The organism is Aminobacter sp. MET-1, from assembly GCF_026521175.1.
Classification (GTDB): Bacteria; Pseudomonadota; Alphaproteobacteria; order Rhizobiales; family Rhizobiaceae; genus Aminobacter.
Map to the genome: position 1 here is coordinate 57672 of NZ_JAMSHL010000017.1, position 57117 is coordinate 114788.

At 64.8% G+C, this 57117-nt stretch carries 52 protein-coding genes (2 of these 52 running past the window's edge); 33 read left to right on the forward strand and 19 right to left on the reverse strand.

Going from position 1 to position 57117, the window contains the following annotated elements:
• The 5 genes from NDO48_RS21425 to NDO48_RS21445 form a co-directional block, all read left to right on the forward strand.
• On the forward strand, nucleotides 1-537 hold the 3' portion of the coding sequence (locus NDO48_RS21425) for a helix-turn-helix domain-containing protein (RefSeq protein ID WP_267322309.1). It extends 126 nt beyond the left edge of the window; the window shows 537 of its 663 coding nt (coding positions 127-663); its start codon lies beyond the left edge, outside the window; it ends in the stop codon at nucleotides 535-537.
• 129 nt (nucleotides 538-666) lie between these two features.
• A complete protein-coding gene (locus NDO48_RS21430) occupies nucleotides 667-1788 on the forward strand; it encodes an epoxide hydrolase family protein (RefSeq protein WP_018425652.1) in 1122 nt (373 codons plus the stop codon).
• 363 nt (nucleotides 1789-2151) lie between these two features.
• Complete coding sequence (locus tag NDO48_RS21435; RefSeq protein WP_267322310.1) at nucleotides 2152-2778, forward strand: MBL fold metallo-hydrolase; 627 nt, start codon at nucleotides 2152-2154, stop codon at nucleotides 2776-2778.
• A 163-nt stretch (nucleotides 2779-2941) separates the two neighbouring features.
• Nucleotides 2942-3541: a dihydrofolate reductase family protein gene (locus NDO48_RS21440; RefSeq protein ID WP_018425650.1), complete on the forward strand. Its 600-nt coding sequence runs from the start codon at nucleotides 2942-2944 to the stop codon at nucleotides 3539-3541.
• Between the two features lie 137 nt (nucleotides 3542-3678).
• Complete coding sequence (locus NDO48_RS21445; RefSeq protein ID WP_018425649.1) at nucleotides 3679-4209, forward strand: dihydrofolate reductase family protein; 531 nt, start codon at nucleotides 3679-3681, stop codon at nucleotides 4207-4209.
• Between the two features lie 50 nt (nucleotides 4210-4259).
• Here NDO48_RS21445 and NDO48_RS21450 read toward each other — a convergent pair whose 3' ends face one another.
• Nucleotides 4260-5282, reverse strand: coding sequence for a helix-turn-helix domain-containing protein (locus NDO48_RS21450; protein WP_245262280.1), 1023 nt, complete (start codon nucleotides 5280-5282; stop codon nucleotides 4260-4262).
• 147 nt (nucleotides 5283-5429) lie between these two features.
• On the opposite strand from NDO48_RS21450, the gene NDO48_RS21455 reads away from it, so the two are divergent.
• The 3 genes from NDO48_RS21455 to NDO48_RS21465 all read left to right on the forward strand — a co-directional run bounded on the left by NDO48_RS21455 (nucleotide 5430) and on the right by NDO48_RS21465 (nucleotide 7469).
• Complete coding sequence (locus NDO48_RS21455; RefSeq protein WP_018425647.1) at nucleotides 5430-6485, forward strand: alpha/beta hydrolase family protein; 1056 nt, start codon at nucleotides 5430-5432, stop codon at nucleotides 6483-6485.
• 131 nt (nucleotides 6486-6616) lie between these two features.
• Nucleotides 6617-7186 carry a GFA family protein gene (locus NDO48_RS21460; RefSeq protein WP_018425646.1) on the forward strand — a complete coding sequence of 190 codons (570 nt, stop codon included), beginning with the start codon at nucleotides 6617-6619 and terminating at the stop codon, nucleotides 7184-7186.
• Nucleotides 7173-7469 (forward strand): DUF6958 family protein, encoded by a 297-nt coding sequence (locus NDO48_RS21465; RefSeq protein WP_026226733.1) that lies wholly within the window; start codon nucleotides 7173-7175, stop codon nucleotides 7467-7469. Before NDO48_RS21460 ends, NDO48_RS21465 begins: the two co-directional genes overlap by 14 nt.
• A 114-nt stretch (nucleotides 7470-7583) precedes the next feature.
• Here the strand turns inward: NDO48_RS21465 and NDO48_RS21470 are convergent, their stop codons facing one another.
• Complete coding sequence (locus NDO48_RS21470) at nucleotides 7584-7937, reverse strand: antibiotic biosynthesis monooxygenase (protein ID WP_018425644.1); 354 nt, start codon at nucleotides 7935-7937, stop codon at nucleotides 7584-7586.
• 127 nt (nucleotides 7938-8064) lie between these two features.
• Between NDO48_RS21470 and NDO48_RS21475 the strand changes: the two genes are divergently transcribed.
• The gene (locus NDO48_RS21475) at nucleotides 8065-8958 is read left to right on the forward strand and encodes a LysR family transcriptional regulator (RefSeq protein WP_018425643.1); all 894 of its coding nucleotides are present in this window, start codon (nucleotides 8065-8067) and stop codon (nucleotides 8956-8958) included.
• A 27-nt stretch (nucleotides 8959-8985) separates the two neighbouring features.
• Here NDO48_RS21475 and NDO48_RS21480 read toward each other — a convergent pair whose 3' ends face one another.
• Nucleotides 8986-9585: a YdeI/OmpD-associated family protein gene (locus NDO48_RS21480; RefSeq protein ID WP_018425642.1), complete on the reverse strand. Its 600-nt coding sequence runs from the start codon at nucleotides 9583-9585 to the stop codon at nucleotides 8986-8988.
• A gap of 252 nt (nucleotides 9586-9837) precedes the next feature.
• Between NDO48_RS21480 and NDO48_RS21485 the strand changes: the two genes are divergently transcribed.
• Complete coding sequence (locus tag NDO48_RS21485; RefSeq protein ID WP_018425640.1) at nucleotides 9838-12306, forward strand: EAL domain-containing protein; 2469 nt, start codon at nucleotides 9838-9840, stop codon at nucleotides 12304-12306.
• Between the two features lie 66 nt (nucleotides 12307-12372).
• On the forward strand, nucleotides 12373-12678 hold the full coding sequence (locus tag NDO48_RS21490; protein ID WP_018425639.1) for a hypothetical protein: 306 nt from the start codon (nucleotides 12373-12375) through the stop codon (nucleotides 12676-12678).
• Between the two features lie 31 nt (nucleotides 12679-12709).
• On the opposite strand, the gene NDO48_RS21495 is transcribed toward NDO48_RS21490, so the two are convergent.
• The gene (locus tag NDO48_RS21495; RefSeq protein WP_026226732.1) at nucleotides 12710-13546 is read right to left on the reverse strand and encodes an aldo/keto reductase; all 837 of its coding nucleotides are present in this window, start codon (nucleotides 13544-13546) and stop codon (nucleotides 12710-12712) included.
• Between the two features lie 438 nt (nucleotides 13547-13984).
• Between NDO48_RS21495 and NDO48_RS21500 the strand changes: the two genes are divergently transcribed.
• Nucleotides 13985-16138, forward strand: a complete 2154-nt coding sequence (locus NDO48_RS21500) for a TonB-dependent receptor domain-containing protein (RefSeq protein WP_018425637.1) — start codon at nucleotides 13985-13987, stop codon at nucleotides 16136-16138.
• A 68-nt stretch (nucleotides 16139-16206) separates the two neighbouring features.
• On the opposite strand, the gene NDO48_RS21505 is transcribed toward NDO48_RS21500, so the two are convergent.
• Nucleotides 16207-16344: a hypothetical protein gene (locus NDO48_RS21505; RefSeq protein WP_267322311.1), complete on the reverse strand. Its 138-nt coding sequence runs from the start codon at nucleotides 16342-16344 to the stop codon at nucleotides 16207-16209.
• Between the two features lie 76 nt (nucleotides 16345-16420).
• Entirely contained in the window at nucleotides 16421-18928 is a 2508-nt protein-coding gene (locus NDO48_RS21510; protein WP_018425635.1) for a heavy metal translocating P-type ATPase, read from the reverse strand.
• Between the two features lie 193 nt (nucleotides 18929-19121).
• Between NDO48_RS21510 and NDO48_RS21515 the strand changes: the two genes are divergently transcribed.
• From NDO48_RS21515 to NDO48_RS21540, 6 genes are all read left to right on the forward strand, one after another.
• Nucleotides 19122-21917 (forward strand): [protein-PII] uridylyltransferase, encoded by a 2796-nt coding sequence (locus NDO48_RS21515; protein WP_018425634.1) that lies wholly within the window; start codon nucleotides 19122-19124, stop codon nucleotides 21915-21917.
• A gap of 46 nt (nucleotides 21918-21963) precedes the next feature.
• Nucleotides 21964-23562 carry a murein biosynthesis integral membrane protein MurJ gene (gene murJ, locus NDO48_RS21520; RefSeq protein WP_267322312.1) on the forward strand — a complete coding sequence of 533 codons (1599 nt, stop codon included), beginning with the start codon at nucleotides 21964-21966 and terminating at the stop codon, nucleotides 23560-23562.
• Between the two features lie 111 nt (nucleotides 23563-23673).
• Complete coding sequence (locus NDO48_RS21525) at nucleotides 23674-24906, forward strand: acyltransferase family protein (protein WP_018425632.1); 1233 nt, start codon at nucleotides 23674-23676, stop codon at nucleotides 24904-24906.
• A gap of 81 nt (nucleotides 24907-24987) precedes the next feature.
• On the forward strand, nucleotides 24988-26055 hold the full coding sequence (trpS, locus tag NDO48_RS21530; RefSeq protein ID WP_018425631.1) for a tryptophan--tRNA ligase: 1068 nt from the start codon (nucleotides 24988-24990) through the stop codon (nucleotides 26053-26055).
• A gap of 83 nt (nucleotides 26056-26138) precedes the next feature.
• A complete protein-coding gene (locus NDO48_RS21535) occupies nucleotides 26139-26630 on the forward strand; it encodes a universal stress protein (protein ID WP_018425630.1) in 492 nt (163 codons plus the stop codon).
• 119 nt (nucleotides 26631-26749) lie between these two features.
• Entirely contained in the window at nucleotides 26750-27325 is a 576-nt protein-coding gene (locus NDO48_RS21540) for a NifU family protein (protein ID WP_018425629.1), read from the forward strand.
• A gap of 120 nt (nucleotides 27326-27445) precedes the next feature.
• Here NDO48_RS21540 and NDO48_RS21545 read toward each other — a convergent pair whose 3' ends face one another.
• Nucleotides 27446-28066 carry a L,D-transpeptidase gene (locus NDO48_RS21545; RefSeq protein ID WP_018425628.1) on the reverse strand — a complete coding sequence of 207 codons (621 nt, stop codon included), beginning with the start codon at nucleotides 28064-28066 and terminating at the stop codon, nucleotides 27446-27448.
• 266 nt (nucleotides 28067-28332) lie between these two features.
• Here NDO48_RS21545 and NDO48_RS21550 point away from each other — a divergent pair, with 266 nt between their 5' ends.
• A complete protein-coding gene (locus NDO48_RS21550; RefSeq protein WP_018425627.1) occupies nucleotides 28333-28833 on the forward strand; it encodes an MmcB family DNA repair protein in 501 nt (166 codons plus the stop codon).
• 137 nt (nucleotides 28834-28970) lie between these two features.
• Here NDO48_RS21550 and NDO48_RS21555 read toward each other — a convergent pair whose 3' ends face one another.
• From NDO48_RS21555 to hrpB, 3 genes are all read right to left on the reverse strand, one after another.
• Nucleotides 28971-29531 carry an ActR/PrrA/RegA family redox response regulator transcription factor gene (locus NDO48_RS21555; RefSeq protein WP_018425626.1) on the reverse strand — a complete coding sequence of 187 codons (561 nt, stop codon included), beginning with the start codon at nucleotides 29529-29531 and terminating at the stop codon, nucleotides 28971-28973.
• A gap of 127 nt (nucleotides 29532-29658) precedes the next feature.
• Entirely contained in the window at nucleotides 29659-30984 is a 1326-nt protein-coding gene (locus NDO48_RS21560; protein WP_018425625.1) for an ActS/PrrB/RegB family redox-sensitive histidine kinase, read from the reverse strand.
• Nucleotides 30985-31023: 39 nt separating this feature from the next.
• Nucleotides 31024-33495: an ATP-dependent helicase HrpB gene (hrpB, locus tag NDO48_RS21565; RefSeq protein WP_267322313.1), complete on the reverse strand. Its 2472-nt coding sequence runs from the start codon at nucleotides 33493-33495 to the stop codon at nucleotides 31024-31026.
• Nucleotides 33496-33740: 245 nt separating this feature from the next.
• Between hrpB and NDO48_RS21570 the strand changes: the two genes are divergently transcribed.
• Nucleotides 33741-34001, forward strand: coding sequence for a hypothetical protein (locus NDO48_RS21570; protein ID WP_198292834.1), 261 nt, complete (start codon nucleotides 33741-33743; stop codon nucleotides 33999-34001).
• Nucleotides 34002-34107: 106 nt separating this feature from the next.
• On the opposite strand, the gene NDO48_RS21575 is transcribed toward NDO48_RS21570, so the two are convergent.
• Nucleotides 34108-34320: a hypothetical protein gene (locus tag NDO48_RS21575; RefSeq protein WP_018425622.1), complete on the reverse strand. Its 213-nt coding sequence runs from the start codon at nucleotides 34318-34320 to the stop codon at nucleotides 34108-34110.
• Between the two features lie 316 nt (nucleotides 34321-34636).
• On the opposite strand from NDO48_RS21575, the gene NDO48_RS21580 reads away from it, so the two are divergent.
• Entirely contained in the window at nucleotides 34637-35215 is a 579-nt protein-coding gene (locus NDO48_RS21580) for a DUF4337 domain-containing protein (protein ID WP_267322314.1), read from the forward strand.
• Between the two features lie 27 nt (nucleotides 35216-35242).
• Here NDO48_RS21580 and NDO48_RS21585 read toward each other — a convergent pair whose 3' ends face one another.
• Nucleotides 35243-36352, reverse strand: coding sequence for a Gfo/Idh/MocA family protein (locus NDO48_RS21585; RefSeq protein WP_267322315.1), 1110 nt, complete (start codon nucleotides 36350-36352; stop codon nucleotides 35243-35245).
• A 195-nt stretch (nucleotides 36353-36547) separates the two neighbouring features.
• Between NDO48_RS21585 and NDO48_RS21590 the strand changes: the two genes are divergently transcribed.
• Nucleotides 36548-37426, forward strand: coding sequence for a MurR/RpiR family transcriptional regulator (locus NDO48_RS21590; protein ID WP_018425619.1), 879 nt, complete (start codon nucleotides 36548-36550; stop codon nucleotides 37424-37426).
• A gap of 140 nt (nucleotides 37427-37566) precedes the next feature.
• Nucleotides 37567-39408: a dihydroxy-acid dehydratase gene (ilvD, locus tag NDO48_RS21595; protein ID WP_018425618.1), complete on the forward strand. Its 1842-nt coding sequence runs from the start codon at nucleotides 37567-37569 to the stop codon at nucleotides 39406-39408.
• Between the two features lie 87 nt (nucleotides 39409-39495).
• Here ilvD and NDO48_RS21600 read toward each other — a convergent pair whose 3' ends face one another.
• On the reverse strand, nucleotides 39496-40419 hold the full coding sequence (locus tag NDO48_RS21600; protein WP_267322316.1) for a MerR family transcriptional regulator: 924 nt from the start codon (nucleotides 40417-40419) through the stop codon (nucleotides 39496-39498).
• Nucleotides 40420-40666: 247 nt separating this feature from the next.
• Between NDO48_RS21600 and NDO48_RS21605 the strand changes: the two genes are divergently transcribed.
• Together NDO48_RS21605 and NDO48_RS21610 are read left to right on the forward strand one after the other, a co-directional pair.
• Entirely contained in the window at nucleotides 40667-42055 is a 1389-nt protein-coding gene (locus tag NDO48_RS21605) for a pyridoxal-phosphate dependent enzyme (protein WP_018425616.1), read from the forward strand.
• On the forward strand, nucleotides 42052-43218 hold the full coding sequence (locus NDO48_RS21610) for a cystathionine gamma-synthase (protein ID WP_267322317.1): 1167 nt from the start codon (nucleotides 42052-42054) through the stop codon (nucleotides 43216-43218). Before NDO48_RS21605 ends, NDO48_RS21610 begins: the two co-directional genes overlap by 4 nt.
• Before the next feature lie 235 nt (nucleotides 43219-43453).
• On the opposite strand, the gene NDO48_RS21615 is transcribed toward NDO48_RS21610, so the two are convergent.
• Entirely contained in the window at nucleotides 43454-43942 is a 489-nt protein-coding gene (locus NDO48_RS21615; protein WP_267322318.1) for a MarR family winged helix-turn-helix transcriptional regulator, read from the reverse strand.
• Between the two features lie 85 nt (nucleotides 43943-44027).
• Here NDO48_RS21615 and NDO48_RS21620 point away from each other — a divergent pair, with 85 nt between their 5' ends.
• Nucleotides 44028-44906 carry an EamA family transporter gene (locus tag NDO48_RS21620; protein WP_018425613.1) on the forward strand — a complete coding sequence of 293 codons (879 nt, stop codon included), beginning with the start codon at nucleotides 44028-44030 and terminating at the stop codon, nucleotides 44904-44906.
• A gap of 23 nt (nucleotides 44907-44929) precedes the next feature.
• On the opposite strand, the gene NDO48_RS21625 is transcribed toward NDO48_RS21620, so the two are convergent.
• Nucleotides 44930-45889 carry a LysR family transcriptional regulator gene (locus NDO48_RS21625; protein ID WP_018425612.1) on the reverse strand — a complete coding sequence of 320 codons (960 nt, stop codon included), beginning with the start codon at nucleotides 45887-45889 and terminating at the stop codon, nucleotides 44930-44932.
• A 119-nt stretch (nucleotides 45890-46008) separates the two neighbouring features.
• Here NDO48_RS21625 and NDO48_RS21630 point away from each other — a divergent pair, with 119 nt between their 5' ends.
• From NDO48_RS21630 to NDO48_RS21645, 4 genes are read left to right on the forward strand one after another with little or no spacing between them, the layout of a single operon-like run.
• On the forward strand, nucleotides 46009-47007 hold the full coding sequence (locus NDO48_RS21630) for a dipeptidase (RefSeq protein ID WP_267322319.1): 999 nt from the start codon (nucleotides 46009-46011) through the stop codon (nucleotides 47005-47007).
• Between the two features lie 31 nt (nucleotides 47008-47038).
• Nucleotides 47039-48001, forward strand: coding sequence for an ABC transporter substrate-binding protein (locus tag NDO48_RS21635; protein ID WP_018425610.1), 963 nt, complete (start codon nucleotides 47039-47041; stop codon nucleotides 47999-48001).
• A gap of 17 nt (nucleotides 48002-48018) precedes the next feature.
• Nucleotides 48019-48798 carry an ATP-binding cassette domain-containing protein gene (locus NDO48_RS21640; protein WP_026226725.1) on the forward strand — a complete coding sequence of 260 codons (780 nt, stop codon included), beginning with the start codon at nucleotides 48019-48021 and terminating at the stop codon, nucleotides 48796-48798.
• Nucleotides 48799-48801: 3 nt separating this feature from the next.
• Nucleotides 48802-49704 (forward strand): ABC transporter permease, encoded by a 903-nt coding sequence (locus tag NDO48_RS21645; RefSeq protein ID WP_018425608.1) that lies wholly within the window; start codon nucleotides 48802-48804, stop codon nucleotides 49702-49704.
• Between the two features lie 17 nt (nucleotides 49705-49721).
• Here NDO48_RS21645 and tauC read toward each other — a convergent pair whose 3' ends face one another.
• The 4 genes from tauC to NDO48_RS21665 all read right to left on the reverse strand — a co-directional run bounded on the left by tauC (nucleotide 49722) and on the right by NDO48_RS21665 (nucleotide 52881).
• Nucleotides 49722-50528, reverse strand: a complete 807-nt coding sequence (tauC, locus tag NDO48_RS21650; protein ID WP_051091928.1) for a taurine ABC transporter permease TauC — start codon at nucleotides 50526-50528, stop codon at nucleotides 49722-49724.
• Between the two features lie 47 nt (nucleotides 50529-50575).
• Nucleotides 50576-51349: an ATP-binding cassette domain-containing protein gene (locus NDO48_RS21655; protein ID WP_018425606.1), complete on the reverse strand. Its 774-nt coding sequence runs from the start codon at nucleotides 51347-51349 to the stop codon at nucleotides 50576-50578.
• A gap of 89 nt (nucleotides 51350-51438) precedes the next feature.
• Entirely contained in the window at nucleotides 51439-52452 is a 1014-nt protein-coding gene (tauA, locus tag NDO48_RS21660; protein ID WP_018425605.1) for a taurine ABC transporter substrate-binding protein, read from the reverse strand.
• A 180-nt stretch (nucleotides 52453-52632) separates the two neighbouring features.
• Complete coding sequence (locus tag NDO48_RS21665) at nucleotides 52633-52881, reverse strand: DUF982 domain-containing protein (RefSeq protein WP_018425604.1); 249 nt, start codon at nucleotides 52879-52881, stop codon at nucleotides 52633-52635.
• Between the two features lie 233 nt (nucleotides 52882-53114).
• On the opposite strand from NDO48_RS21665, the gene NDO48_RS21670 reads away from it, so the two are divergent.
• The 3 genes in view from NDO48_RS21670 to NDO48_RS21680 are tightly spaced (at most 1 nt apart) and all read left to right on the forward strand, a layout consistent with a single transcriptional unit that may run on beyond the window.
• Nucleotides 53115-54302: an efflux RND transporter periplasmic adaptor subunit gene (locus NDO48_RS21670; RefSeq protein WP_416377214.1), complete on the forward strand. Its 1188-nt coding sequence runs from the start codon at nucleotides 53115-53117 to the stop codon at nucleotides 54300-54302.
• Complete coding sequence (locus NDO48_RS21675; protein ID WP_267322321.1) at nucleotides 54299-55366, forward strand: efflux RND transporter periplasmic adaptor subunit; 1068 nt, start codon at nucleotides 54299-54301, stop codon at nucleotides 55364-55366. Before NDO48_RS21670 ends, NDO48_RS21675 begins: the two co-directional genes overlap by 4 nt.
• 1 nt (nucleotide 55367) lies before the next feature.
• Nucleotides 55368-57117: the 5' portion of an efflux RND transporter permease subunit gene (locus NDO48_RS21680; protein ID WP_323848122.1), read on the forward strand. It continues 1337 nt past the right edge of the window; the window shows 1750 of its 3087 coding nt (coding positions 1-1750); its start codon is at nucleotides 55368-55370; the stop codon falls past the right edge of the window.

Here is a 57117-nt window from a genome sequence, read left to right on the forward strand (position 1 = left end):
AGGAACGGCGACAAGACGACTGTGCTGCGCACCGGGCTGACCACGGCCGCGGTGACCCATGACTATGCCGCCGGCGACGAGATTCTGGCGATAAGCTTCAAGCCGAGCAGCTTCATGCCGCTGATGCCGGGCGAGGTGATGCGCGATCAGGGCGTGGTGCTGGACCTGGTCGGCAAGGATCGCTTCCGGCTCGGCTCCGACGTGCTGGAGATCCCGACCTTCGATACAGTCGACGGCTTCGTGCGCAAGCTGGTGCGCAACGGTAATGTCGAGGACAACCGGGTTGTCGCGTCGATCGTCTCGGGGCATCCCATGGCGATGTCGGAGCGGACGCTGCAGCGGCATTTCTTGAAGACGACCGGCGTCACCTACAAGACCTTCACGCAGATCGAACGCGCCCAGAAGGCGCTTGTTCTGCTGCAACAGGGGCGGCCGGCGGCCGACGTCGCCTTTGCGCTTGGGTTTGCCGACCAGCCGCACATGATCCGCTCGCTCAAGGCGATCATGGGCATCACCCCAGGGCAGGCCCGCCGCTGAAACTGTCGGAAATCTTCAATCCCTGGGACACTGCCGCCGGCTAGAAAAGATCCACTTTCAACCCCGTGCACACCTCCGCAACGATGTTCGAACGGGACGGTGCACAAGAGCAAAAGTGGACACGCGGCAATGTCTGAGATCACTCCCTTCACGATCGCCATTCCCGAAGCCGAGCTGACCGATCTCCAGGCGCGGCTCGCCAACACGCGGCTGGCCAACGAGGTTGCGGGCGCGGGCTGGAGCTACGGCATGGCAAGCGCTTTCGTCGCCCGCGCGATCGAGCGGCTGAAGAGCGACTTCGACTGGCGCGCTGAGGAGGCCGCGATCAACAGCCACCCGCAGTTCGTCACCGAGATTGACGGCCAAAAAATCCATTTCCTGCATGTGAAGTCGGGCGTCGCCGATGCGGTGCCGTTGCTTCTGCTGCATGGCTGGCCGAGCTCGTTCGTCGAGTTTTTGGGCGCGATCGGGCCACTGACCAAGGCCGGGTACGATCTTGTCATCCCGTCACTGCCAGGCTTCGGCTTCTCGGGGCCGACGCGCGAGACCGGCTGGAACGATGGCCGCATCGCCGGCGCCATGCTCGAGCTGATGTCGCGCCTCGGCTACCAGCGCTTCGGCGTCCAGGGCGGCGATGCGGGCGCGATCATAGCACCGGCCATCGGCCGCGCGGCGCCGGAGCGCGCCATCGGCGTGCATGTCAATGCGGCGACGATGGGCTTTATTCCGCTGGGGCCCATCGAGCCGAGCGAGATCGCGACGTTCAGCGATGCCGAGAAGAGCCGCCTGCAGCGACTGCAGCAGTTCATGGCCGAGCGCTTCGGCTTCAACGCGCTGCAGTCGAGCCGGCCGCAGACGCTGGCCTATGGCATTTCGGACTCGCCGGCGGGGCTGATCGCCTGGCTGGGCGACATGTTTGCCGGCTTCGGCGACAGCCCCGACGCGGTCGAGCTCGACCGGTTCCTGACCAACGTGCTGATCTACTGGTTCACTGGCACGGCAGCCTCGTCGATCCGGCTCTACTACGAAAACGCCCACGATCCCGAGGCGTGGTCGCCGAAGCCGAATTCGGGCGTGCCAACAGGCGTTGCCGTCTTCGCCCGCGACGAGGTCGCCATCCGCCGCTATGGCGAGGACGGCAACACGATCGTGCGCTGGACGGAACTTGCGAGCGGCGGCCACTTCGCCGCGATGGAAGTGCCTGATATCTGGGCGGAAGACGTGGCGGCGTTCTTTGCCAGCCTGCGCTGAGGCGTGACGACGACGGGCAGCGCGCCGCCGGGAAACTGGCAGCGCGCTGCCAGTTTCCGCCGTTCGGGTGCGTCCTTGGGATGACCGACCTCCGCCAGTCGGGCCCAAAAGGGAAGAGCCATAGCGATCGTGAACACGCGGGCACTTCAAAGGCCGGTTGCAAAATCAGATCAGTCAATCTAGCATCTAACCGATTGCAAAATGCAATCAGCGTGAATGTGGCGCGTGCGAACTGAAAGCGGCAGAGCCAGTTCGTGTTCGGCCGGAACCAATCCCCAGACGGCTAGGACGACAGCGCCCTTGGGCCACGTCCCTGGCCCAGCCTGGCCGACAGTCTGAAAAATTGCCGAGGGAGACGAAAAGATGAATGCCCCCGCCTCAATCACCATCACGCCGATCCTCGTTGCCGATCTGTTCGTCGAGGGCGAGCGGATGCCAGTCTATGTGCACGTCATCGACCATCCCGACGCGCGCATACTGGTCGATACGGGCATGACGGAGCTGCACCCGGCGGTGGTGGCCGCGTTCGACCCCCGCCTCTATCCGCTGAGCAGGCAGGACATCGACCTCGCCGGCATTGACATCGTCATCAACACACACCTGCACGCCGACCACTGCGGCGGCAACCATCTCTTCGCCGGCAAGCCGATCTACGTCCAGCGTCGCGAGCTCGACGACGCTCGCAGCGAGGACGGCTACACCATTCGCGAATGGGTCGATGCGCCCGGCATTCGGTATGTTCCGGTCGACGGCGAACTCGAACTGCTTCCCGGGCTTCGGCTCGTCCCGGCGCCGGGCCACACGGCCGGCATGCAGGTGATCGTCATCGAGACGGGCGGGCGCCCGGTCGTCGTCGGCGGCGACGTGGCGGTCTGGTTTGGCGAACTCGACGAGCCGCAAAGCGAAGGCCAGCTGCGGGTGCATGCGCTCGACCCCGAGCTGGTCTGGCTTGCACACGAACAAGAGCCGTGGCGACCTCGCACCGCATGAGGCATCGCCGTCGAAAGTCAGTCCAGTCGAGCTGGCCATCTGATCCCAAGGGCAAAGAAGGCGCTCGGTCTCTCGAAAGGCGCGCGGCGATAAAATCTTTGCGCGCTGTCGGCATCTGTCGTTCCGGTGCGTCCTTGGGGCAGGAGCCAACGAGGAGGCGACGATGCGAGAGCTGGTGCTGAAGATGACGATGTCGGTCGACGGCTTCGTCAGCGACCTGGAGGGCCGCAACGGCTGGATGTTCGGCACCGACCAGGAGGCCAAGGCGTGGAGCGTGGAGTTTCTGTGGGGCGCGGGTCTGCACATCATGGGCAGCAGCACCTTCAAGGGCATGGCCGCGTGGTGGCCGACCTCGACCGACCAGTTCGCGGCGCCGATGAACCAAATCCCCAAGGCAGTGTTTTCGCGTCAGGGGCCAGCGATTCTGGCAGCGGCTGATGGTGAGGCTGGGACGGCGAAGCAGCTGCAGCCGGGCGCAGAGAGCTGGACGGAGGCGCAAGTGGCGAGCGGCGACCTGGCCGAGGAGATTGCCAGGCTGAAGGCCCAGGAGGGCGAGCCGATCGTCGCCCATGGCGGGGCGAGCTTTGCCCGCAGCCTCGTGGCGCAGGGGCTGGTCGACCGGTTCGCGCTGCTGGTGGTGCCTATGGCGCTGGGCAAGGGCTTGCCGCTGTTCTCCGAGCTGGCGGCGCCGGCGGCTCTCGAGCTGGTGAGTTCGAGGGCTTTTCCGGGAGGCGCCGTGGCGCAGGTTTACCGGGCCCGGTGATCTTGTCGCGGAGCACGGACGCGCGGCGTGTTCAGGCTCTGGGCGGACCGGTTGCTATATGCAATCGGTCTGTCTAAGTTGAGATCGACAGCAGGCGCAATCAGGACGGTATGGGGCGTCATGGAAAGGAAGCTGCAATGGCCAGGCTCGTGTTCGGAATGAACCAGTCCCTTGACGGTTATGTCGACTACATGTCGTTTGCGCCGGATACGACGCTGTTCCGCCATTTCATCAAGGAGGCCGAAGGGCAGGCGGGCAGCCTATACGGCCGCCGCATCTACGAGATCATGCGCTACTGGGACGACGAACATCCGGAATGGGATGCCGATAGACGCGCCTTCGCGGCGGCGTGGCGCAGGCAGCCGAAATGGGTGGTGTCGCGGTCGCTGCCACCGGTCGGCCCCAACGCCACGCTCCTCGGTAAAGACCTTGAGGGTGAAGTCCGCAGGCTGAAGGCCGAGCGCGATGGCGAGATCGAAGTCGCCGGACCTGATCTCGCGCACAGCCTGACGGAGCTCGGCCTGATCGACGAATACCGGATCTACCTGCACCCAGTCGTGCTCGGCCAGGGCACGCCCTATTTCGCCGGCCCGCGGCCGCGGCTTCGCCTCGTGGCCCATGACCGGATCGGCGAGGACGTGATCAGGCTGACTTACGTTCCTGCCTGAACCCGCAACGCGCTGGACGAACGTCATAGCAGGCGACCGGGTCGCCTGCCTCAGGCTGCGGTGGCGGCCTGGGGCCGGTTCCGCTCACGCCAGGAGGCGGGGCTGAGAGCGGTGACGCGCCGGAACTCGCGGTTGAAATTGGACTTGGTCTGGAAGCCCGAGTCCAGCATGGCCGATGTGACCGACATGTCGGTGTCGCGGAGCAGGCGGCAGGCTTCCGATATCCTGATGTCGTTGATGTATTGCGAGACGTTCTTGCCAGCGAGGCGGTTGACCGCGCCCGAAATCTGCCTGGATGGCACGCCGGCGCGACGGGCCAGTCGCGACAAGGTGAGGTTTTCGTCGCGGAACAGCTTCTGCTCGACCAGCAAGTGCTTGACCTGGTCGAGGATCTCGCGGTCCTGCTCGGAGGCCGACGGTTCCGGCTGGCTGGGCTGGGTCGCAGCCGATGGATGGGCGCGCGAGGCGACGAAGGCGGTCAGGCCGATGAAGAACAGGCCGAGCAGATTGGCATTGCTGGCGATGACGGCGGCGTTTGCACCCTGCAATCTTTCGAAGGCGAGCAGCACGCCGAGGTCGAACAAGGCCGACAGGCAGAGTGCGACGGCGGCGATGACCAGCGCGCGATGCGCGGCGACCGCACTGTCGAGGCGCGCTTCGACCAGCGCGTCCGGACCGCTCCGCCCAAGGCTGAGCACGGCAATGGCATAGCCGACGAAGAGCACGATCAGTGCTGCGTCGATGAGGGCGGGCGCGAACAGCACGATGACAGTCATGGCCAGCGGCGGCAGGGCGTGTAGCCAGCGCATGGCGCCGCCCCCGGCATCGTCGCGCTGGAGCAAGGTGCGGAAACTGAACAGCACCAGCGGCGGCAAGCCGGCTGCGAGGATCGGCTGGACGCTGCGCGTGGCCTCGACATGGTAGCCCCAACGCAGGCCGACGACGACCGACTGCAGGGCGCAGAGGGCGACGAGGACGAGGAATGCCGTGTTGCCGCCTGTGGTCTCGCGGGCGCGCAGGGCCGCGACGAGCAGGATGACCAGCAACAAGGCTGCGACGAAGGAAAGGGGCACGAAGATCAAGGCGAATCCCACCGGAGATGACGGCCGATCATGGCCTCTATCGCGATCGAGCACGACCTGAATCGCGATCCAGGACGCTGATGATGGCTGATTTCGCCTGATGTCGCTCGTCTTCATTCGCAACAGAGCGAGGTTCCCATGCTCCAGCTACTCACCACCATCCCTGCCCTCATCGGTTTTGTGTCGGCCTGTTTCGCTTCCGAAGCGGGCGTGCGCGAAATGACCGTAACGCAACCCGGCCGCGATCTGGCCGTCACCGTCTGGTATCCGGCCGGCGCCGGCGGCAAGCCGACAACAGTCGGCGGCAACAAGGTGTTCAAGGGCGCGGCTGCCAGCGTCGATGCGCCTGTGGTGCCGGGGCGCCATCCGCTGGTGCTTCTGTCTCATGGTTCGGGCAGCCGCGTGGAGGCCATGGGCTGGCTCGCCACCGAGCTTGCCAAGGCCGGCTTCGTCGTCGCCGGGCCGAACCATCCGGGCACGACCGGCGGCTACTCCACCCCTGCCGACACGCCGAAGCTGTGGCAGCGCACGGCCGACATTTCGGCGGTCATCGACGCCGTCACCAAGAACCCGGCATGGAGCGGTTTCATCGACGCCGACAGGATCGGCGTGGTCGGCTTTTCGCTCGGCGGGGCGACCGCGATGGAGCTTTCGGGCGCCCGCGCCAATCTCGAGGCTTTTGCCAGCTATTGCGACGGCTACAAGGAATGGGACTGCGCCTGGTTTGCCGGCGGTGTCGGCTTCGTTAATGACGAGAAGGTGAAGGTGGAAAAGGTCGACCTGCGCACGCTCGACCGGGCGCGCTTCGAGCAGTCGAACCTCGACCGGCGTATCAAGACCGCGGTACTGGCCGATCCGGGCCTCGTCCAGGCCTATGATACCGAAAGCCTGAAGCAGATCGATATCCCGATGCACTTCATCAATCTCGGCGAGGGCGAGAGCATTCCGCTGGCAGTTATCTCCGACAAACTGGCCAAGCTCACGCCCAAGGGCAGATATGCCACGGTGGCGGGGGCCACGCATTTCAGCTTCCTGCCGGAATGCAAGGACGGTGCGGCGGAGATGCTGAAGTCGGTCGGCGAGATCGACCCGATCTGCTCGGACGAGGCGACGCGGCCGCGCGGCGAGTTGCATGCGGAGTTGATCGGGTTGGTGAAGGACGCGCTGGTGCGCGACCTGATGGCTTCGAAGTAGCGATACCCCCTGCCCGGCGCCGGCCTTTAACCGGCGCTGGGATTTGTTGCGACATTCTCGCTTGCCCCTCAGAGCTCTTGACACGAAAAACTAGACGGTACAGTCTAGTTCATACAAATCTAGAGGCGAAGATGTCAGGACATAAGGACCAGACGACAAGCGAGACACGCAGAGCGCGCTGCCGCTGCGGTCGCGTCGAGCTCAGGATAAATGGCGCGCCGATCGTGAGCACCAGCTGCCATTGCGCGAACTGCCAGAAGGCCGGGGCGATCTTTGCCGCCCTGCCCGGCGGCGCGCAGGTGCTGGAGGTGGATGGCGGAACGCCGTTTGCGCTGTTCCGCAAGGATCGCATCGGCTGCGTCGCGGGCAGCGAGCTTTTGGGCGAGCACCGGCTGACGCCGAAGTCGCCGACACGGCGGGTGCTGGCAGGCTGCTGCAATTCGCCGATGTTCCTGGAGTTTTCGGGCGGGCACTGGCTGTCGGTCTATGCCGAGCGGCTGCCGGCTTCTGAGCGCCCGCCGATGGAGATGCGGGTGATGACCAGGGATCGCCGGCCGGGCGTCGAGTTTTCGGACGGCCTGCCGAGCTATGCCAAGCATTCAGGCAGCTTCATGTGGAGGCTGTTGTGGGCATGGGCGGCGATGGGCTTCCGCGCGCCCAAGCTGGATTATGTGAAAGGTGAGCTGGGTGTCCAAGGCTGAGAAGATCGAAATCCGTAACATCATCTCGCCCGGGCACGTGGTCCGGGTCGACAGGGCCAAATACACGGCGATGCGCGACGCGCTGCTTCAGGTGCTGCCGGCATCGACTCCGGGGCTGACGGTGGCCGAGGCCAAGGCCGGCGTGCTGCCGCTGCTGCCGGAGGAGCTGTTTCCCGGCGGTGAGAAGGCGGGCTGGTGGCTGAAGGCAGCCCAGCTCGACCTCGAGGCGCAAGGCATGGTCAGCCGCGAGGCAACGAAGCCGCTGAGGCTATACCGGGCGTGAAACGCGTCCAACCTGGCCACAACGGCACCTAGCCATCTCAGGCAGCCACCACGGCATGACGGTGTCCGGCACGGCAGAACCGCGCCGGACACGCCATCGTCATGGACCAGGCTGCTACCTGCCCCCGACCTTCGGCATCACCAGATCCCCCACGGTATAGACGTGGAATTCGCTCGAAGAGACGGTGTCGAGCTTGCGGAATTTCTCGACAAAGGCCGGATCCGAGAAGAACTCGTCGACATTACCCGCCCCCTGAATGGCCTCGATGTTGACCACCGTCTTGCCGTCGGTGCTTTTGGCGAGATTGCTCCAGAGAAACCCTTCCTTCCGCTCGGCCACATAGTGGACGACGTCCTGGATCAGCCGGAACGCTTCCTCCTGCTGGCCCGGATGGGCGTGGATGACATTGACGACAAATGTCGTCGGCTGCGGCGCTTCGGCGAAAGTGGCTGCAATTTTCTTGTCCAACTGGATCTCCTGTGTCGCTGGCTAGCGGCTTGCCTGCCGCCCGACGACTGGATATCGAGGTGAGGATATCGGATAAACAGTCCGGGATTCAAAATAGATCGGCAATTTTTTCCGTAATAGGGGCAGAATGGACAGGCTGGGATCTCTCGATGTCTTCGTGCAGACCGCCGAGGGCGGCAGCTTCGTTGCCGCAGGCCAGAGGCTGGGCTTGTCGAGCTCGGCCGTCGGCAAGGCCGTGGCCCGGCTGGAACAGGACATGGGGGTGCGGCTCTTCCATCGCTCGACGCGCAGCATGGCGTTGACGCAGGAAGGCAGCGTGTTTCTCGACGCCTGCCGGCGCATCCTGGCCGAGCTCGATGCGGTGCAGGCCGAACTGTCCAACGCGCAAAATGCCCCACGCGGATTGCTGCGGGTTAGCTTGCCGTTGACGGGAATGCTGCTGATGCCAGCCATATCAGCCTTCATGCGGGCCCATCCCGACATCTCTGTCGACCTCGACTTCACCGACAGGCTGGTCGATGTGATCGAGGAAGGCTTCGATGCGGTGATCCGGACCGGCGAGGTACGCGACACCAGGCTGATGAGCCGCAAGCTCGGCACGTTTCGCCATCGCATCGTCGCATCGCCACACTATCTGGACGCTGCAGGAACACCCGAGGTGCCGGAGGACCTGCTGCGACACAGATGCCTGCACCATCGTTATCCGAGCACCGGCAAGCTGGAGCCGTGGCCGCTGGTGCGCAACGGCGAGGACTTGCGCCTCGCCCTGCCGACAACGCACATGGCGAGCACGCTGGAGCCGCTCATCCATCTCGCCGAAAGCGGCTTGGGCATTGCCTGCCTTCCGCCTTTTGCGGTTGCGGCCGCGATCGCCAACGGCCATCTGCGAACGCTGCTCGACGATCATCTCGCGCCGACCGGCACGTTCAGGGCGCTTTGGCCGACGAGCCGCTACCTGTCGCCGAAGGTGCGCGTCTTCGTGGACTTCATGGCCGCCAACCTGTTTGCTGACCAAGCCTGAATCGGGAAGCGCCGGCTGGCGGTCTCGCTACTTCATCTTCTGCGGATAGATGGTCTCGCCGCGCTTGAGCATGTCGACGAAGATTTCGATCTTCTTCTTGCGGCCGGCCTCGGTCTTCATGTTGTGGGTGCGGAAGGCGAGCGCGAAGCGGTTCTGCTCGCTGAGCTTGCCGAGCATCGCCTTGGCCTCGGGCACGGCATCGATGGCAGCCTGGAGGTCGTCGGGGATCTTCATGCCCTTGCCCGAACCATAGGCGCGGTCCCAGCGGCCGTCGGCCTTGGCCGCTTCTACCTGCACCAGGCCGTGCTCGGTCATGCGGCCCTCCGCGATCAGGCGGGCGACATTGTCGACGTTGATCTGGCTCCAGACGGCCTTCCTGCCGCGCGGCGAGTAGCGCTGCAGGAAACTCCTGTCGTCGAGGCCCTTGCGGATGCCGTCGATCCAGCCCCAGCAAAGGACGGCGTCGATGGCCTCCTTGGGCGTGATCGAGGGCAGGCCGGAAGCAACCTTGTGGATTTTGATCCAGACCTCGTCTGCCTTGTCGTGATTGGCGCCGAGCCAGTCGTAGAAAGCCTGGCGGTCGCGGAACTCGCGGACCTTGGCCGGGTCGACATAAACCGGCGCCATCAGCCTGAAATTCCCATGGGCATGAAACCGACGATGCGCATGTTGTCCTCCGCTGGCGAATCCGGACGAAGATATATTCGCGGTCGCTGCGCCGCATAGGGCAGCGGGTGCCAACAGCGCGCCTTACGCTGCGTCATCATGACATCCTGAATTCCAAGCTTCCCGTGAAGGGAATTTTAAAGCCCGCTGATGTAGCAATTGCCGAACCGCAGAAGTGCGGAAACGATAGCCGGGGGGCGAGTTCGTTTCGCCGTGCATGTGACGAAGCAGACCGACACACGATCCAGGTTCAGGCTTTTCGGGCTGCTTTGGCCCTTTCTGATCGTGGTAAGCATCCAGACGATCATTGCCGGCGCAAGCCTCTACACGCTTTCGGCCGTCCGGGCCTATGTGGCGGGTGAGAACGCCTGGTCCAAGGGCCAGCGCGACGCGATCCACTATCTGACGCTCTATGCCGAGACGGGCGAGAACGCCAATCTCCAGCACTTCCGCCGCGCCATCGCCGTGCCGCTGGCTGACCGCGACGCGCGCCTGGCCATGGAACAGCCGGTGCCGGATTATCGCGCCGCCTATGACGGCTTCCTGCGCGGCGGCAACCATCCCGACGACATTCCCGGCCTGATCTGGCTGTTCCGCTACTTCAGGGACATAAGCTATCTCGCCAATTCGGTGCATCGCTGGGTCGATGCCGACCCTAAGATCCTGGAGATCGCCGCACTCGGCGAGCGCATTGACAGCCGGATGGCGGAGGGCCCGCCGCAGCCGGGCGAGCTGGCCAGGTGGAAGGCCGAAATCAACCACCTCTACGAGACGACCGCGCCGCTGGCGGACGCGTTCTCGGAATCGCTCGGGCGCGGCTCGCGCGCCATCTCCAACCTTCTGCTCGGCGTCAATGTCATCACTGCTGGCCTTCTGATCCTTCTCGCCATGCGGCGCACGGGCAAGCTGCTCGAACAGCGCGAAGCTTTCGAGACGGCGCTGAACGCCGAGCGCGAGCGGGCGCAGATCACGCTGGGCTCGATCGGCCAAGCGGTGGTGGCGACCGATGCCGATGGGCGGCTCGACTACATGAACACGGCGGCTGAGGTGCTGCTCGACTGGCAAAGCACCGAGGTCAAGGGCAAGCATCTCAACCGGCTGTTCCGGCTGCTCAGCGAAGAGACAGGCGAAGAGGAAAAGGGCCTGATCGAGAAGGTGCTGGCGGGCGAGCCCTTCGACGGCAGCGGCGTGCAGCAGCAGCTGGTGCGGCCGGACCTGTCGACGGTGGCGGTGTCGCTGGTGGCAGCACCGCTGATCATCGAACAGAAGATCGCGGGCTCGGTGCTGGTGTTCCACGACCGCACCAAAGAACAGGAATTCCTGGCGCAGCTCTCATGGCAGGCGACGCATGACGCACTGACCGGGCTCGCCAACCGGCGCGAATTCGAGGCACGGCTGCGGGCGACGCTGGCCGGGCTTTCACGGCGACCGGCAGTGCATGCGTTGATGTATATCGACCTCGACCAGTTCAAGGTCGTCAACGACACCTGCGGCCATGCGGCGGGCGACGAGCTGCTGCGCAAGATCGGGGCGGTGGCCGGGCAATTGCTGCGCCATGGCGACCTTCTGGCCCGGCTTGGCGGCGACGAGTTCGGCATCATCATGGAGAACTGCCCGACGGAGCTTGCGGCGCAGACGGCCGAGAAGCTGCGCCAGGCGGTCGAGGACCTGCATTTCTCGTGGGACGGCCGCAGCTTCAAGACCAGCGCCAGCATCGGCGTGGTCGGGCTGTCGGACGCGACCATGTCGCTGGAGGAAATCCTGCGCAGCGTCGACGTGGCCTGCTACATGGCCAAGGACGCCGGGCGCAACCGGGTGCAGTTCCAGCAGGTCGGCGATCGCGCGCTGGCGCAGCGGCTGGGCGAGATGGCCTGGGTGCAGCGGCTGCGCGAGGCGCTCGAGCAGAACCGCTTCCGCCTGTTTGCCCAGGAGATCGTGCCGCTGGCGCCGGACACCGAGACAGGCGCGCATGTCGAGCTTCTGGTGCGGCTGGTCGATCACGAAGGCAACATGGTGCCGCCGGGCGCCTTCATCCCGGCCGCCGAGCGCTACGGGCTGATGCCGCTGATCGACCGCTGGGTGGTGCGCTCGGCGCTGGACACGCTGGCAGCGCAGGCCAGGGGCGGCGCATCTGATACTATCGCCACCTGCGCTATCAATCTGTCAGGCGCGAGCTTCGGCGACGAAACTTTTGTCGGCTATGTTCTGGAGCACTTCGCCCGCACCGGCGTGCCGCCGACGATGATCTGCTTCGAGATCACCGAGACGAGCGCCATCGCCGACCTCGACAGCGCCGCGCGCTTCATCAAGGCGCTGCAGGCGCATGGATGCCGCTTCTCGCTCGACGATTTCGGCTCGGGCATGTCGTCGTTCAGCTACCTCAAGGCGCTGCCGGTGGACTACCTCAAGATCGACGGCGGCTTCGTCAAGGACATGCTCGTCGACCGCATCGACCGCGCCATGGTGGAGATGATCCACCATATCGGCGAGGTCACCGCCAAGCGCACCATCGCCGAATTCGTCGAGAATGACGACATCGCAGCGACCCTGCGCGAGATCGGCGTCGACTACGCCCAGGGTTTTGGCATCGCCATACCCAGGCCCTTCGGCGAACATTATGTCGGGATCGCCAGGCGTGACTTCGGGCCCGCCAAGGAGGAAAGCCTGGCGCTGGCAAGCTGACGGCACTTGCGGAGCGCAGCGGGCAGCGCGACAGTGGCCGGCACCAACAGAGATGGGGACGCCGACATGAACAAGCTGATCGCCGGTTCCTTGCTTGTCGCAGCAGCCATGACGATCGCCAGCCAGGCGAGCGCGTCGATCCCGCTGGTCAATGCCACCTGCCCCGGCAAGATCGAGGTCCATGCCGACGAAGGTGGGCCCGTCTACATCAACGGCAAGGAAGCCAAGCTGAAGAAGTTCAACGACAACTACTTCGAGGCCAAAGGGCACGAGGTGACTATCTCGCTCAGCATCAATCCCGACGGATCGGCCAGCGTTTCCTACACGGGCAAGGGCGGCGCCAACGGCATCTGTACCGTCAAGGCGAACTGAGCGGGCTGGATCGTCCGGTCAGGTCATTTGGTCAGATCATCTCCAGCGGGCGCTTGCGTGCCGGCGGCGGGAACAGCCGGTCGAGTTCGGCTAGGTCTTCCGACGTGAGGCGGATGTCGCGAGCGGCGGCGTTCTGGCGGACGTGCTCCAGGCGCGTGGCCTTGGGGATGGCGATGACACCGGGTTGCGCCATGACCCAGGCGAGCGCCACCTGCGCTGCGGTGACGCCGTAGCGGCCGGCGATGGCCTGCAGGCGCGGATTGTGCGTCAAGGCGCCCTGCTCGACAGGCGAATAGGCCATGACCGGCATGCCGAGATCGCGACACTGCGGCAGGAGGTCGAACTCGATGCCGCGGCGCGTCAGGTTGTAGAGCACCTGGTTGGCCTGGCAGGCGCCACCTGAGGGCAAGCCGGCGAGCTCGTCCATGTCGTCGGCATCGAAGTTGCTGACGCCCCAGTGGCGGATCTTGCCGTCGCGCGCCAGCTGCTCGAAGGCATCGACGGTTTCGGCCAGCGGCACGCCGCCGCGCCAGTGCAGCAGGTAGAGGTCGAGGCGATCGGTGCGCAGGCGCTTCAGGCTCGCCTCGCAGGCACGCAGCACCCCATTGCGGGAGGCATTGGAGGGCAGAACCTTCGAGACCAGGAAGACTTCGTCGCGGCGGCCCGAGATCGCCTCGGCGACAACCTCTTCGGAGCCGCCATCGGCGTACATCTCGGCGGTGTCAATCAGGCTGACGCCGAGGTCGAGGCCAAGCCGCAATGCCGCCACCTCGTCGGACATGCTGTTGCGGCTCTCGCCCATCATCCAGGTGCCCTGGCCGAGCACCGGAACGGCTTCGCCCGAAGGCAGTGTTGTGGTCGCGGACATGGCGGTCTCCTCAGCGGTTTGCACCAGCTTACCGCACCATCTGTTGTTGGCTACCGCCTTGGCGATGGAAGTGTTTTCCATCCTCTGCCACGCGATCCGAACAGATGCGTGAAGCGCATGTGGAGCGACAGTCGAAACGTTCACCTTAAAACTTGACTCAAAATATCAAGTTAATGTAATTCGTGCGCATGGCCGTCGACCGGCCAGTGGGGTGGCCAAACAACATACCGATGTATCGATGTCTTCTCTCGGGGACCTGGACGAGAGGCCGGCCACCTGCGCCGAAGCCGTTGTTCCCATTGTCTTGAATGGCGAACCGAAGGCTTTGGCACATCACCATAGACCAGGAACCAAGTCTTCCCGCACGAAGACGCGCATCAGAAGCTAGCAGTCCACTCTTCACAGCAAGCCACTGATTCCTACATTTTGAGGAACACAGTGAACACCTATCGTATCATCCGCTGCAGCACCTTCGCGCTGGCCGCCGTCTGCAGCACCATGGCCCTTAACGTGGCCCACGCTCAATCCTCCAACAGCCCGAAGCCGCCGCCCGAGCCGGTCAAGGCCGACAAGAAGGCAGCGGCGGCCGGCACACCGACGTTGCTTCCACCGATCACGATCAGTGCCGGCAGCGATCCGAATGCTCCCTATCAGACACCCGGCGGCGTCAGCGTTATCGACGGCAAGATCGTCCAGGAGAAATTTGGCGGCGACGCCAATGCCATCGTGCGCAGCATGCCGGGCACGTTCACGCGCATGTCGTCGAGCCAGCCGGGCGTGTCGGTGAATATCAGAGGCTTCGAGGCCGACGGCCGCGTCAACACCATGATCGACGGCGTACCGCAGACATTCAGGAATGCGGCGGGCCACGCCTCCACGGGTGGCGAGCTGCTCTACATCGACACCAATCTCCTGGCGGGCATCGGCGCCGAACGCGGCGCGGTCAACGGCGCCTATGGCATGGGTTCGCTGGCAGGTGCCGTCAATTTCCGCACCATCGACTTCGACGACGTCGTGCTCGAAGGACAGGATCGGGGCGTCAAGACGATCGTCAAGGCCGGCGGCAATGGCTACGGCTTTTCCGGAATGGCCGCAGCCGGGGTGCGGACCGATCTGTCCGGCGGCGGACAGGCGTCGATCATGGGCGCCTTCAGCTACAGCGACCACGCCAACTACAAGCGCGGCGACGGCACCTACAACACGCCCGACGCCGGCAACAAACCGGGATCCGGGCTGGTGAAGCTGCATTTCCAGCCCGACGACGTGCACGACCTGAAGCTCGGCGCACGCTGGTACAAGAACGACTTCCTGGTGTCAGGCTACGACTGGGGCGTCGACAACGCGACCTACACGGCCAACTACAAATATCAGCCCGGCAGCGACTGGATCGACCTCAGGATCAACGGCTACTACAACCGCACCGACATGTCCTACGATCCGACGACGGGCGGATCGTACCGCAGGCGCAACACGCGCGACTTCGGCTACGGCTTCGACATCGTCAACACCAGCCGGTTCGACGTGACCGAGGAGCTGAGCGCCAGCTGGGACTATGGCGCGGCCTATTCGTCGAACGACTACAAGGTCAACCAGTTCCGCGGCGCCAATCCGCCCGGACACATGCAGAAGGCGCGCGTTTTCTCCGACCTGACGCTGTCGCAGGGCATCTTCGAACTGAATGCCGGCCTCAACTACGATTACTGGGGCCTGAGCGGACGGCAGAGCCCGTGCCTGCCGAATGTCGGCTTCTGCCCGCCGACAGGCGGCAATGTCGACGTCTCCCGGCATGAGGCCGCGCTCAACCCCAAGATCACACTGTCGGCAAAGCCGCTCGACTGGCTGCAGCCCTATGTGACCTACTCGCACAGCTTCAGGCCGCCATCGGCGCGCGAAGCGTTGTGGGCTCTGGTTCCCATCGGCTCGGGCGTCGGCGGCGGCCAATATTCCAACTTCTACCTCAATCCAGAGACCTCGAAAGGCTGGGAGGTCGGCGCCAACATCATCAAGGACAACGTGCTGTTCGGCGGCGACGAACTGCGCCTGAAGGCCAACTACTTCCGAAGCGACATCGACAACTACATCGTCAACAACCTGATCAGCATTCCTGGAGATCCCTACGAGCGGGCGATCTGGGTCAATGTTCCGGGAACCACGACGTCACAGGGCTTCGAGGTCGAGGGCGGCTATGACACCGGCTATGCCTACGTCAACCTTTCCTACACGCGGGCACGCAACACCCAGCCTGTCGGCTGGGGCGCGGGCATAGGCAACGGCGACTCGACCTTCCTGCCGGAAAGCAACATCTCGGTCGATGTCGGCATCCGGGCATTCGAGGAAGCATTGACCGTCGGCGCGACCATGAACCACGTCGGCGGCAGTCGCTATGCAGTCGGCTTCGGAGATACGGAAAGGAAGGAAGCCTACACGCTGTTCAACGCCTATGCCTCGTACAAGTTCAACAAGAACGCCACGGCGTTCATGAACATCGAGAACCTGACCAACGTGGCCTACAGCCCGGCGGTTTCGGGCGAGATGGGCGAGAAGACCGGACGTGGACGCACCGTAACAGTGGGGCTGACGAGCCAGTTCTGACCGTCGCCGCCTCTAAGCAGCTGGGCAGCCGCGTTGCTCCCTGCCCGGCCGAACTGACAGTCCGCGGATCAGGCCGCGGACTGTGCCTGATCCTGGACGGCCGGCTGGCCGATATTGCCGGTCTGGGCCGGTGCTGTCTCGAGCATGACGGCAACGAGCATGCCCGCGGCCATCAGGGCCAGAACGATCTTCTTCATCAGGTTCATCGGTAGTCCTTCTACAATCTGGTCGCCGGACAAGGCCCTTGGAGCCGCCGATTGCGGCTCCGGAACCCCGCCTGGCTCAGAGCTTGATCGCCCTGAGCCGCAGCGCGTTGGCAATGACCGACACCGACGAAAGGCTCATCGCGGCGGCGGCAATCATCGGCGACAGAAGCGTGCCGAGGACCGGATATAGGACGCCAGCGGCGACGGGAACACCCAAAACATTGTAGACGAAGGCGAAGAACAAGTTCTCCTTGATGTTGCGGATGGTGCCCTGGGCAAGTTTGCGGGCGCGGACGATGCCGCCGAGGTCGCCCTTGACCAGCGTTATGCCGGCACTTTCCATGGCGACGTCGGCGCCGGTGCCCATGGCGATGCCGACGTCGGCTGCGGCAAGGGCGGGCGCGTCGTTGACGCCGTCGCCGGCCATGGCGACGCCCTGCCCTTTGGCGCAGAGCTCGTCGACCAGCGCCTTCTTGCTTTCGGGCAGCATGTCGGCGCGGACCTCGTCGATGCCGAGCTTTTCGGCGACGGCCTTGGCGGTGCGGGCGTTGTCGCCGGTCGCCATGATGATCCTCAGACCAAGGCTGTGGAGCTCGCGGATGGCGGCGGTGGCCGAGGCCTTGATCGGATCGGCGACGGCGACAAGGCCGGCCGGCTTGCCGTCGAGAGCGACGAACATCGCCGTCTTGCCCTCGCCGCGCAGCGCATCCGCACGGGCGGCGAGATCGCCGAAGTTAATGCCGAGGTCGGCCATCAGCGCCGCGTTGCCAAGCGCCACCTTGCGATCGGCGACGGCGCCGACGACACCCTTGCCGGTGACGGATTCGAAGTGGTGGACGTCAGGCGCGGTCACGCCGCGCTCGGCCGCGCCTTCGACGATGGCCTCGGCCAGCGGATGCTCGGAGCCCTTTTCGAGGCCGGCGGCAAGCGACAGCAGCTCCGTCTCCGCGATGCCTTCAGCGGTGACGATGTCGGTGAGCTTCGGGCGGCCCTCGGTCAGCGTGCCGGTCTTGTCGACGATCAGCGTGCCGACGCGGGCGAAACGCTCCAGCGCCTCGGCGTCCTTGATGAGCACGCCGGCCTGGGCGCCGCGGCCTGTGGCGGTCATCACCGACATCGGCGTGGCGAGGCCAAGCGCACAAGGACAGGCGATGATCAGCACCGACACCGCCGAGACGGTGGCAAAGACCATGCTCGGCTCGGGGCCGAAGATCGCCCAGACGATGAAGGCGGCGATGGCGATCACCACGACGGCGGGGACGAAGTAGAACGACACGCGGTCGGCCAGCCCCTGGATGGGGGCGCGGCTGCGCTGGGCCTTGGCGACCATGTCGACGATCTGCGACAGCATCGTCTCGCTGCCGACCTTCTCGGCGCGCATGATGAGCGAACCGTTCTTGTTCAGCGTGCCGCCGGTGAGCTTGTCGCCTTCTGTCTTTTCGACCGGAACCGGCTCGCCGGTTATCATTGATTCATCGACCGAGGAACGGCCCTCCAGGACGATGCCGTCGACCGGAACGCTGTCGCCCGGGCGGATGCGCAGGCGGTCGCCGCCGACCACCTCGTCGAGCGGCACTTCGCCTTCCGAGCCGTCGTCAGCGATGCGGCGGGCGGTCTTTGGCGCGAGGTCGAGCAGGGCGCGGATGGCCGAGCCGGTGCGCTCACGCGCCCGAAGTTCCAGCACCTGGCCGAGGAAGACAAGGGCGACGATGACGCTGGCCGCCTCGAAATAGACTGGCACGGAGCCGCCATGGCCGCGGAACTGGTGCGGGAACAGGTCGGGAAACAATGTGGCGACGACCGAATAGAGATAGGCGGCACCAACACCGAGCGAGATCAGCGTCCACATGTTGGGGCTGCAGTTGCGGAACGAATCCAGGCCACGATGGAAGAAGGGCAGTGCCGCCCAGAGCACCACGGGCGTTGCCAGCGCGAGCTCAAGCCAGGAAGCCAGCGGCTCGCCGATCCAGTCGCGCACCGGCAGGCCGACCATCGGGCCCATGGCGATGATGAGCAGCGGAATGGACAGCACCGCGCTGACCAGGAAGCGGCGGGTGAAGTCGACCAATTCAGGGTTGGGGCCGTCATCAGTGCCGGGCATCATCGGTTCGAGCGCCATGCCGCATTTCGGGCAGGAGCCGGGCTTGTCCCTGATGATTTCGGGATGCATCGGGCAGGTGTATTGCGTGCCCTTGGGCGCAGGCGCTGCGGCCGGCTTGCCGGAGAGATACTTGGCCGGTTCGGCGGTGAACTTGCCTTCGCAGGTTGACGAGCAGAAATAGTAGCCCGCACCTTCATGCTTGAGGAAATGCCTGGCCGTGTCGCGGGCGACATCCATGCCGCAGACCGGATCCTTGGCGCTCACATACGTGTCCGGTGCCGCCTGGAACTTGTCACGGCACGAGGCGCTGCAAAAATGATAGCGATGGCCGCCATGTTCGAGCGACGGCTTGCCGGCCACCGGATCGACGGTCATGCCGCAGACGGGGTCGCGCAGCACGGCTTCGTCGCCGGTCGGAGCCTTGGCCGCGTGATGACCGTGGCCGTGGTGACTATGATCGTGGTGGTCGTGCTTGTCGTTCATGTCTGGGATTCCGCATTCCTCGTCATGCGAATCTAGAGGTTCCAGTACGTGGAAGGTCAACACCCTGCCCCGCGGCAAGGTTGTGTGGGAGAGCCGCCCTGGCGCAGCTAAACCGGCAACGTCAGCCGGCCATACCCATGGCGGAAAAATCGCGCTATAGACGCGGCCTCAAGGGCAAGGCCAGCCGAGGCACATGACGAACATCCCGCTCAACCTGGAGCTTCTGATCGACGCGGACGGCTTGCGCCGCGACCTGAGCGCGCTGACCGGCGAGGACGGCAACGGCGCCGATCCTGGGATCAGGGCAACGGCGCTGGCGATGTTCAAAGAACGCATCGCCGTCGGCAAGAAGATCGCCGAGAACATGCTGATGGAGGACGAAGGCGGCACCGCCTGCGCCATCCGCATCTCGCACCTGATGGACGAGGTCATCCGCGTCCTCTACGACTTCGCCGTCACCCACGTCTACCGCGCCAAGAACCCGTCGCAGGCCGAGCGCATGGCGGTGGTTGCCGTCGGCGGCTACGGCCGCGGCACGCTGGCGCCGGGCTCGGACATCGACCTGTTGTTCCTGCTGCCCTACAAGCAGACGCCGTGGGGCGAGCAGATCGTCGAATACATGCTCTACATGCTGTGGGACATGGGACTGAAGGTCGGCCACGCCACCCGCAACATCGACGAGTGCATCAGGCTGTCGCGCAGCGACATCACCATCCGCACAGCGATCCTCGAGGCGCGCTTCGTCTGGGGCGAGGAAAAGCTCTGCAACGAGCTGATCGAGCGCTTCGACAGGGAGCTGGTGAAGGATACCGGGCCCGAATATGTGCAGGCCAAACTTGCCGAGCGCGACGCCCGTCACGCCAAGGCGGGCGAAAGCCGCTATCTGGTCGAGCCCAACATCAAGGACGGCAAGGGCGGGTTGCGCGACCTGCACACGCTGTTCTGGATCGCCAAATATTACTACCGGGTGCGCACCGGCGCCGAGCTGATCGACAAGGGCGTGTTCACCCGGGGCGAATACGGCCAGTTCGTCGAGGCAGAGGACTTCTTGTGGGCGGTGCGCTGCCACATGCATTTCCTGACCGGCAAGCCGGAAGAGCGGCTGCATTTCGACATCCAGCGCGAGATCGCCCAGCGGCTGGGATACACCACCCAGCCAGGGCTTTCGGCGGTCGAGCGCTTCATGAAGGACTACTTCCTGGTGGCCAAGGAAGTGGGTGACCTGACTCGCATCTTCTGTGCTGCGCTCGAAGAAGAGCAGGCCAAGGACGCGCCGGGCTTCCACGGACTGCTGCAGGGCTTTTCCAGGCGGAAGCGCAAGCTTGCCGGCACCAGCGACTTCATCATCGACAACCAGCGCATCAACGTCGCCGACGACAAGGTGTTCGAGCGCGACCCGGTCAACATGCTGCGCTTCTTCTGGTTCGCCGACCGGCACGGGCTGGAACTGCACCCCAACGCGCTGAAGCTGCTCACCCGCTCGCTCGGGCTGGTGGACAAGGGCCTGCGCCGCAACGCGGAGGCCAACCGCTATTTCCTCGACATCCTGACATCGGACCGCAACCCCGAGCTCAACATGCGCCGCATGAACGAGGCCGGGCTGCTCGGACGGCTGATCCCCGACTTCGGCAAGATCGTCGCGATGATGCAGTTCTCGATGTACCACCACTACACTGTCGACGAGCATTTGCTGCGCTGCATCGGCGTGCTGTCCGAGATCGAACATGGCGACGGCGAGAAGATCCATCCGCTCAGCCATTCGCTGATCGGCAGCCTGAAGAAGCAGCGCGAAGTGCTCTATGTCGCGGTGCTGCTGCACGACATCGCCAAGGGCCGGCCGGAAGACCACTCGGAAGCCGGCGCCAAGATCGCCCGCCGCATCTGTCCGCATATGGGGCTGTCGCCTGCCGACACCGAGACGGTGGCCTGGCTGGTGGAGAACCACCTGGTCATGTCGATGACGGCGCAGACGCGCGATCTCAACGATCGCAAGACCATCGACGACTTCGCTGATGTGGTGCAGTCGGTGGAGCGGCTGAAGCTGCTCTTGATCCTGACGGTGTGCGACATCAGGGGCGTCGGTCCCGGCGTGTGGAACGGCTGGAAGGGCCAGCTGCTGCGCACGCTCTATTACGAGACCGAACTTCTGCTCACCGGCGGCTTCTCCGAGGTGTCCCGGGCCGAGCGCACGGCGGCAGCACGCGAGACGCTGGCCGCGGCACTCGAGGCCTGGCCGGAACGGGCGCGCAAGAAATACGTCAAGCTGCACTACGACAACTATTTGCTGACCGTCGACCTCGAGGACCAGAAGCGGCACGCCGAATTCATCCGCGCCACCGACGAAGCCGGCAAGCATCTGTCGACCATGGTCAGGACGCGCGAATTCGAGGCGGTGACCGAGATCACCGTGCTGGCGCAGGACCATCCGCGCTTGCTTTCGGTTATCGCAGGCGCCTGTGCGGCCGCCGGCGGCAACATCGTCGACGCGCAGATCTTCACCACTTCGGACGGGCGGGCGCTGGACATCATCCTGATCTCACGCGAATTCGACCGCGATGAGGACGAGCGCCGCCGGGCCGAACGCGTCGGCGGGCTGATCGAGGACGTGCTGTCGGGCAAAAGCTGGCTACCGGAGATGATCGCCAAGCGAGCCAAGCCCAAGCGCGGCCAGAAGACCTTCCGCATCCAGCCGCGCGCCGAGATCCGCAACACGCTGTCGAACCGCTTCTCCGTGGTCGAGGTGGAAGGGCTGGACCGCCCGGGCCTGCTGTCGGAGATCACGGGCGCGCTGTCTGACCTGTCGCTCGACATCGCCTCGGCCCACATCACCACTTTCGGCGAGAAGGTCATCGACACCTTCTACGTAACCGACCTGACCGGCCAGAAGCTCGACAACCCGACGCGGCTCGACAGCATCCGCGCCCGGCTGATCACGACGCTGGACGGCCCCGCAGCCGAACGCGGCAAGGCGAAGGCCGCAGCAGAGTGAACCGGACCATCATCTCGTCGCAATCGCCGAGGCATTGTCGCCCCCCATGTCATTGATCAAGAAATTCGCGACGGTCGCCTCGGGCACGCTGATGAGCCGGCTGCTGGGCTTTGCCCGCGAGATGCTGATGGCTGCAGCACTCGGCACCGGACCGGTGGCCGACGCCTTCTACGCCGCCTTCCAGTTTCCCAACACCTTCCGCCGGTTGTTTGCCGAGGGCGCGTTCAACGCAGCCTTCGTGCCGCTGTTTGCCAAGGAGATCGAGGCCAACGGCGTCGACGGCGCCAAGCGCTTCTCGGAAGAAGTGTTCGGCGTGCTGTTTTCGGTGCTTCTGGTGCTGACCATCGCCATGGAACTGGCGATGCCGCTGATCGTGCGCTTCATCGTGGCGCCCGGCTTTGCCGCCGATCCCGACAAATACGATCTGACGGTGGCGCTCGCCACCATCATGTTCCCCTACCTCATCTGCATGTCACTGGGTGCGATGATGGCCGGCATGCTGAACTCGCTGCGCCGTTACTTCGCCGCCGCCGTAGCACCGGTGTTCCTGAACGTCATCCTGGTCGGGGTTCTGGCCAACGCCTGGTACAACGGCCATGATGGGCTGAAGGTCGGCTACGCGCTTGCCTGGGGCGTTCTGGCCGCCGGCATCGTGCAGCTTGCCATCGTCTGGATCGCGGTGCGCCACGCCGGTATCTCGATCGGCTTCCGCCGACCGAAGATGACGCCCAACGTCAAGCGCCTGTTGTGGCTCGCCCTCCCCGCGGCGATCACCGGCGGCATCACCCAGATCAACACGCTGATCGGTACGGCCATCGCCTCGGGCCAGGACAGCGCCGTGTCGTCGCTTAACCTGGCCGACCGCATCTACCAGCTGCCGCTCGGCGTGGTCGGCGTGGCCGTCGCCATCGTGCTTTTGCCGGAACTGTCGCGGGCACTGAAGTCGGGCAACCGGATCGAGGCGGCAAACCTGCAGAACCGCTCGGTGGAGTTCACCCTGTTCCTGACGCTGCCGGCCACGGCGGCACTGCTTGTGATGTCCGAGCCGATCGTACGTGTGCTCTATGAGCGCGGCGCCTTCGCCGCCTCGAACAGCACGCCGGTCGTGGCCTCCATCCTCGCCATCTTCGGTCTCGGCCTGCCCGCCTTCGTGCTGATCAAGGCGTTCACGCCCGGCTTCTTCGCCCGCGAGGACACGCGCACGCCGATGTATTTCGCCGCGATCTCGGTGGCGGTGAACATCTCGGTGGCGCTGACGCTGTTCCCATCTATGGGCGCGCCCGGCATTGCGGCCGCGTCCGCGATCGCCGGCTGGATCAACGCGGCGATGCTTTTGGGTACACTGATCTGGCGCGGCCACTGGGACCGCGACGCCGGCCTTATCCGCCGCGCCCCACGGCTCGTCATCGCCTCGGCGATCATGGCAGCCGGCCTATGGTACGCGATGGGTTTTGCCGAACAGTGGCTGGGATCTGCAGCACCCTTCTACACCCAGGCGGCGGCACTGGCGGTGCTGATTGCCGGCGCGGTGATCGTCTATTTCGGACTCGCCTTCGGCATCGGCGGCGCCGATTTCGGCATGCTCAGGCGCAACATCAAGCGCAACCGCGCGACACCAACGGAGCCCGTCGTCGAACCGGAGTAGGCCAGGCGCTGCAGCGCGAAGGGGGAATTTTTAATATTTCCCGGTCATCAACTTGGCCGACGAAATATTCGACTATGACCTCATAGTCCGGAAGGCGGGGGCGCAAGCCCGATGCAGCAGAGCACAAGACTTCACTACGTCGACTGGTTACGCGTCACGGCATTTGCCCTGCTCATTCTCTATCATTCGTCGGTCGGCTTCTTTCCCGACCTCGACTGGCTGATCAGCAGCCCCGAACGTAGCGCCGGCCTGTCGCTGGCGATGATGTTTCCGCGGGTCTGGCGGCTGGCGCTGCTGTTTTTCGTCTCGGGCATGGGCACATGGTTCGCCTTCCGCTCCGAAAGCGGGCTCGCCTTCCTGCGCGGCCGCTTCGTCAGGCTGTTCGTGCCGCTGATCTTCGCCATGTGCGTGATCATCGTGCCGCAGGTCTGGTACGAGCGCATCTACGAGGGTGACTTCTCGGGCTCGCTGTTCGAATTCTGGCTGGTGCACTACTTCACCGAGGGACGCTACCCGACCGGCAACTTCTCCTGGGCGCATATGTGGTTCGTGGCCTATCTGCTGGTCATGACCTTCATCTGCTACCCTGTCTTCCTGCTGGTGACGTCTGAGCGGATGCGCCCGTTCATGGCCGGCTTCGAGCGCGTCGCGCGCTCGCCGGCGATTTATGTGCTTGTGCTGCTGCCGCTCGTTCTGCATCTGGCGCTGTCGCCATTCTTCCCGCGCCAGACCAACGTGCTCTACAATGACGGCGCCTGGTTCGCGGCCGAAGCGAGCTGGTTCGGCCTCGGTTTCCTCGTCGCCAAGCATCATCAAGCGGTCATCGGCGGCATCGTTTCGCGGCGCTGGTTGAGCGCGGCGATGGTTGCCGTGCTGACGGCTCTGCTTTTCCGCTACGCCTGGATCGGCGAGGTCTACGGCATCGGCGGCGCGCATGGCGGCATGAACGAAGCACTCTACAAGACGCTATCCTTCGTCATGGCCTGGTGCATGATCCTCGCCTGCGTCGGCTTCGCTTCCAGACACCTCAATCGGCCGAGCAAGACGCTCAGCTGGCTCAACGCCAAGATCTTCCCGCTCTACATCGTCCACCAGACCTTCGTGGTGATGGCGCTGTTCTACGTGCTGCCGCTGGAACGGCCGCTGTGGCTGGAGTTCGTCCTTGTGGTCGCCATCACTACCTTCTGGTCGCTGATGTTTGCCGTCCTCGCGGACATGTTGCCTGCGCCTTTCCGCACGCTGGTCGGACTGCCCGACAAGCGGGCGGCCAGGCGCAAGTCGGAAGCTCCTGGGCAACTGGGGCAGCCCGGCCGCGAAAGTGGGGCCAGCTCCGCAAAGTCTTGATCGTTTCCCGACCATCGTTCATAAGCGCGTCTCGCATTTCGCCGCGCGCGAAACGGCCCTCCACAAGCCACGGGATCCATCATGACCGCCTTCAAGCCCCTCGTCTTCTCCGGCGTCCAGCCGACCGGCAATCTCCATCTCGGCAACTATCTCGGCGCCATCCGCAAGTTCGTCGCCCTGCAGGACACCAACGACTGCATCTATTGCGTCGTCGACCTGCATTCGCTGACTGCCCAGCTCGTCCATGACGACCTCGAAGGCCAGACGCGCTCGATCACCGCGGCGTTCCTGGCGGCCGGCATCGACCCCAAGAAGCACATCGTCTTCAACCAGGCCCGTGTGCTGCAGCACGCCGAGCTTGCCTGGATCTTCAATTGCGTGGCGCGCATCGGCTGGATGAACCGCATGACGCAGTTCAAGGACAAGGCCGGCAAGGACCGCGAGAACGCCTCGCTGGGCCTGCTTGCCTATCCGAGCCTGATGGCGGCCGACATCCTGCTCTACCGCGCCACCCACGTGCCTGTGGGCGAAGACCAGAAGCAGCATCTCGAACTCACCCGCGACATCGCCCAGAAGTTCAACAACGACTTCTCGGCCCGCATCGCCGACCTCGGCATCGGCGTGGAAATGCAGATGGGCGAAGAGACGGTCAACGGCTTCTTCCCGATCACCGAGCCAATCATCGGTGGACCGGCTGCACGCATCATGAGCCTGCGCGACGGTTCGAAGAAGATGTCGAAGTCGGATCCGTCCGACCTGTCGCGCATCAATCTCACCGACGACGCCGACACGATCTCGAAGAAGATCAAGAAGGCGAAGACCGATCCGGAAGCGCTGCCGAGCGAGACCGACGGGCTGAAGGAGCGTCCCGAGGCGGAAAACCTGGTCGGCATCTATGCCGGCCTGGCCGACATGTCGAAGGAAGCGGTGCTCAAGGAGTTCGGCGGCCAGCAGTTCTCGGTGTTCAAGCCGGCACTCGCCGATCTGGCGGTCGACAAGCTGGCGCCGGTCGCCGGCGAGATGCGCCGCCTGATGGCCGATCCGGCCTATATCGACAGCGTGCTGCGCGACGGCGGCGACAGGGCCCGCGCCATCGCCGAAGGCACGATGAAGAGCGTGCGCAACATCATCGGCCTGCTCGGCGACTGATACGACACAACGACACCGGCGCCGTCCCGCTTGCGGGCGAACGGCGCCGGTGGCAGATTGCTGGCAAAACGCACAGGTAGCACATGGTCTCCAAACGCCTCAGCAAGGAAGCCGGACACCGGCGCAAATTCCTGGCGATCGTCGACGAAACGCCCGAATGCGAGCGTGCGGTGGCCTATGCCTCCAAGCGGGCCCAGTCGACCAACGGTGTTTTGGTGCTGCTCTATGTCATCGAGCCCGATGACTTCCAGCACTGGCTGGGCGTCGAGAAGATCATGCGCGAAGAAGCAACCGCCACGGCCAATGGGGCGCTGGACACCCAGGCCGCCAAGGTGCGCGAGACGCTGGGCATCGAGCCGGAGCTCGTGGTCCGCGAAGGCCGCGCGGCGGACGAGATCCACAAGCTGATCGAAGACGACCAGGACATCGCCATCCTGGTGCTGGCCGCGGGCGCCGGCAAGGAAGGCCCGGGGCCGCTGGTCTCGTCGATCGCCGGCAAGAGTGCCGCCTTCCCCATTCCGGTCACGGTCGTGCCCCAGAACCTGTCCGACGAGGACATCGCCAGCCTGGCCTAATAGGTGGGGCGCAACATATTGGCGCGGAGGCGCGCCAGCGGCTTGAATGTCGGCCGTCATGAGCCTAATTAGAATTATTCCAAACTGAAGGCCCGTCCGCGCGGCCACGGAGACATGTCATGTTCATCCAGACCGAAGCGACCCCCAATCCGGCCACACTGAAGTTCCTGCCGGGCAAGGAAGTGCTTTTGGAAGGCACCGCCGATTTCCGCGACGCCGACAGCGCGCGCGCGGCCTCGCCGCTGGCCGGACGGCTGTTCGACATCCCGGGCGTCACCGGCGTGTTCTTCGGCTACGACTTCATCACCGTGACCAAGGACGGCCCCGACTGGCAGCACCTGAAGCCGGCGATCCTCGGCTCGATCATGGAGCACTTCATGTCGGGCGTGTCGGTCATGGCCGGCCAGGCCGCCGGCGGCGGCGGCCATCATGACGACGAGAACGAATTCTTCGACAAGGCCGATGCCGAGATCGTGGTGACGATCAAGGAACTGCTCGACACCCGCGTGCGCCCTGCCGTTGCCCAGGACGGCGGCGACATCACCTTCCGCGGCTACGAGAACGGCACCGTGTTCCTGCACATGAAGGGCGCCTGCGCCGGCTGTCCGTCGTCGACGGCAACGCTGAAGCACGGCATCCAGAACCTGCTGCGCCACTTCGTGCCTGAAGTGCAGCAGGTCGAACAGGTCTCCTGATCCCGCCCTCTGCTCCGCAGCCATCCGAGGCGGAGCGAACCACAATCCAAAAAACAAAAAACCGGGCCAAAGCGCCCGGTTTTTCGTTTGCGACGTCCGTGTTGCCTGGACGGTTCGCAGTTATTTCACGATGACCTTGGCGCCGACATCGACGCGGTCGTAGAGGTCGATGATGTCCTGGTTCATCATTCGGATGCAGCCCGAGGACATGGCCTTGCCGATCGACCACCATTCGGGCGTACCATGCAGGCGATAGCCGGTGTCGCCGCCCTTGTTGTAGAGGTAGAGGGCGCGGGCGCCGAGCGCGTTCTTGGGGCCGCCGGGCATGCCGCCAGCCCATTTGACCAGCTCCGGCTGGCGCTTCATCATTGCCGGCGGTGGGGTCCAGACCGGCCATTCGCGCTTCAGCGCGACGCGCGACGTACCCTGCCACTCGAAACCCTCGCGACCGACGCCGATGCCGTAGCGCATCGCCTTGCCGTCAGGCTGGACCAGATAGAGGAACTTCTGCTCGGTATCGACGACGACGGTGCCCGGCTTCTCATCGGTGTCGTAGCGCACGATCTGACGATGGAACTGACGCGGGACCTTGTTGATCGGAATGGTCGGCAGCTGGTAGCCGGCATCGACACGGCCGCCGTAATCATTGGAGAACATGCGCGACACGCCATCGGTCGAGCAACCTGCGAGTGCGGTGGTAAGCGCCAGGGCGGCGACGATGGCAAGTGACTTCAATTGCATGTGGGGTTCCCGAACTAGAGCTGTGTCCGGACCGATTCGGCCTCATTTTTGCCACCATTCTTAACGGTCGGGTATTTTGCTTGCCAAGCGCTACAGGCCCGCAAAGCGGCCCGCGCGTGAATGTGAGGTCGACGATATGGCATTTCGGCAACACGCAGGACGAGTGAGGCAGGCGATGTCAGCTAGGTTCGGTTGCGAGAAAGCGGCCATCGGATTTATCGCCCGGATGGGTTCAAAACGTGAACAAATGATGCCATGATCTGCCGATGCCGATCATTTCACCGCTCGCCCAGAACCCGCTCATCGACGGACGCCAGTCGGAACGCGCCATGCTGGTGCGGCGCGGCGTGCAGCGCCTTTTGTCCCAGATGGGCGCCCATGTGCTGCCGGAACTGTCTCTGGCCACGGGGCGGCGCGCTGACCTGGTGGCGCTGACGCGCCAGGGCGACATCTGGATCATCGAGATCAAGTCGTCGATCGAGGATTTTCGCACCGACCGCAAATGGCCCGACTACCGGCTCCATTCCGACCGCTTCTTCTTTGCCACCCATCCGGAAGTGCCGATCGAGATATTCCCCGAGGAGTGCGGCTTCATCCTGTCCGACGGCTATGGCGCCGAGATCATGCGCGAGGCCCCAGAGCACCGCATGGCGGCGGCCACCCGCAAGGCGCTGATGCTGCGCATCGCCCGTGCGGGCGCTGCCCGTCTGCTGGCGGCGGAGCTGGCGGGTGTTTCAGTGCCGGCACTGGATGGCGAGAGCGAATAGGAAATAGGAAATAGGAAATAGGAAATAGGAAATAGGAAATAGGAAATAGGAAATAGGAAATAGGAAATAGGAAATAGTAGAATAAAAACGGCGCCTGAAGATCAAGCGCCGTTCCCTATTCGCTACTCACTATTCGCTTATCTCGGCGCCCGCTTGGCGAGGATGCGCTGGAGGGTACGGCGGTGCATGTTGAGCCGGCGTGCGGTTTCCGAGACGTTGCGCTCGCACATCTCGTAGACGCGCTGGATATGTTCCCAGCGAACGCGGTCGGCAGACATCGGATTTTCCGGCGGCGCTGCGCGCTCTCCCGAAGAGTTGGTCAGCGCGGCATAGACGTCGTCGGCATCGGCTGGCTTGGAGAGATAGTCGATGGCGCCCAGCTTCACGGCGGTGACGGCCGTTGCGATGTTGCCATAACCGGTGAGGATGACGGTGCGGGTGTCTTCGCGGCGCTCGCGGATGGCGGAAACGACGTCGAGGCCGTTGCCATCACCGAGGCGCATGTCGACCACGGCGTAGGCAGGCGGATTGGCGCGCACCTTGGCGACCGCTTCCTCGACACTTTCGGCAGTGTCCACGGCGAAGCCGCGGGTTTCCATGGCGCGTGCCAGGCGCGTCAGGAACGGCTTGTCGTCATCGACGAGCAGCAATGAATGGTCTTCGCCCGGTAGCCCGCCTGCAATGTCCTGGGTGGTCATCGCTTTCTGTCCTTTTTATCGTTGATCCCAGTCGTTCTTATGGTTTTTTCAAGCAGATATAGGTGCAAAGCCTTGATGTCCAATGGCACAGGTCCAAATGCCGCGCCCCGAATACCGCGTCCTTGCCTCATGCCGTGTCGAACATCGTCGAGCCGGCCGGCACCGGATTGAGGAAGATGGCGCGCGGCCAGGAGATTTCGACGATGGCGCCCTCGCCCGGGCCGCTGGAGTTGCTGAAGCTGATCTCGGCGCCGGAGCGCTCGAGCAGGGTCTTGGCGATGAACAGGCCAAGCCCGAGGCCGCCACCCGGCTCGGCACCCTGGCGGGTGGACATGTAAGGCTCGCCGATGCGGTCGATGATGTCGTGCGGGAAGCCGGGACCGTCGTCGAGAATGGAGAACGAAACCTGATCCTCGTCCCAGCTCCAGTGGACAGTGACCTTGCTGCGGGCAAAATCAACGGCGTTTTCGACAAGGTTGCCGAGGCCGTAGATCACGCCGGGGTTGCGGTGGCCGACAGGCTCAGGCCCGATGCGCTCGCCAGGGTCGAGCCTGATCGAAATGCCGAAATCGCGGTGCGGGGCGATGACCTCCTCGACCAGCGAGGTGAGCGGCAGGCGGGCGAGATGCTCTTCGCCCTCCGACGACAGGCTGGTGAGGCGCTTGAGGATCTCGCGGCAGCGCTCGCTCTGGCTGCGCAGCAAGGTGACGTCCTCGCCATATTTCGGATCGTTGCCCAGGGCGCGCTCCATCTCCTTGGCGACAAGCGTGATGGTGGCGAGCGGCGTGCCGAGTTCGTGGGCGGCGGCGGCGGCAAGGCCATCGAGCGCCGACAAATGCTGTTCGCGCTGGAGAACCAGTTCGGTGGCGGCGAGCGCGTTGGCCAACAGGCGGGCCTCGTCGGCGACGCGGAAGGCATACATCGCGGTAAACGCGATGGAGCAGCAGACGGCCAGCCAGATGCCCGACGTGTAGATGAACGGCATGGCCAGAACGACGCCGTCATACCAGGGCAGCGGCAGGTGGAAGAAGGCGAGCACGCTGACCATCACAATGACCAGTCCGGCAAGGACGGCGGTGAGCCGCAGCGGCAGCGACGTCGCCGAAATGACGACAGGCACCGTCATCAGCAACGAAAACGGGTTGGTGAGACCGCCGGTCATGTAGAGCAATCCGGCGAGCTGCAGGCTGTCGAAGGTGAGGATGCCAAAGGCGGCCAGCGGATTCAGTCGATGGGTGGCGGGATAGCGGAAGGCCAGGAACAGGTTGAGCCAGGCCGAGCTGGCGATCAGCGCAAAGCACAGGCTGACCGGCAGCGGGAATTCGAGCCAATAAGCGACGACGACAACCGCCATGCTCTGGCCGACGATGGCCAGCCAGCGCAAGCGGATCAGCGTGTTGAGACGGAGCCTGTGGCTGTGCTGGAGATCGGGTGCGCGCGTCAGAGATTTCATCAGCGCTATATGCGCTGCAAGGCCCCCTCCGCGCCAGAGCTAAGTGCCGCGCGGCTTGGCTCGGCTGGTGGCCTGCGCTTCCAACGGGTTTTCGGGCCAGACATGTCGGGGGTAGCGGCCGCGCATGTCGGAGCGCACATCGGCCCAGGAACCGCGCCAGAAACCGGGCAGGTCGCGCGTCGTCTGGATCGGGCGATGGGCCGGCGACAAAAGCTCAAGCGTCAGCGGCACGGTGCCGCCGGCGATCGACGGGTGCTTGTCCATGCCGAACAGCTCCTGGACGCGCACGGCCAGAACAGGCCATTCGCCATCGTAGCGGATCGGCACATGGCTGCCGGAAGGTGCGGTGAAATGGGTTGGTGCGAGCGAGGCGATCCTGCGTTGGAGATCGTGCGGCACGAGCGACATCAAGGCATCATGGAGCACGCCCGACCCGATGCGGGCAAAGGAGGCCTCGCCGCGCAGGAAAGGCAGCAGCCAGTCTTCCAGACCTGCCAGCAGCGCCCCGTCGGACATGTCGGGCCAGGGGTCGCCGAGGCCGCGATGCAGCCAGGTGAGACGCTGACGCAGGGTCTCGGCCTCCTTGCCCCAATCGAGCAGGCCGAGCCCATGGGCGCGGAGCGCCTCAAGGATGGCAAGATCAGCATCCTCGCCTTTCGGCGCAGGCAGCATGCGCTCGGACAATGTCACGGCGCCGAGGCGCACGGTCTCGCGGACGCGGACCGAGCGCTTTTCCCTGTCGAAGCTCGCCTCGCTTTTGCGTTCGAGATGCGAGGCGAGGATGGCGCGGATGTCTGCCTCGGAAACCGCGGCAGCAGACGCGATACGGGCGTTCTGCGCTTTGCCCTGGAGGTCGGCGACGACGAGATATTGTTCGCCGGCCAGCGGATCAGCGGCATCGACTGACGCACCGCTGCCATTGGCGAGCACGAAGCGGCCGCGCTCGCCGCGCGCCTTGGCGACACGGTCGGGCCAGGCATAGAGGAGAAGAGTGCCGGGGGTGGAAACTTCCGTTGTCGCGGGACCTCGCACAGCTTCGCGCTCGACCTGCCGGGCCAGCCGCTCGGCCAACTGCCGGGCGGCATTGGCGCGCGGCGAACGCTCGGAACGGAAACGAGAAAGACGGCGTTCGAGATCGGCGCTGTCGCCGCCGAGGCCGCGTTCGGTCATCAGTACGGCGAGCTGGGCTGCTTCCTGTCCCGCGCCCTGGCGCCCGGCCTCGGCGACCATATGGGCAAGGCGCACGGGCAGAGCCAGCTTGCGCATCGCCTGGCCCGATGCGGTCAGGCGGCCATCGGCGTCGATAGCGTCCAGCTCGCGCAGCAGGGTGCGGGCCTCAGCCAGGGCCGGTGCGGGCGGCGGATCGAGAAAGGCGAGCGTGATGGGCTCGGCGACCCCGAACGCGGCACAGTCGAGCACGAAACCGGAGAGATCGGCCTCAAGTATCTCGGGCGGAGAGAAGGCCGGCAACGCCGCCGTCTGTTCGGCGCGCCACAGGCGGATGGCGATACCGGGGCTGGTGCGGCCGGCGCGGCCGGCGCGCTGGTCGGCGGCGGCGCGCGAGGCGCGCACCGTCTCCAGCCGGGTCAGGCCGCTCGACGGCTCGTATCTAGGCAGGCGCGACAGGCCGGAATCGATAACGACGCGAACACCGTCGATGGTGATGGAGGTTTCGGCGATGGCGGTCGCCAGCACCACCTTGCGACGGCCTTGCGGCGCTGGCCGGATAGCCGCGTCCTGCGCCTTGCCATCGAGCTGGCCGTAGAGGGGGACGACGTCGACATCCGTGGCGACGCGGCCCTCGAGGCGTTCGGCGGTGCGCTCGATCTCGCGCTGGCCGGGCAGGAAGGCGAGCACGCTGCCCTGTTCATCGGCAAGGGCATCGCGGATAGCCCTGGCCATGGCATCCTCGATGGCCACGCCCGCCGGGCGCTCGTCGTAGCGGATGTCGACCGGAAAGCTGCGGCCCTCGCTCTCGATCACGGGGGCGCCATCGAGCAGACTTGAAACGCGCGCACCGTCGAGCGTCGCCGACATGACAATGAGCCTAAGGTCGGGGCGCAGCGCGCCCTGCACGTCGAGCGCAAGAGCCAGGCCGAAATCGCCATCGAGCGAGCGCTCGTGGAACTCGTCGAACAGGACCGCGGCGACGCCAGGAAGTTCGGGATCGTCGAGAATCATGCGGGCAAGAACGCCCTCGGTGACGACGAGGATTTTCGTCCGCGCGCTGACCTTGTTTTCCATGCGCATGGCGTAGCCGACGACCCCGCCCGGCTCTTCGCCCAGAAGCGAGGCCATGCGGCGGGCGGCGGCGCGGGCAGCGAGCCGGCGCGGCTCGAGCAGCACGATCCTGCCATCGCCGCGCCAGGCGGCATCGAGCAGCGCCAGCGGCACCAGCGTCGTCTTGCCGGCGCCGGGCGGTGCGACCAGCACGGCGCTGTTGCCCGCCGAAAGCGCTTCGGCGAGTTGCGGTAGCACCGCCGTTACCGGCAGGTCGGGAAGCTTGGTCATCAGCAGTCGTTCCGGCGCGTTCAGCCGCACAGGCGGTCGGGCCGCAATATCAGCGGAAGCGGGCATGAGGCAACATCGCGCCAGTCGCGCCTGCCTTGCCCGCTGTTTGGGCCAAGCGCGGAAGGTGCCGATCACAACAGCGAGAGCCGTGCCGTATCAGGCGTCCGCGCCACAATCGCGGCGCTGTCGGCTGCTTGGATAGCGTCCGCTCTAACGCAATCGTGGGTGTAGCGATGAATAGGCTGATGCTTGTTGGAACGCTCGCGGCCGGATTGGCGATGCCAATGTCACAGGCCGGAGCTGTTGGCTGTATCACGGGCGGGATCGCCGGCGGCGTGGCCGGCCATTACGCGGGGCACCACGGCGTGCTTGGCGCCATGGGCGGATGCGTAGCCGGGCATGAACTGCACAAGAAGCAGAAAGCCCAGCGCAAGCTGCAAAAGCAGCAGGGCATGCAACAGCAACCGGCCACAGTTCCGGCACCGATGCCGCAGCAGGCGCAATAGGCGAACTCTCGCCAGGTTGAGAGCCACCGCAGGCTCAGGACCGATACAGCGCCGAAGCCGGCCGCCTCCAGCAGGATACGGCCGGAAATCGTTCAGGCGACGCCCGTCAGGCTGCGCTCTTGCCGCGCGGCTTCTTAACCTTCGCCGCCTGGTTCTTCAGTTCGACGTCGTTGAGCAAGGCGCAGGCGATCGATGCCTCCGGCTTGGTCAGGCCGATGAGCGGGGCGAAGCCGAGCATGGCAGGCTCCTCGGTCTTGTTGTCCCACACGGTCCAGAGATCGGACGGGTCCAGGACCAGTTCGTAACGCTTCTCCATCATACGCCTCCTCGCGAATCATGAGTGGTCGGGCATGAATCGGTGTGAACGGCGCTGGTGAAAGAAAGATAAGTATTAACAATAAGATAAGATTAAAATTGGAACGGTCTCCACCCTTCGGCGGGGGCCGCGGGCAAAGCCGGCGGCACGGATTTGTTCCAGGGAATTCCTAAAAACCGACGCTCAGGCAAACGCATATTCCGCGTCACCGTCGATGGCCGCTGCCCACCTTCCGCCTCTGTTTGCGCTCATGCCTAAGTCGAAGCCCTTTGCCGGCTCCTGCATGAACGGCGAAAACGCCGAAGGCGATGGAGCATCCATGCCTGAAGAGATCGAAGTCGACACCGACAAATTGCACGAAGCGATCCACGAGGAAGTGGAGCGGGAGGGTGGAACGCTGCTGCGCACGATCGCTCTGACGACGGCGTTGTTTGCAGCGTTGGCAGCGGTGGCATCGCTGCTTGCCGGCAGCACGGTCAACGAAGCACTCGCCCTCAAGACCGAGGCGGCGCAGCTGCAGGCCCAGGCGTCCGACCAATGGGCCTATTACCAGGCGAAAGGCATCAAGGATGTTGTCCTGGAGTCCCAGAAGGGGTTGCTGGCCGACAAATCCATGTCACCTCAAATCGACAAGGACATCGCGCGCTACAAGAACGAACAACAGGACGCGCAGACGAAAGCCAAGGAATTCGAGCGCCAGCGCGACGAGCGGAACGCGGAGGCCGATCTCCTGATCCACAAGCACCATTACTTCGCCTATTCGGTGGCGCTGCTTCAGGTGGCGATCGCGCTGGGTGCGGTTGCCGCACTGACACGCAAGCGCCTCGCATGGCTCGGTTCGACCGCACTCGGCCTTATCGGCGCGGGCATTTTCCTGTGGGCGATGCTTGCCGGCTGATGCGACGTGGCGGGATGATCACTCCCCCTATCTCACGTCCACCCATTTCTTCTCGGCAAAGGACTGTGCCATCGCGTGCACCGTGCGCTCGATCTCCAGCCCCTCGTCGAAGTCGATGACGTGCGCCGGCTGGCCTGCGATGCGGGCGATCAGTTCGCGGCATTCAATGGTCTTGAGGTCGTTGAAGCCGAGGCCGTGGCCTGGAGCGGGGATGAACTTGCCGTAGGGCTCGTGCACCGGGGCGGCAAGGATGGTGCGGTAGCCCTGCTCGGTCGGGCGGTCCGAGGTGACGTAGAGCTGGATCTCGTTGAAGCGTTCCTGGTCGAAGACGATGGAGCCCTTGGAGCCGAAGATCTGCACCTGGATGCGGCCCTTGCGGCCCCAGGCGGAACGGTTGACCAGCAGCGTGCCGGAGACGCCGTTTTCGAGATGGATGAGGCTGGAGGCGATGTCGTAGGTCTCGACGGCGCGGCGGCCGCCGCCTGACACCTGGCGGTCGGGATAGGGTTTGGCCATGTCGCACATGACGCTTCCGACGCGGCCGAACAGGGCCGAAATCAGCGACAGCGGATGGACGGCGAAATCGTCGAGGGCGCCATAACCTGATTTTGCCTCGTGCTTCCAGAAGAACGGCGCGTCGGGGTCGGCCATGAAATCTTCGTCCATCTCCAGACGGAGATGGTTGACGTCGCCGATGATCTTTTCGTCGAGCAGCTGCCTGATGTGGCGGATGGCCGGGCTCTGGATGTAGTTGTAGCCGAGCACGGCAACCTTACCGGACTTGCGCGCGGCAGCCGCCATGGCCTCGGCCTCGGCAAGCGTCGGCGCCATTGGCTTTTCGCACCACAGGTGCTTGCCGGCCTCGAGGATGGCGATAGCCATCTCCGGGTGGAACTGGTTGGGCGTGGTCAGCGAGACGACATCGACTTCGGGATCGGCAATGACGGCCCGCCAATCGCCGGAGGCCTTTTCGAAGCCGAGCTCGGAGGCGCGTTGGGCAGCAAGGTCGGCATTGGCCTCGCCGAGATGGACGAGCCTGACCTTGTCGACGTCGCCGAACACCGTGCGCACCGAATTCCACGCCAGCGCATGGCACTTGCCCATGAAGCCGGTTCCGATAAGCCCTACGCCTGTCACTTCACGCTCTCCCGGTTTATAGAGCTTCGCATTCCGTCGGAATGAGGCTCAAACTTTTTTGCCGGAGCATGATCTTTTTGGGGATCATGCTCATGGCGGACTGAATAGTCGAATTTTGGCGAAAATGGAACATACAGTTCATTTTATTTGGACAGCCGGTCGCCCCGGCGCTATTGTGGACCAGGCGGAGGCGGAATGGACGACATGGCGGACACGGTTTCGGAGGCACTGCCGCGCGATTTCGAGGCACTGAGGGCGCTGATCCTCGACCGCCGCGAGAGCCTGCCCAAGCGCATCGCCCAGGTGGCGGCCTATGCACTCGACAATCCCGACGAGATCGCCTTCGGCACCGCCGCCAGCATCGCCACGTCGGCCGGCGTGCAGCCGTCGACCCTTATCCGCTTCGCCCAGCATCTCGGCTATGACGGCTTCACCAGCCTGCAGCAGGTTTTTCGCGAGCGACTGAGGGAACGGACAACCTCCTATGAGGAGCGGCTGACCGTCGTGCGCGGCGACGCCGACGACGGCACCAGCAACCGCCGCATCGTTGACGGCTTTTTGGCCGCGGCCAGCAAGTCGATCGACGTGATGTCGCGAAACATCGACGACGAGACGCTGGACCGTGCCGTCGATCTGCTCAACGGCGCCGACACCATCTACATCCTGGCGCGCCGCCGCTCCTATCCCGTTGCCAGCTACATCGCCTATGCGCTGGGCAAGCTCGGCGTGCGCAGCCAGCTTATCGAATCCGCCTCGGGCCTGAGCCCCGAGATCATCTCGTTCGCCACATCAAGGGACGCCGTCATCGCCATCAGCTTCTCGCCTTATGCCTCGGCGACTGTCGAGGAGGCACGGGTGCTGTCGGCCAATGGCGTGCCCGTGGTGGCGATCACCGACAGCGCGTTTTCGCCCTTGGCGCAATTCGCCAGAGTGTGGTTCGAGGTGGCCGAGGCTGATTTCGGCGGTTTCCGCTCGCTTGCCGCAACCATGGCGCTGGCGATGGGCCTGACGGTGGGCGTGGCCGAGCTCAGGCGCGGCCGCAAGGGCAAGAAGTCGGCAATTTCAAAGGACTGAGCGTCCGCTGCGCTGCGCCCAGCGCATGGCAGATGCCCGCTGTTGTCATGCCAGAGGGCTGCTTGGGCGAAAAATAGTTGACGCAAGGGCGATAGTGGCTCAATCCCACTGTTAGCCATCTATTGTATGAGAGAGCCCCCATGCCTGCATATCGTTCGCGCACCACCACCCACGGCCGCAACATGGCGGGTGCCCGTGGCCTTTGGCGCGCCACCGGCATGAAAGACACCGATTTCGGCAAGCCGATCATTGCGGTGGTAAACTCCTTCACCCAGTTCGTGCCGGGTCACGTGCACCTCAAGGACCTCGGCCAGCTCGTCGCCCGCGAGATCGAGGCGGCCGGCGGCGTGGCCAAGGAATTCAACACCATCGCCGTCGACGACGGCATCGCCATGGGCCATGACGGCATGCTCTATTCGCTGCCGAGCCGCGAGATCATCGCCGACAGCGTCGAATACATGGTCAACGCGCATTGCGCCGACGCCATGGTCTGCATCTCCAATTGCGACAAGATCACGCCGGGCATGCTGATGGCCGCGATGCGCCTCAACATCCCGGCGGTCTTCGTCTCCGGCGGCCCGATGGAGGCCGGCAAGGTGGTGCTCGCCGGCAAGAACGTGGCGCTCGACCTGGTCGACGCCATGGTCGCCGCCGCCGACGACAAGGTTTCGGACGAGGACGTCAAGATCATCGAGCGCTCGGCCTGCCCGACCTGCGGCTCGTGCTCGGGCATGTTCACCGCCAATTCGATGAACTGCCTGACCGAGGCGCTTGGCCTGTCGCTGCCCGGCAACGGCTCGACGCTGGCGACGCATGCCGACCGCAAGCGCCTGTTCGTCGAGGCGGGCCACCTGATCGTTGATCTCGCCCAGCGCTATTACGAGCAGAACGACGAGAGCGTGCTGCCGCGTTCGATCGCCTCCAAGGGCGCCTTCGAGAACGCCATGGCGCTCGATATCGCCATGGGCGGCTCGACCAACACCGTGCTGCATATCCTGGCTTCGGCCCATGAAGGCGAGATCGACTTCGATCAGGACGATATCGACGTGCTGTCACGCAAGGTGCCGGTGCTGTGCAAGGTGGCGCCGGCAAAGTCCGACGTGCACATGGAAGACGTGCACCGCGCCGGCGGCATCTTCTCGATCCTCGGCCAGCTCGACAAAGCCGGCCTGCTCAACCGCGACCTGCCGACCGTGCACACCGCAAGCATCGGCGAGGCCATCGATCACTGGGACATCTCCAGGACCAAGAGCCAGGCGGTGCGCGACTTCTTCCTCGCCGCCCCCGGTGGCGTGCCGACGCAGGTTGCCTTCAGCCAGGACCGCCGCTGGGACGAGCTCGACCTCGACCGCGAGAAAGGCGTCATCCGCTCGGCTGAACATGCCTTCTCCAAGGATGGCGGCCTTGCCGTCCTCAAGGGCAATATTGCGCTTGATGGGTGCGTGGTGAAGACCGCCGGCGTCGACGAGTCGATCCTGAAGTTCTCGGGCCCTGCCCGCGTGTTCGAAAGCCAGGACGCCTCGGTCAAAGCGATCCTCGCCAACGAGATCAAGGCCGGCGACGTGGTGGTGATCCGCTACGAGGGGCCGAAAGGCGGCCCCGGCATGCAGGAAATGCTCTACCCGACCAGCTACCTCAAGTCGAAGGGCCTGGGCAAAGCCTGCGCGCTCCTGACCGACGGCCGCTTCTCGGGCGGCACATCAGGCCTGTCGATCGGCCACGTTTCGCCCGAGGCGGCGAATGGCGGCACGATCGGTCTGGTGCAAGAGGGCGACATGATCGACATCGACATCCCCAACCGCACCATCAGCCTGCGGGTCGACGAAGCAACGCTCGCCACCCGCCGTGCCGAGCAGGACGCCAAGGGCTGGAAGCCTTCGGAAGTGCGCAAGCGCAAGGTGACCAAGGCGCTGAAGGCCTATGCGGCATTTGCCACCTCGGCCGACCGGGGTGCTGTGCGCGACCTCGGCGACTTCGAATAGGTTCAGCATGGACGACCAAAGCAAAGGGCCCGCATTGCGGGCCCTTTTTCGTTTGAGGTCATTCGCAAGCCACGAGGGGCAACTCGATCACAGCGCACCGGCCATGGCGGCGTTGATCCAGCTCCATTCCTCGCTGATCTTGTCGGGCTCGCGGTCGCCTCTGAGGATGCGAAGCAGCTCGTAATATCGGGCCGAGCGCGAATGGTACTTGCGATACTGGTTGTCGTGCCAGTCGAGGAACGCCTTGTCGGGTGTCCTGTTCATCGCCCGGGCCGAGCTAACCAGCCAGTCGCGGGCGATTGCCTTGCCGGTTTCAGATTCCGGCATCTCACCCCTGTCGATGGCCTCGCGGACACGGGCGAAGGTAGCATTGGACGCTTCCGCATAGGCTGCGGGATCGAACGCGCCGTCCCACATCGACGACATGCTGTTGCGCAGTTCCATGGCGTATTCCTTGTCCGAGACGAACGCCATGATCTCGGTCCAGGCATCGACCTGCTCCGGTGTGGGGTCATCTGGCAGGTCGGGCGTCGAAGCGTCGATCATCTGCTTCTTCCATTCCGGGGAGACATTGGCTTCCGAAGCCACGTCTTCGAAGAATCGTTCGATGGCGGTGCGGAATTCAGTCTGGGAGAGCTTTGTCACGGTCCATATTCTCCTGAGGTCGTCTGTTGTCGGGTCGGGGACCCGGATGGCCGCCCTGAGGGCGGCGGCGACACGGCGCTTGGACTTGATTTCCGCCTCGAGCGCCTTGAGCCTGAGCTCCAGCACGGCCGAGATGGCGAGGCGGTTCGACAGGATGTTGCCGATTTCGGCGAGGCTTACGCCAGCATCGCGCAAAGCGAGGATGAGGCCGAGCCGTTCGAGGTCTGCTCCCGAGTACATTCGGTAGCCGCTCTCCGCCCTGACCGTCGGCGGCAACAGCCCACGGTCGGAATAGAAACGGAGCTTGCGAACAGTGATGCCGCTCAGCTTCGAAAGCTCGCCGATGGTGTAGATCCTGTCGTCCATGACGACCCCTTGTAGGTGCTCCACCAGGTGGAGAGTCAACAAGGCGTGACGGCGAAATCGCTTTGCCCTCGAATGGGAACTTCCCCAGCACTTTCGGAATTTCCTTCTCAGGCATCGACCGCAAACGAAATCGCTTGCCTTTGTTCGCCAGGGCCCCCGCCGGTAAATGCGGCCAGTGAGGACCGGCGGATGAACCGACCGGCCAGATGCGATATGTCCCGGCAACCTGCACGAGGGAGACGCCGCCATGAGCCGCCTGCACCCGCCCTTCAGGTCTGTGCTCGATTTGATTGGCAACACGCCGGTCGTCGAGCTCAAGCGTTTCGATACCGGCCTGTGCCGGCTGTTCATCAAGCTGGAGAGCCAGAACCCCGGCGGCTCGATCAAGGACCGCATCGCACTGTCGATGATCGCAGCGGCCGAGCGCGACGGCAGGCTGAAGCCCGGCGGCACCATCGTCGAGGCGACGGCCGGCAACACCGGGCTCGGCCTGGCGCAGGTGGGCATCCCCAAGGGCTACCGCATCATCCTCGTGGTGCCCGACAAAATGAGCCGCGAGAAGATCCAGCACCTCAGGGCGCTCGGCGCCGAGGTGAGGCTGACGCGTTCGGACGTCGGCAAGGGCAACCCCGAATATTACCAGGACATGGCCGAGAAGATCGCAGCCGAAATCCCCGGCTCTTTCTATGTCAACCAGTTCGCCAACCCGGCCAACCCCGAGGCACATGAGACGACCACCGGTCCTGAAATCTGGGACCAGCTCAAGGGCGACGTCGATGCCGTGGTGGTGGGCGTGGGCTCAGGCGGCACGCTGACCGGGCTCGGGCGGTTCTTCGCCAGGGTATCGCCCAAGACCGAAATGGTGCTGGCCGATCCAGTCGGCTCGGTGCTGGCGCCGCTGGTCAAGACCGGCAAGATGGAAGAGGCCGGCAGTTGGACGGTGGAGGGCATCGGCGAGGACTTCGTGCCGCCGAACTGTGACCTGTCGCTGGTGAAAAAGGCCTATTCGGTCAACGACAAGGCAAGCATGCTGGCGGTGCGCGACCTGCTCGCCAAGGAAGGCATTCTCGCTGGCTCGTCGTCGGGCACGCTGTTGTCGGCGGCGCTGCGCTACTGCCGCGAGCAGAAGACGCCAAAACGCGTGGTGACCTTCGTCTGCGACAGCGGCAACAAGTACCTGTCAAAGGTGTTCGACGACTTCTGGCTGGCCGAACAGGGGCTGGACGAACGCGAACAGCATGGCGACCTCAGCGATCTCGTGGCGCGTTCGCATCGCGAGGGCGGCACAGTGTTCGTCGGCCCCGACGACAACCTGCTCACCGCCTATGGCCGGATGCGGCGCGGGGACGTGTCGCAGCTGCCGGTGCTGGACCAGGGCAAGCTTGTCGGCCTCATCGACGAGGGCGACATCCTGTCCAAGGTGGAAGGCCCTTATGACGGACGCTGGGAGCGCTTCAACGCCCCTGTTGCGACCGCCATGGCGAGAGAGCTGCATACGCTGCAGTCAAGCCAGACGCTCGACGCGCTGCTGCCGATCTTCGACCGCAACGAAGTGGCGATCATCTTCGATGGCGAGGAATTTGTCGGGCTGATCACCCGGGTCGATCTCATCAACCACCTAAGGCGGGCAAGATGACCACGCAGAAGAACCGACTGGCATTTTCGACGCGCACCATCCATGGCGGCCAGAGCCATGATCCGACGACCGGCGCCGTGATGGTGCCGATCTACGCCACCTCGACCTATGGCCAGCAGAGCCCGGGCGTGCACAAGGGGTTTGAATACGCCCGCAGCCAGAACCCGACGCGCTTTGCCTTCGAGCGCGCCATCGCCGACCTCGAAAGCGGCTCCGCCGGCTTCGCCTTCGCCTCCGGGCTGGCGGCCATCGGCACGGTGTTCGAGCTGCTCGACTCCGGCGCGCATATCGTTGCCACCGACGACATCTATGGCGGCACGTTCCGCCTGCTCGAACGGGTGCGCAAGCGTACCGCCGGGCTGCAGGTGACTTTCGTCGACTTCACCGACCTCGCCGCCGTCGAAGCGGCGATCCGGCCGGAGACGAAGATGCTGTGGGTCGAGACGCCGACCAATCCGCTGCTGCGTGTCGTCGATCTCGAAGGCGTCGCCGCGCTCGCCAAGCGCAAGGGTGTGCTGTCGGTCGCCGACAACACCTTCTGCAGCCCCTATCTGCAGCGACCGCTGGAACTCGGCATCGACATCGTCGTGCATTCGACCACCAAATACCTCAACGGCCATTCCGACATGGTCGGCGGCTGTGTGGTGGTGGGCGACAACAAGGAGCTCGCCGACCAACTGAAGTTTTTGCAGAACGCCATCGGCGCGATCTCGGGACCGTTCGACAGTTTTTTGGCGCTGCGCGGCCTCAAGACCCTGGCGCTGCGCATGGAACGGCATTCAGCCAACGGAGAAAAAATCGCGCGCTGGCTGGAGGGGCGCAAGGACGTGACGCGGGTGATCTATCCCGGCCTCGAAAGCCATCCACAGCATGCCATCGCCAAGGCGCAGATGTCTGCTTTCGGCGGGATGATTACTGCCGTTCTGGACCGCGACCTCGCCGGGACAAAACGTTTCCTCGAGCGGACGCAGCTGTTCACGCTGGCGGAAAGCCTTGGCGGCGTCGAAAGCCTGATCGAGCACCCGGCGCTGATGACGCACGGGTCGATCCCCGCGGAAAAACGCGCCGAGATCGGCATCTCGGATTCGCTGGTGCGGTTGTCGGCTGGCATCGAGGACGGGGACGATCTGATAGCCGACCTGGAGCAGGCGCTTGCGGGGTGATTTTTCCCCCGCCCTATTCTGGATAGCCAGAGCTGCCCCTCACCCTTACCTCCCCGCAAACGGGGGCGAGGGGACATCAGCGTCGAGCCTTGCGACGTTGAAGCTATTCTAGGAGCCCGGAAGGACGATCCTGCTTCTCCCCGTATTGCGGGGAGAAGGTCCGGCAGGGGATCAGGAGCAGCACCGCGGGACCCGCACCAGGGATGGACAACGCCGCGCCTCGCGCGCCCTCACCTCACCCGCTCTCGAACCCCACCAGAAACTTGCTGAGCAGCGGGTCGAGAACAGCCCGCTCCTCCCTAGTCAGCATCTCGACGATGCGCGTCTGCGTCGCGACATGGTCAGTGACCGCCGCGTCAATGGTGGCAAAGCCCTTGTCGGTGAGCGAGACAATGAAACTGCGGCGGTCGTCGGGATTGAGGCGGCGCTCGACGAGGCCTGCCTTTTCCAGCTGGTCGACACGGTTGGTCATGGTACCGGAGGTGATCATCATGGTCGCGGAAAGATCGCCGGGCGACAGCGCATAGGGCGGCCCCGACCGGCGCAGCGTCGCCAGGACGTCGAAGCTGGCGAAGTTCAGTCCGTGCGCAGCAAACGTCTTGTCCATCTCGCGGCCGAGATGCTGCGACACCCGGTTCAGCCGGCCGATGAGGCCCATCGGCGCGACGTCGAGGTCGGGCCGTTCGCGGTTCCACTGGGCAAGAATGTCGTCAACGCGATCCATGGCCAAGCTTTCGGGAAAAATTCTCTTGACGTCAAGAGAACAGATATTATCTTGAGGTCAAGATTATTGATATGGAGATAATTCCGTGTCCCGCAACACCGACCTTCTGTTGACCGCTCTTGCGCCCGCCATCTGGGGCAGCACCTATCTGGTCACCACCGAGTTCCTGCCGGCAGGCTACCCGCTGACGGTGGCGATGCTGCGGGCGCTTCCCGCCGGCCTGCTGCTGTTGCTGCTGGTCCGGCAGTTGCCACAAGGTATCTGGTGGGCGCGCGTGATGGTGCTCGGCGCACTCAACTTCTCGATCTTCTGGTGGCTGTTGTTCGTCGCGGCCTACAGGCTGCCCGGCGGCGTGGCCGCAACCGTCGGCGCGATCCAGCCGCTGATCGTGCTGCTGCTCGCCCGCGCCCTGCTCGGCTCGCCGATCCGGCCGCTGGCCATCGTCGCAGCACTGGCCGGCATGGCGGGCGTGGCGTTGCTGATCCTGACACCGCATGCGGCACTTGATTCAATTGGCATCGCGGCCGGCCTCACCGGCGCCGTGTCGATGGCCGCAGGCACCGTGCTCAGCCGCCGCTGGCAGCCGCCGGTATCGCCGCTGACCTTCACCGCATGGCAGCTGACCGCAGGCGGCCTGCTGCTGCTGCCTGTCGCCCTGCTGCAAGAGCCGGCGCTGCCTTCGCTTTCGACGGCCAACCTGCTCGGCCTCGCCTGGCTAGGCCTGATCGGTGCGGCGCTGACCTACATCCTGTGGTTCCGCGGCATCTCGAAGCTTGAGCCTTCAGTCGTATCCCCGCTCGGCTTCCTCAGCCCGATGACCGCCGTGATTCTCGGCTGGTCGGTGCTCGGCCAGTCGCTGAGTGCTGCGCAGATCCTCGGCATGGCCGTGGTGCTCGGCAGCGTCTGGCTCAGCCAGCGCGCCCAGCAGACCAAGCCGGCAATGACGAAGCTGGCGACAAGCTGAAGAACGAAGGCCAGCGCCGCTGTTCAACGGCCGGCGATGCCGTCGCCGATCCGTTCAGGAGACAGCTGGGTCCCCCTCAGCGGGCGCGGCTTGAGGTGGCTGAGCAACGCGTCGATGAAGACGCGCGTCTTGCGCGGCATGAGCTGCCTGCTCGGGAAGACGGCACGGACCATCGCAGGAGGTAGGCGCCATTCGGGCAGGATGCGGATGAGTTCGCCGCTGGCGAGATAGGGGCGCGCGAAAAGGTCCGGCATCGCGGTGATACCTGCGCCCGACCGCGCCAGGCGAAACAACAGTTCGTAGGAATTCGCCGAGACCCGCCGTCCCGACATGTCGACATGGACCGACAGGGCATCCCTGTTCAACACCCAGTTCACCGGAAGACCGTCGGCGAGCAGCACGAGGACGTCGTGGCGCGCCAGTGCCTCGGGCGCGTCGGGTTCGCCGGCATGGCTGGTGTAAAGCGGCGAGGCATAGAGACCGATGCCGAGGTCGACCAGATGCCGGGTGGTCAACTGAAGGTCCTGGGTTTCGCCGCCGATGCGGATGGCGAGGTCGAAGCCGTCGCCGATCACGTCGACATAGCGAGGCGACAGGTCGAGCTCCAGTTGGATTTCGCTGTAGGCCTTGCTGAAATCGGTCAGCATCGGCGCCAGCGAGATTGCAGCGAGGTCACCGGGGACGGACACGCGCAGCCGTCCCGAAGGAACCACCTGCCGGTGCTCGGCGACCGCCAAGACGGCATCGACCTCGTGGATGATCTGTTCAGCCGGGATCAAGATACGCTGGCCCATCTCGGTCAGGAAGTTGCGGCGCGTGGTGCGCTGGAGCAAGCGCTCGCCCAGCTGACTTTCGAGAACGGAGATGCGTCGGGACACGGTCGACTTCGGCAGGCCGAGCCGTTCGGCCGCGGTGCTGAAACTGCCAGTCTCGGCAACACGCGCAAAAATCATCAGATCGAATGGATCAAGTGCGGTCGGCATGACTGACCTTGAATTGTTTCAAGTATGAAACAATCAAACCCATTCCCGACAATAGCGCAACAACGAGATTGGCGATTAGCTGGCTTGGTCAACTACATTGATCATCGGGTGCAGACGACGTGAATGTTTCAGCCAAAAACCTCATCGACAAGGCGGTCGTGTGGGAAAGCGCAGTGGGCTGGACACCCGAATGCCTTGATGAAGGCCCGGACATGCTTGTCCGCTACCGCGATGCGGGATTCTCCTTCCTCTCCCTGACCATCGGCGCGGATTGGGACAGGCCGGAGCCCACGCTCCGCCACCTCTCGCAGCAGCGGCGATGGTTCGAGCAGCGCGCCCACGACTACCAGCTCATCGAATCCGTCGCCGATATTCGCGCCGCCAAGCAAGCGGGCAAGATGGCGATCGGGCTGCATCTGCAGGGCGCCGGCCCGGCCGCCCACGAACCGGCAATGATCGACAGCTGGTACAGGCTCGGCATCCGCTGGATGATCGTGGCCTACAATACACGCAACCCGCTCGGCGACGGCTGCCACGAGCCCTCGGACGCCGGCCTGTCGATGCTTGGCCGCGCCTTCGTGACCGAGGCCAACCGCGTCGGCATGATGCTCGACGCAAGCCACGCCGGCATCAACACGTCGCTCGACATCATCGAACTGTCGGAAAAGCCGGTGGTGTTCTCCCATTCGAGCGTCCGCGCGCTGAAGAACCACGAGCGCAACATCGACGACGTCCAGATCAAGGCGCTTGCCCGGCGCGGCGGCGTGGTCGGCATCAACTCCATCGGCGCTTTCCTGACCGACGACAACCGTTCGGACGTTCCGGCACTGATGCGCCATATCGATTACGTTGCCCAGCTCGTCGGGCCCGAGCATGTCGGCCTCGGCCTCGACACCGTCTTCTACCAGCCCTTCATGACCAAGCTCTACGACTCCGGTCCGATGATGGCGTTGCGCGGCTATCCGCGTCCGCCCTGGGCCGACGTCAAGCCGGAGGTGTTGCCCGAGCTCGTCGAAGCGCTGGAGCGCCATGGCTATTCGGAAGCCGCCATCCTTGGCGTGCTGGGCGAGAATTTCCTGCGGGTCGCCGAACAGAACTGGCGTCCGTCCACCTTGTAGAACCCAACCTAAGGAGCGCGTCGTGAAATTGATGAAGTGGCTGCTCGCGGCAGCCTTGGTCACCGCCGGGCATGGTCTTGCCCATGCCGACCCGAAGCTGGTCGAAATCGCCAGCTTCGGCGAACACCCCGCGCTCAATCAGGTTGCCGACGGCTTCAAGGCCCGGATGACGGAACTGGGCTATGTCGAAGGCAAGGACGTCAACTACGGCTTCCAGCACGCCAATTTCGACCGCAGCCTCGTTCCCCAGATCCTGCAACAGGTCGAAGCCAAGCATCCGGCACTGATCCTGGCCATCACCACCGGGCTCAACCAGGCGGCGGTGCGCGGCATCACCGACAAGTCGATCCCGGTCGTGTTCGGCGCTGTCGTCGACCCGGTCGTGGCAGGCATCGTGCCGGACTGGCAGCACGGTTCGGCCTGGAGCACCGGCGCATCCATGCTGCCCGATTTCGATGCCTCCTTCGACTACCTGAAGAAGGTGTTGCCGGGCGTCAAGAAAGTCGGAACCCTGTTCAATCCGGGCGAAGACAACGACGCCTCCAACATGGAGCTGATCCACAAGGCGGCGGCAAAGGCCGGCATCGAGGTCGTCGGCGTGCCCGTCGACAATCCCAACGACCTGCCCCAGCGTGTCCAGACCTTCGCCGGACAGGTCGATGCCATCTTCCTTATCCAGTCCAACGTCGTGCAGACCTCGGTGCCGGTCGTGGCGCAGGTGGCGCAGCGGATCAAGCTGCCGCTGTTCAATTCGGTCTACGCCCCAGACCTCAAGGACCAGCTCGCCGGCTTCCACGCCATTTCCTATCGCAAGAACGGCGAGCATGCGGCCGATATCGCCGACCGGATCCTCAAGGGCGAGAAGCCGGCCGACATCGCGCCCTATGTCCCCAAGAGCGAAGACTTCGACGCCTATGTCAGCCCCAAGGGCCTCGCAGCCGTCGGCCTGACGGTCCCGGAAGCGCTCAAGGATAGCCCATGGCTCCTCAAGTAGCGGCGGTGGGCATGCCCCTGCTTGTCTGCGCGGGTCTGCGCAAAACCTTCAACGCGGGTCTCGCCGGAGCGCGACCCGCCCTCGACGGGGTGGACCTTGCGCTCAATCGCGGCGACTTCGTCGTGATCATCGGCTCGAACGGCGCCGGCAAGTCGACGCTGCTCAACACCATCGCGGGCGCAATCGAGCCGGACGGCGGCTCGATCACCCTCGACGGCCGAGATATCACCCGCCTTGCCGCACACAGACGGGCGGGCATGATCTCGCGCGTGTTCCAAGACCCGATGATCGGCACTGCCGCGGCGATGACGATCGAGGAAAACCTGGCCCTGGCCGAACAGCGCGGGCAACGCAGGGGGTTTGCGAGCCATCTCGACGGCGCCAGCCGCGACCGTTACCGGGCTCTGCTTGCCGGCCTGTCGCTCGGCATGGAGGGCCGCCTGTCAACCCCAGTGGCGCAGCTTTCCGGCGGCCAGCGCCAGGCCCTGTCCCTGATCATGGCGTCGCTGTCACGCCCGTCGCTGCTTTTGCTCGACGAGCACACAGCGGCACTCGACCCCCGCACCGCCGATCTGGTCATGGACATGACCCTTCGGATCGTCGCCGAACAGTCGCTCACCACCTTGATGGTAACCCACAACATGCGCCAGGCGATCGAGACAGGCAACCGGCTGGTGATGATGGACGCAGGCCGTGTCCGCGACGACATCGGCGGCACCGAAAAGGCAGCGCTGACGCCAGCCGATCTCGTCGAGAAATTCAGAATAGACAACGACCGCATGCTGCTCGGAACCTGACCAATGGACGTGATCCACGCCTATCTCAATCTCGTGCCGGTGACGCTGTCGCAGAGCCTCATCTACTCGTTCCTGGTGCTCGGCATCATGATCCCGTTCCGGCTGCTGAGCTTTCCGGACCTGACCAGCGAAGGCGCGTTCCCGCTCGGTGGCTGTGTCTGCGCGGCGCTGCTGATGGCCGGCTACCCGCCATTGCTTGCCACGCTGATAGCCATGATCGCCGGCGTCGGCGCAGGTGCTGCGACCGCGCTTGTCCACCTGCGTTTCCGCATCAACTCGTTGCTTGCAGGCATCCTGGTCTTCACCGCGCTCTACAGTGTCAACATGCGCATCCTCGGCCGCTCGAACGTCGCTTTGTTCGGCGCCGACAACATCTTCATGCAGATCAACCCCGCCATCCTGACCGACATGCGGCTGCAGGTCATAACCTTCGCGGTGCTGATCGTGGCAACCCTTGTCGCGCTGCGCTGGTATCTTTCCACGCAGTCCGGGGCGGCGATGCGCGTCATCGGCATCAATCCTGATCTGGCGCCGTCGCTCGGCATCAGCATCTGGACGTGCACGATCGTCGGACTGGGCATCGCCTCTGGCCTCACCGCCCTTGGCGGCGCGCTGATCGTGCAGCTGCAGGGCTATGCCGATGTCGGCATGGGCACCGGCATCCTCATCAACGGCCTCGCCTCGCTGGTCATCGGCGAAACGATCACCGGACGGCAGACCGTGACCCGGCAATTGCTGGCGCCTTTGGTGGGTGCCGCGGTCTACTATCAGCTTGTGTCGCTGGCGCTGTCACTCGGCCTGCAGCCGAGCGACCTGAAGGTGGTGACGGCCGCCTTCGTATTGGTAACGCTGGGCCTGCCGATGCTGCGCGGCCGCAGCCCCTTGCGCGAAACCATGCGGGCCTAGGCAGCCTAGCCTGACGCCTAGTCGCGGCCGGCCCAGGGGACGAGCCTGCGCTCCAACCAGCGCAGGCCGAATTCGAGGACGAAGGCCACCGCCGCGATGACCAGGATGCCCATGACGACGACGTCGGTGACGAGGAACTGCGCCGCCGACTGGATCATGAAACCGAGGCCGCGTGTCGCTGCGACCAGTTCGGCGGCGACCAGCGTGGTCCAGCCGGCGCCGAGCGCGATGCGCAGGCCGGTGAGGATCGACGGCAGGGCGCTGGGCAGGACGACGAAGCGGATGACCTGCCTTCGTGTCGCCCCGAGCGAACGGGCGGCATTCAGGCGATCCTGCTGGACGTTGCGGACGCCAGACGCCGTCGACAGCGCAATCGGCGCCACCATGGCGATCGCGATGACCAGCACCTTGGCGGATTCGCCGATGCCGAACCAGATGATGATCAGGGGCAGATAAGCCAGCGGCGGGATCGGCCGGAGGAATTCGAGCACGGGATCGAAGATGCCCCGGCCGATGCGGCTTGTGCCGATGGCGAGGCCGACAGGGATGCCGAAGACGGTGGCAGCCACGAGGGCGGCGAAGACGCGGCCCAGCGAGGCCAGAAGATGCTGGACAAGCGTCGCGTCGACGAAGCCCCTGGAGGCCACCGTCCAGAACTTTGCCAGCACATCCTGAGGCGGCGGCAGGAACAGCGGCGCGACCAGGCCAAGCCTGGTGATGAGCGTCCATGCCAGCAGGGCAACCAGAATGGTAATCGCGCTGATGGTGCGCGACGACAGCTCGCGGCGGGACGTTTGGCTGTGCGGCGAGCGCACCGTGGACATCTCAGGTTCGGCCAGCTCGCGCCGGCCGCGTTCGGCCTGCAGCAGGGTCATGCCGGCTCTCCCTCGAAGATGGCGTCGGCGAGCTCTGCGCGTGCTGCGGCAAAGGCCGGGTCGGTCTTGATCGAGCGGACGGGCTCGCCCCGGGCATAGCGCCGGCTGAAGCCGGCTTCGAATGTATGGGCGATACGGCCGGGGTCGGGCGCCATGACGACGACGCGCGTGCCAAGCAGGAGCGCTTCCTCGATGCCGTGGGTGACCATCAGCACGCCGAGATTGCCCGGTGCCCAGATATCGAGCAGCAGCGTCTGCATGCGCTCGCGCGTCAGGGCATCGAGCGCGCCGAGCGGTTCGTCCATCAAAAGGAAAGCCGGCGCGGCGGCGAGAGCACGGGCGAGGCCGACGCGCTGGCGCATACCACCCGACATTTCCCAGACAGGCTTGTCGCCGAGGCCCTCGAGCCGGACGCGCCGGAGCAGATCGTCGGCTGTTTGCTGACGCTGCCTTTCGCCGATGCCGCGCAGCCTGAGCGCGAAGGCAACGTTGTCGCGGGCGGAGAACCAGGGAAACAGCGCGTCGCTCTGGAAGACGACGGCGCGGTCGGCACCCGGTCCCTCGATCGCTCGGCCGTCGACCGAGGCCTCGCCGCGCTCGGGCAGCACGAGGCCCGCCGCGACGTTGAGCAAGGTCGACTTGCCGCAACCGGAGCGGCCGGTGAGCACGACGAATTCGCCGTGGCCGACCGAAAGCGATGCGCCCTCGACGGCGGGTCGCAGCTGCCCCTTGTAGCGCACCGCGATGTTGCTGAGCGATAGCGTCGACATCAGTGGGTCTCCTGAAACGGGAATGCCCCAGCCGGTAGGAACCGGCCGGGGCCTCAGACCCGCGTGGGAGGACGCGGGCCGGATGCGCCTCAGTTGGAGGCGAGCGCCTCGGTGACGTATTTCGACGTCACATACTTCGAGTAATCGGGCTGAACAGCATCGATCTTGCCCTGCTCCTTGAGGAAGGCCGACGTCGCCGAGACCGCCTTGACGGTGTCGCCGCCGAGGAACCTGGCTGATGCCTGCTCTTGCAGCGTCGGGAAGACGTAGCCCTTGAGCAGGGCCGGCACTTCCTCGACCTTGGCGCCGGTGAGGCGGGCGATCTTCTCGGCCTGCGGCGAGCCCTTGTCCCAGGCTTCAGGCTTGGCAAGGAACTCGGCATAGGCAGTACCCGTCACCTTGACGAAGTCGCGCACGGCGGCCGGGTTCTTCTCGGCGAAGTCGGTGCGGACGATCCAGGCGTCGAAGGTCGGCGCCCCCCATTCGGCAACCTTGGCCGAGTCGAGCACGACCTTGCCCGAGGTCTTGATCTGGCCGAGCGCCGGATCCCAGACATAGGCCGCGTCGATGTCGCCGCGCTGCCAGGCAGCCGCGATCTCAGGCGGGCGCAGATTGAGAATCTCGACCGACTTGGGATCGACGCCCTCGTGCTTGAGGGCAGCGAGCAGGCTGTAATGGGTGGTTGACACGAAGGGCACGGCGACCTTCTTGCCGGCGAGATCGGCGGCCTTTTCGATGCCGGCGCCGTTGCGGGCGACAAGCGCTTCAGACTCGCCGATCAGGCCAACGACATAGATGGTCTCGATGGGCAGCTGGCGGCTGGCGGCGGCTGCCAGCGGACTCGAGCCGACATAGCCGATGTCGACCGCGCCGGACGCGATTGCGGCGATGACGTCGGCGCCGGAATCGAACTTGCGCCAGTCGATCTTGGCCTTGGTGGCGGCCTCGTAGGCGCCGTCGGCCTGGGGCACTTTCGAGGGCTCGACCACCGTCTGGTAGCCTATGGTGATCTTGAGGTCCTCGGCATGAAGCGAGCCTACCGACGGCGCAAGCGACAGGGCGGCAACGGTGGCGAGCAGGGCACGGCGCGTGAAATCTGACATGGGCTTCCCCTTCGGGGTTGAATGACGATGCCCATTCAGGATGTTTAATTCTACAAACTCTGTAGAGTTAATTTATTTCGCGCAACCATGCCCCTACGGAAATATCCTGCCCGTCTTTGCGGCATCAAGGGGTTGCGGCAGCCCTGCCTGCCTGTTCGGCGCCATCTAGACGGCCTGCCGTCAGGCTACCAGCACGCCGATTTCTTCGGCGGCGGCGACCAGCGCGCGGCGCGCGGCCTCACGGGTGCGGTTGCCGGCGAGCGCTGCCGACACGACCTCGACCGCCTCGCGGTAGAGCGGCCCGCTGCGCTTGGCGTGCGGCCAATCGATCAGCGCCTCATAGGCGCCCTTGACGGTCGCAACCTCGCGCTGGGTGCTTGCAGCGCCAATTCGGATGTTGACTGGGTTCTCGAAAAGCATGCGGTCCATGATGGTCTCCTTGGTCTTTTCATTCGAGCATCCGATCTGCCCAAACCAACTCCCTTCGGGTCAGATGCTCTTGAAGCATCATTCAACGCAGCCGATTTGCCCGGGTTCCCTCGTTTCGGGCGCTGGGGATCACGCCCGCGTTACACTCTCCAAACTGTGATCGAAGGCATCGCGCGGCCAACAGTTGCCGTATGGCAACAGGCGTCGTAGCGTGTGGCGAAGCGATTTTGGGGATGGATATGCTCGCCACGAACCCGATCTCACCAGGCACGCGCAACGAATTGCCAGCCTTTTGTCCTGACGCAATTGCCGATGAAAAACCGCTTCGCACTTTTCCTGGAACGGCCCGGGCCTTTCGCAAAACGCCGCTGAGCCTGTTTGCATTGTGCCTGGCGCTGCCGCTGGCGGCCTGCCAGAAACAGGAGGTCGCGGAAAATCCGCCAATCCTGGTGCGTGCCGTCGAAGTCAAGGTTTCCGACTTCGCGCCGAAGACGACGCTGACCGGGGTGATCGCGGCGCGCACGCTGAGCAACCTGTCGTTCCAGGTCGGCGGCCGCGTCGCCGAACGCACGGTCGATGTCGGCCAGCATGTCCAGAAGGGCCAGGTGCTGGCACGGCTCGACCCGCTGGAACAGCAGTCGGACGTACGCGCCGCCCAGGCAAGCCTTGATGCCGCCCAGGCGCAGCTTCGCCAGGCTTCGGCCGCCTTCGACCGGCAGAAGACCTTGCTCGGCCAGGGCTTCACCACGCGGCGCGACTATGACCTCGCCAACCAGCAGCTGAAGGTCGCCCAAAGCGGCGTCGAGGCGGCCCAGAGCCAACTCGGCAACGCCAACGACCGGCTCGGCTATACCGAACTCAAGGCGACCGCGGCCGGCGTGGTGACGGCGCGCACCGTCGAAGTCGGCCAGGTGGTGCAAGCGGCTCAGACCGTCTTCACCGTGGCCGAGGAGGGCGACCGCGACGCGGTGTTCAATGTCGACGAGGCGCTGGTGGCGCGCACGCCGGTGGCGCCCGACGTGACGATCTCGCTGATTTCGGATCCGCGCATCAAGGCCATGGGCAAGGTGCGCGAGGTATCGCCGGCCGTCGACCCGGCATCGGGGTCGATCCGGGTCAAGGTGACTGTGCCGAACACCCCGATCGAAATGCCGCTTGGTGCTGCCGTCACCGGCACCATCACGTCGCAGGCACAGCAGGCAGTGGTGTTGCCGTGGCAATCGCTGATGTCGGATGCGGGCAAGCCGGCGGTGTGGATCGTCGACCCAACCACCAAGGCGGTGGCGATGGCACCTATCGACATATTGTCCTTCGCCACCGGGGTCGTGGTGGTGGCGAAGGGGCTGGATCCCGGACAGACCGTGGTGGCGCAGGGCGGTCAGCTGCTCAATACCGGCCAGGTGGTGGAGGTGGCGCCATGAAAACCCAGGCAAGCACCCTCGCCCTGGCAGCGCTTCTGGCCCTTGCCGCCTGCAGCGAAGAGAAGCCGGCGCCGCCGGAGGTCATCCGCCCGGTGCTGTCCGTCGTCGTCGAGGCACGCGCGCAGAACGCGCAGGGCTTTGCCGGAACCATCCAGCCCGAATTCTCGGCTGCCCTTTCCTTCCGCCTGCTCGGGCGGCTGGTGGCGCGCGACGTCGGGGTCGGCGACCAGGTGACCAAAGGCACGACGCTCGCGGCCATCGATCCGCTGGCCTTGGAACTGGCGGCGCAATCGGCGCGCGCCGACCTGTCGACCGCTGAGGCGCAATTTGCCAATGCGGCGGCAAGCGAGGAACGGCAGCGTGCGCTGTTGGGCGCCGCCAACACCTCACAGGCGGTCTACGATTCGGCCAAGCAGGCGCTCGATTCGGCCGCCGCCAATGTCGAGCGGACACGCGCTGCGCTCGCCAAGGCCGAAGAACAGCTTGGTTATGCCCGGCTGTTCTCCGACTTCGACGGCATCGTCACATCGGTTGGCGCCGAGGTCGGCCAGACGGTGTCGCCCGGCCAGATGGTGGTGACGGTGGCACGTTCGGACGCCCGCGAGGCGGTCGTCGACATTCCCGACCAGATGGCCACCGCGTTCAGGGTCGGCGACATTTTCGACGTCTCGCTGCAATCGGTTCCCGCCCAGCGCGCCTCCGGCCATATCCGCGAGATCGCGCCGCAGGCTGATGCCTCGACGCGAACGCGGCGGGTGCGGCTGGCGCTGAGCGATCCGCCGCTGGCCTTCCGGCTCGGTTCGACGGTGACCGCGGTGCCGGTGTCGAATGCGGGCGAAGCGATCGACCTGCCGTTGTCGGCGCTGCTCGAACGCGACGGCAAGAGCTTCGTCTGGGTGGTCGACCAGACTGCCTCGACGGTCAGCCTGCACGGCATCGACGTCACGGCAAAGGGTGGCGCCAGCTTCACCGCCGGCGGCATCGAGGCCGGCACGCGCGTGGTGACGGCGGGCGTGCACAGTCTCCAGGAAGGCCAGAAAGTCAGGATCGACGAGGGGGCATAGCGTGAAGGGTTTCAATCTCTCCGACTGGGCGCTCAGCCATCGTTCGCTGGTCTGGTATTTCATGCTGATCTTCACGATCGCCGGCATCTTCTCCTACCTGCATCTCGGCCGCGAGGAAGACCCGAGCTTCACCATCAAGACGATGGTGATCCAGGCCAACTGGCCCGGCGCCTCGGTTGAGGAAACCACCAGGCAGGTGACGGACCGCATCGAAAAGAAGCTCGAGGAGCTGGAAAGCCTCGACTTCAGCCGCAGCGTGACAACCGCCGGCCAGACGATCATCTTCGTCAACCTCAAGCCCACCACCAAGGCGCGCGACGTGACACCCACCTGGGTCGAAGTCCGCAACATGATCAACGACCTCCGCCCCAACTTTCCGCAAGGGGTGCAGGGACCGTTCTACAACGACCGCTTCGGCGACGTGTTCGGCAACATCTATGCCTTCACCGCGGACGGACTTTCGATGCGCCAGCTGCGCGACTATGTGGAAACCGTGCGCAGCCGCATCCTGACCATTCCCAACGCCGGCAAGGTGGAGTTGGTCGGCGCGCAGGACGAGGTCATCTATCTCGAATTCTCGACCCGGCAGATCGCCGCCCTCGGCCTCAACCAGCAGGCGATCCTGGCGAGCCTGCAGGCGCAGAACGCGGTGTCGCCTTCCGGCGTCATCCAGGCCGGGCCAGAGCGCATCGCGGTGCGTGTCGGCGGCCAGTTCACCTCGGAGGAAAGCCTGCGGGCGATCAACCTCAGGGTCAACGACCGCTTCTTCCGGCTGAGCGACGTCGCCACCATCAGCCGCGGTTATGTCGATCCGCCGACGTCGCTGTTCCGCGTCAATGGCGAACCGGCGATCGGCCTTGCCATCGGCATGAAGCCCAATGCCAATCTGCTCGATTTCGGCGCCGAACTGAAGAAGCTGATGGACCAGGTGACCGGCGAGCTGCCAGTGGGCGTCGGCGTGCATCTGGTGGCCGACCAGCCGGTGATCGTCGAGGAGGCGGTGTCGGGTTTCACGCGCGCCTTGTTCGAGGCGGTCGCCATCGTGCTCGCCGTGTCCTTCATCAGCCTCGGCATGCGCGCCGGCTTCGTGGTGGCGCTGTCGATCCCGCTGGTGCTGGCGATCACCTTCCTGGTCATGGCCTATATGGGCATTTCGCTGCAGCGCATCTCGCTTGGCGCGCTGATCATCGCGCTAGGCCTTCTGGTCGACGACGCCATGATCGCGGTCGAGATGATGGTGGCGCGGCTGGAGGTCGGGGACTCACTGAGGAAGGCTGCGACCTATGTCTACACGTCGACGGCGTTCCCGATGCTGACCGGCACGCTGGTGACGGTGGCCGGCTTCGTTCCCATCGGCCTCAACAGCAGCCAGGCCGGCGAGTACACCTACACGCTGTTCGTGGTCATCGCCGTTTCGCTGCTGTTGTCATGGATCGTGGCGGTGCTGTTTGCGCCGCTGCTCGGTGTCACCCTGCTGCCGGCGACGATGAAAAAGCACGACGAGCGGCCGAGCCGATTTGCAGCGGGCTTTTCGCGCCTGCTCCATCTCGCCGTGCGGCGGCACTGGGTGACCATCATCGCCACAGTGGTCGTGTTCGTGCTTTCAGTGGTGGGGCTGACCTTCGTGCAGCAGCAGTTCTTTCCGCCATCGGACAGGCCCGAACTGATCGTCGACTGGAACCTGCCGCAGAACAGCTCCATCGCCGAAACGCGCCTCCAGATCGAGCGGTTCGAGCAGATCGCCTTGAAGG

Bases quoted from the DNA above. Each gene is read 5' to 3' on its own strand.
- NDO48_RS21430 (WP_018425652.1), top strand. From the start codon at position 667: ATGTCTGAGATCACTCCCTTCACGATCGCCATTCCCGAAGCCGAGCTG.
- NDO48_RS21435 (WP_267322310.1), top strand. From the start codon at position 2,152: ATGAATGCCCCCGCCTCAATCACCATCACGCCGATCCTCGTTGCCGAT.
- NDO48_RS21440 (WP_018425650.1), top strand. From the start codon at position 2,942: ATGCGAGAGCTGGTGCTGAAGATGACGATGTCGGTCGACGGCTTCGTC.
- NDO48_RS21445 (WP_018425649.1), top strand. From the start codon at position 3,679: ATGGCCAGGCTCGTGTTCGGAATGAACCAGTCCCTTGACGGTTATGTC.
- NDO48_RS21455 (WP_018425647.1), top strand. From the start codon at position 5,430: ATGCTCCAGCTACTCACCACCATCCCTGCCCTCATCGGTTTTGTGTCG.
- NDO48_RS21460 (WP_018425646.1), top strand. From the start codon at position 6,617: ATGTCAGGACATAAGGACCAGACGACAAGCGAGACACGCAGAGCGCGC.
- NDO48_RS21475 (WP_018425643.1), top strand. From the start codon at position 8,065: ATGGACAGGCTGGGATCTCTCGATGTCTTCGTGCAGACCGCCGAGGGC.
- NDO48_RS21480 (WP_018425642.1), bottom strand. From the start codon at position 9,585: ATGGCGCCGGTTTATGTCGACCCGGCCAAGGTCCGCGAGTTCCGCGAC.
- NDO48_RS21490 (WP_018425639.1), top strand. From the start codon at position 12,373: ATGAACAAGCTGATCGCCGGTTCCTTGCTTGTCGCAGCAGCCATGACG.
- NDO48_RS21495 (WP_026226732.1), bottom strand. From the start codon at position 13,546: ATGTCCGCGACCACAACACTGCCTTCGGGCGAAGCCGTTCCGGTGCTC.
- NDO48_RS21505 (WP_267322311.1), bottom strand. From the start codon at position 16,344: ATGAACCTGATGAAGAAGATCGTTCTGGCCCTGATGGCCGCGGGCATG.
- NDO48_RS21510 (WP_018425635.1), bottom strand. From the start codon at position 18,928: ATGAACGACAAGCACGACCACCACGATCATAGTCACCACGGCCACGGT.
- NDO48_RS21515 (WP_018425634.1), top strand. From the start codon at position 19,122: ATGACGAACATCCCGCTCAACCTGGAGCTTCTGATCGACGCGGACGGC.
- murJ (WP_267322312.1), top strand. From the start codon at position 21,964: ATGTCATTGATCAAGAAATTCGCGACGGTCGCCTCGGGCACGCTGATG.
- NDO48_RS21525 (WP_018425632.1), top strand. From the start codon at position 23,674: ATGCAGCAGAGCACAAGACTTCACTACGTCGACTGGTTACGCGTCACG.
- trpS (WP_018425631.1), top strand. From the start codon at position 24,988: ATGACCGCCTTCAAGCCCCTCGTCTTCTCCGGCGTCCAGCCGACCGGC.
- NDO48_RS21535 (WP_018425630.1), top strand. From the start codon at position 26,139: ATGGTCTCCAAACGCCTCAGCAAGGAAGCCGGACACCGGCGCAAATTC.
- NDO48_RS21540 (WP_018425629.1), top strand. From the start codon at position 26,750: ATGTTCATCCAGACCGAAGCGACCCCCAATCCGGCCACACTGAAGTTC.
- NDO48_RS21545 (WP_018425628.1), bottom strand. From the start codon at position 28,066: ATGCAATTGAAGTCACTTGCCATCGTCGCCGCCCTGGCGCTTACCACC.
- NDO48_RS21550 (WP_018425627.1), top strand. From the start codon at position 28,333: ATGCCGATCATTTCACCGCTCGCCCAGAACCCGCTCATCGACGGACGC.
- NDO48_RS21555 (WP_018425626.1), bottom strand. From the start codon at position 29,531: ATGACCACCCAGGACATTGCAGGCGGGCTACCGGGCGAAGACCATTCA.
- NDO48_RS21560 (WP_018425625.1), bottom strand. From the start codon at position 30,984: ATGAAATCTCTGACGCGCGCACCCGATCTCCAGCACAGCCACAGGCTC.
- hrpB (WP_267322313.1), bottom strand. From the start codon at position 33,495: ATGACCAAGCTTCCCGACCTGCCGGTAACGGCGGTGCTACCGCAACTC.
- NDO48_RS21570 (WP_198292834.1), top strand. From the start codon at position 33,741: ATGCTTGTTGGAACGCTCGCGGCCGGATTGGCGATGCCAATGTCACAG.
- NDO48_RS21575 (WP_018425622.1), bottom strand. From the start codon at position 34,320: ATGATGGAGAAGCGTTACGAACTGGTCCTGGACCCGTCCGATCTCTGG.
- NDO48_RS21580 (WP_267322314.1), top strand. From the start codon at position 34,637: ATGCCTGAAGAGATCGAAGTCGACACCGACAAATTGCACGAAGCGATC.
- NDO48_RS21590 (WP_018425619.1), top strand. From the start codon at position 36,548: ATGGACGACATGGCGGACACGGTTTCGGAGGCACTGCCGCGCGATTTC.
- ilvD (WP_018425618.1), top strand. From the start codon at position 37,567: ATGCCTGCATATCGTTCGCGCACCACCACCCACGGCCGCAACATGGCG.
- NDO48_RS21600 (WP_267322316.1), bottom strand. From the start codon at position 40,419: ATGGACGACAGGATCTACACCATCGGCGAGCTTTCGAAGCTGAGCGGC.
- NDO48_RS21605 (WP_018425616.1), top strand. From the start codon at position 40,667: ATGAGCCGCCTGCACCCGCCCTTCAGGTCTGTGCTCGATTTGATTGGC.
- NDO48_RS21610 (WP_267322317.1), top strand. From the start codon at position 42,052: ATGACCACGCAGAAGAACCGACTGGCATTTTCGACGCGCACCATCCAT.
- NDO48_RS21615 (WP_267322318.1), bottom strand. From the start codon at position 43,942: ATGGATCGCGTTGACGACATTCTTGCCCAGTGGAACCGCGAACGGCCC.
- NDO48_RS21625 (WP_018425612.1), bottom strand. From the start codon at position 45,889: ATGCCGACCGCACTTGATCCATTCGATCTGATGATTTTTGCGCGTGTT.
- NDO48_RS21635 (WP_018425610.1), top strand. From the start codon at position 47,039: ATGAAGTGGCTGCTCGCGGCAGCCTTGGTCACCGCCGGGCATGGTCTT.
- NDO48_RS21645 (WP_018425608.1), top strand. From the start codon at position 48,802: ATGGACGTGATCCACGCCTATCTCAATCTCGTGCCGGTGACGCTGTCG.
- tauC (WP_051091928.1), bottom strand. From the start codon at position 50,528: ATGTCCACGGTGCGCTCGCCGCACAGCCAAACGTCCCGCCGCGAGCTG.
- NDO48_RS21655 (WP_018425606.1), bottom strand. From the start codon at position 51,349: ATGTCGACGCTATCGCTCAGCAACATCGCGGTGCGCTACAAGGGGCAG.
- tauA (WP_018425605.1), bottom strand. From the start codon at position 52,452: ATGTCAGATTTCACGCGCCGTGCCCTGCTCGCCACCGTTGCCGCCCTG.
- NDO48_RS21665 (WP_018425604.1), bottom strand. From the start codon at position 52,881: ATGGACCGCATGCTTTTCGAGAACCCAGTCAACATCCGAATTGGCGCT.
- NDO48_RS21670 (WP_416377214.1), top strand. From the start codon at position 53,115: ATGGATATGCTCGCCACGAACCCGATCTCACCAGGCACGCGCAACGAA.
- NDO48_RS21675 (WP_267322321.1), top strand. From the start codon at position 54,299: ATGAAAACCCAGGCAAGCACCCTCGCCCTGGCAGCGCTTCTGGCCCTT.